Below are 52,648 nucleotides of genomic sequence, written 5' to 3' on the forward strand. Positions count from 1 at the left end.
TCAGGCTGGTGCCGGTGGGCATGAGGTAAGCCATGTCTATCTGCACGCCGGAAATATTGACGCCAACGCCGGCCGTAAAATGTTGCCGGTTGCCTTTATTGGGGTGTTCGTAAAAATACCCCGTGCGTACAAAGAACTTGTGCTGGTAATCATACTCCAGCCCTGCCGCCAGTGAAAATTCCCGCAGTTCTTCGTTAAACCCGCCGGGCGCGTCCCCGAAGGAGCTGAAGATGGCTTCCGCCACACCGCGGTTGGGGTCTTTCCCTTTCTCAATTTCAGCGGTGGGGTTGCCGTTGCCGTCCAGCTTGTAAATGGGCGGGGTAGGCACCAGCAGCTTGTTCACGTCAAGCGCTACGGTAAACTGGTGGTCTTGCGTGTGCACAAAAGAATACCCGCCGCCAATGCGCAGGTTCATGGGCAGAAAAGACTTGCGGTTATTATCGTCTGTATACTTCAGCCGGGAGCCCAGGTTGGTAAAGCTGATGCCCCAGGCGTAGCGGTTCCCGTAATCCAGGTTGTCCGCATAGTTCTGGTAATACAGCCCTACGTCTCCCGCTACGGCAGAGGCCGGTTTTTGCAGCTGCCCGTTGTAGGTGCCGCTGCCCAGCTCGCTCCGTATATACCTCAGCGTTACCGCCAGGGAATATTTGCTGCCCAGCTTGCGGGCATAAGCAGCGTCTATGGCAAACTCCCGCGGCCGGTACTGCTGCAGCTCCATGCCGTTCTCGTCACGAAACGTCACGTCACCGTAATTGAAATACTTCACGGACACGCCCACGCTTTGCTGTTCAGCAAAGGTTTTGAAACCGGATACATAGGCCATGTGCGTTTTATGGTCATTGAGGTCCCACATCCAGGGAGAGTAGGAGGCGCTTACGCCCCAGCTGCCGGCAAACGGAAGCTTGGCCGCGTTGCCGAACATGGCGTTGGCATCCGGCTCAATACCGGTTACGGCATCACCCATGGCGCTGCTGCGGGCGTCAGGGTTTACCAGCAAAAAGGCGCCGCCTATGTTCAGTGGCTGTTGTTGCGATTTCTGTGCAAACAGGGGATGTACAACCAGCACGCAACAAAGCACCAGTAGCATTTTTAATTGCTTCATAAAAAAACATTTCAGGCTTTTGCGAATGATGATTATTGTACAATGAGCTTTTCTGTATATACCTGGCCCTGTACCTTGAACACCACAGTGTAGATGCCTGCCGCCAGCCTGTCTACCGGCGTGGGTATCACAATTTTACCGGGGCCGTACATACGCACGTCCTGGTAAATGACCTGCCCGGTGGTATTCACCAGCAGGAAAACCACTGATGCGTCCGTCAGCAGGTTAAAGCTGATTTTCACCGTAGTGAGCGCGGGGTTGGGGTATAACATAAAGTCCATCACGGCTGGGGCGCCGGGGGCCAACGGGGGTAACACTTCCGGCTGATGGAAGCCCTGCGTGAGCAGTATGCCGCCCGCGCCGAAGGTTTCCACCACGCCTTCTCCAATGGTGTAATCAATAGTAATGCCGCCGGCGGCCCCACTGCCGCCGCTGCCGGCCACTACTTCCCGTACCAGCGTCAGCTGCGCCTTTGAGGGCAGCCATGCCATGGCCAGGAAAATTGCCAGTAACAGATACCGGGTAGAAAAATGTTTCATAGTACTTGAGGTTATGTAATGGAATTTGGAAATACTGCGTAATAGAGGAGAGAGTACAGGTTTACCACACTGTATCACGTGCATTGAGCTTTAGACGACTGCTGCCTGTTACTACATACTATACATACTGCTTCCGCCTCCGGGGAGTGTCTTGTTTATGGGGCTCCCGGAGCAAATGATTCGCTCTTTGTTTTTTTTCTTAGTGGGGTTTCTTCAGGCTGAGAACAACGTAAAGGTAGGTAAAAAATGATCCGTGTCAAGGCGTGAGCGCCGCCGTTTCATTTTTGGCCGGTTTAGGATGATGAGTGGTTGATTTTGGAAAGCAGATGGAGGCGTTTTCCGGGATGACAAACAGCGGCCGGTGTATATACGCCGGCCGCTGGTACGATCAAAGATATCTGAACGGGGTGTACATGATGGTGAATACCATGCTCTTGCGCTGAAGGAGGCTGCTGCCGGTTGGAGACAGGTAAGCCACGTCTATGGAAATGCCTGAAAAGTTAACGCCGGCGCCCATGGTAAAATGCTGGCGGTAACCTTTATGCGGGTGCTCATAAAAATATCCCGCGCGCACAAAGAACTTGTGCCGGTACGTATATTCAATACCGGGGGCAACGGAAAACTCGCGCAGCTCTTCATTGAACCCGCCCGGCGCATCGGCAAAGGAATTGAAGATGGCGCTCACAATACCGCGGTCAGGGTCTTTACCTTTTTCTATCTCGTCGGTGGGGTTGCCAAGGCCGTCCGTTTTATAAACGGGCGGCGTAGGTACCAGCAGTTTGTTCACGTCTGCCGCCACGGTAAACTGGTGGTCTTCCGTATGCACAAAAGAATATCCGCCGCCAATGCGCAGGTTCATGGGCAGAAAAGACTTGCGGGTGGCATCGTCTGAATACTTCAGTTTTGAGCCCAGGTTGGTGAAGCTGATGCCCCAGCAGTAGCGGTTGCCGTAGTCCAGGTTGTCTGCATAGCCCTGGTAATAAATTCCTACATCTCCCGCTACGGCGGAGGCCGGTTTTTGCACCTGCCCGTTGTAAGTGCCGTTGCCGAGCTCGCTGCGGATGTAGCGGAGCGTTACGGAGAGAGCAAACTTATCGCTCAGTTTTCTGGCATATGCCGCATCAATGGCAAATTCACGCGGGGTGTAATTGTGGAGCGCCATGCCGTTATCGTCCCGGAAAGTAAGCTCACCGTAATTGAAGTATTTAACGGACATGCCTGCGCTCTCCCGGCCGTTCCAGGTTTTGAAGGCAGATACGTATGCCGTGTTCGTTTTATGATCGTTGAGGTCCCACATGAGCGGGGAATAGGAAGCGCTTACGCCCCATTCCCCCGCAAAGGGAAGTTTGGCCGCGTTGGCAAAAATGGCATTGGCGTCCGGCTCCAGGCCGGTAACGGCGTCTCCCGTGCCGCTGCTTTTGGCGTCGGGGTTAACGAGCAGGAACGCGCCGCCTATATTGACGGGCTTTTGCTGTGTTTTCTGCCCGTACAAAGCATTTGCCGCCAGCAGGCAGCAAAGTATCGCAAACAGGTGCCTGGCTTGCATGATAGTTTGTTTTTGAAGGTTATTGCACAATGAGTTTCTCTGTGTAGACCTGTCCCTGCACTTTCACTACTACCGTGTAAATGCCTGCCGCCAGCCGGTCTACAGGGGTGGGGATGAGTATTTTGCCTGCGCCGTAATGCTGCACGCTCTGGTACATCAGCTGGCCCGTGGTGTTTACGATCAGCAGCGTCACGGTAGCATCTGTTACCAGGTTGAAGCCCACTTTTACGGTGGTGACGGCGGGGTTGGGGAAAAGCAGGAAGTCGAAAAGCGGCTCGCTTCCCGGCGGCAGCGCCGGTACAATTTCCGGCTGCTGAAAGCCCTGCGTAAGCAGCAGGCCGCCGGATGCAAGACTTTCCACCACCGGTTCCCCTACTGTGAAATCAATAATGAGGGAGCCTGCATTTCCGCTGCTGCCGGCGCTGGCCGCTACTTCGCGTACCAGCACCAGCTGGGCGTCTGCCGCATGCATGGCCGCCGTCAACAGTATCAGCAGGATGAATATTTTTTTCATGAGGCCGCTTATTTTACGTTTACCAGTACATTGATCTTTCCATTACCTGCCGCGTGCTCCTGCAATGCCTTGCCAATCACCTGGCCGGGCTGCACCTTGGCGGGGTCTGCTTTCATAGCCGTGCCGGGCTGGCTGGAAGATACCAGCAGGTCTCCGCGTTTGATGGGGCCGCCTTCATCACAAACTTTGGTGGGTATTACGCCTACTACGCCCAGGGGTATCTTGTCGGTGATTTCCTGCATGGCATCCCCGCCGGTCAGCAGCAGGCCGGGTTTGGTAGCATATACGCCCGCAACCAGGGTAGAGTAGGGGCCGCTGCTTTTTTCCATGGTACGGTCTGCGCTGGTGGAGATCACCATTACGTCACCGGGCTCATAACTGTTTTTGCTGCCGGTTACATCGAAGGCTTCTGCTACGTCCGCGCCGCTGGCCTGTATATCGCCGTTAAAGAATCCCCTGCCAGACTTGTTGATGCGGGCCACGTTGCCGCCCTGGTTCTTGAGCACCACCAGGTTACCGGTAGCGCCGGTGTGATTGATTTCAAGCGCGGTTTGGGTGCCGGCGTTGGAGATCATTACGGTGGATTTGTCATTGGCCGCATTGGTGTTATTGAACATGCCGGCCACGCCCGTGCCGCCGTTGGCGCCTACCGTGGCGAGCAGCGCCCTGGCCGCGCCGCTCTGGTCGTTTGAGGCGGAAGCCCAGATGCTGGTACCCGCCCCGGTAGCAAAACTTCTGACGCCTACCTGGGCGCCTGGTACATTCACATCTATGCCCGTACCGGTGCCGTCGCTCAACACGTTGATAGCCGGGCCGCTGCCATGGTTAATGGCATAGAGGCCGGGCGCATCTTCTGCCTGAGCGCGTATGGCCGGGCCCTGCCCGTAGCTGTAAGCCTCAAGGGCACCTTTACCTGCAGGGTTATTTTCTGCCCTGAAATAGCCGGCTGCTGATGCATTGGCATAGGCGGCGATGGCGTTACCCGTTCCTTTATGGTCTACCCGGAGCGCCTCCTGCGAATTGGCTACATTGGATATCTGGATGTGGCCGCCCCTCCCGTTCTCGCTGGAGCTGTATATGCCGGTGCTGTTTACGGAAGATGCATACAGGCCGTTGCTGGCTTCGCTCTTAGCGCGGACGCCGTTGCCCTGGATGGAGCTGCCTTCTACGCCAATACCCTGGGTAGAGTGGCCAGATACGCCCCAGCCGCTTCCTTCCGTATAGCCGCGTACCGCATGGCCGGCGGAGTTGCCGCCCAGGTTTTCACCCAGTATGGCAATGGAGGAGGCGCCGGTACCCTGGGTGGTTACCTGCCCGTGGATGGCCATGGCGCCCGTTTTTTGCGAGTTGGTGAAGGCGGCAACGGCAGGCGCTTTGGCCGCGGTGGTGGCTTGTACAACAGGGTTGGTGCTTTCCGTACTGATCACCTGGAACTTGCCGGCTGTGCCGGAGATGCTGGAGCCTGATATGGCGGTGCCTGTACCCGCATTGCCCTGTATCGCGGTGCCTTCGCTGCTGTTGCCATGCACGGCTATGCCTGTTGGCGCTGAACCCAGCACGCCTACGCCAGAACCTCCGTGAGAGCCGTGCACGCCAACGCCCTGGGTGCCGGTGCCGTTGTTGATGCCTCTTACCGCCACCGCATTGCCGGCCGGGGCATTGCCGGCTATCACGCCTTTCACGGCAACGGCATCTGCCTGTACGCCGTTGTTGACACCTTCCAGCGGGGTGCCGGCGCCGTTATTGGTAATGCTGAACACTGTTTCGGGAACATCTACCGTAGCGGTGTAGGGAATTTTGAAGGCTGTGCCTTCCGGGCCCTGAGGCCCGGCGGGGCCTGCTGGTCCTGCCGGACCGGCTGGTCCCTGAGGCCCCGTGGCTCCTTCCGGCCCCTGCGGCCCTGCCGGTCCGGTTGCACCCGTTGCGCCGGCCGGCCCTGCTGGCCCCGGAACACCTTGCGCACCCTGCGCACCGGCTGGTCCCTGCGGCCCTGCGGGGCCAACCGGGCCTTGTGCGCCCTGCGGCCCGTTAGCGGCAAACTGCGCAAACGGAACGCTCATGAACTGGCTGGTGCCCAGCAGGGTGTAACCTTGCCCGGCGTCTGCTTCCACCTGCAAAAACTGGTTGGCGCTGGCCCAGGGTATGGCGGCAAAAGTGCCGGTTACGGGTGTGCCGCGGCCTATCTGCAGGGTGAAGAGCCCCTGGCTGCTGGTAGTGGTGTTGTGCGTTTCCTGGTACTGTACGGCGCCGTTGGGGCCGCCGGTCAGTATGGAGAAGCGTACGGTCAGGGACTGGCCCGCCTGTACGGCGCCGCTGGCATTGCGGGCCACGGCCTGGTAGTTGATGCCGCTGAGGCCGTTCTGGGCGTGTAACCCTGGCAGCGCTGCGGTCAGAAAGAACAGGATGAGGTAAAAAATCTTTTTCATGATGTGCGGGGTTTGTTTGTTTCAAATACGGGCAATACAATGCCATTACGAGGTATAAGCCGTTCGTTTAAAATTGGTTATCAATTAGTTGAAAAATGAAAACGTTGGTTGCTATCCCGGGGGAACAACAGAACAGTGGATCATTAGATTTGGGATTCCATTCAAATAAAATGATTTGCGGAATAAAAGTAGAAAAACACCGTTTTACGGCTTTTACGGGTTAATTTTTGTTAAAGATGGATTAACGGAGAGGGCGTTCTGGTTAATACATCCCCGCCGCGCCGGAATTAACATTTTCACAAAGAATCGGGTTTTATTAATTAAGATAAATAGTTTACCTTTGCCCCCCAAATTGCATTACTTATAGTCATTTTACTTTTATGGCAGACTTAAGATTTCAAAGAAACTTTGGTATTGCGGCGCACATCGATGCCGGTAAAACCACTACCACAGAGCGTATCCTGTATTATACAGGGAAGACCCACAAAATCGGTGAGGTTCACGAAGGGGCAGCTACCATGGACTGGATGGCTCAGGAGCAGGAGAGAGGTATTACCATCACATCTGCTGCTACCACCTGTTTCTGGAACTTCCCTACCAACCAGGGAAAAAGTACGCCTGATACCAAACAGTATAAATTCAATATCATCGATACTCCGGGCCACGTGGACTTTACCGTAGAGGTGGAGCGCTCCCTGCGTGTGCTGGACGGTCTGGTTGCATTGTTCTGCGCCGTATCCGGTGTTGAGCCCCAATCTGAGACCGTTTGGCGCCAGGCTAACAAATACCGCGTACCCCGTATCGGTTTTGTGAATAAAATGGACCGTTCCGGGGCCGACTTCCTGAACGTGGTTAAACAGGTAAGGGAAATGCTGGGTGCCAACCCCGTTCCCCTGGTACTGCCCATCGGCGCTGAAGATAACTTCAAAGGCGTGGTAGACCTGATCACCATGAAAGGTATTATCTGGGACGAAGCCGGTAAAGGCGCCACCTTCGAAGAGATCGAGATCCCCGCAGACATGAAGGACGAAGCCGAAGAATGGAGAGGCAAGCTCGTGGAAGCAGTAGCTGACTACGATGACAAGCTGCTCGAGAAATTCTTCGACGACCCGAACTCCATCTCTGAAGCCGAGATCCATGAAGCGATCCGCAAAGCCACTATTGACATGGCTATCATCCCCATGATGTGCGGTTCTTCCTTCAAAAACAAAGGCGTTCAGAAAATGCTGGACGGTGTTTGCCGTTACCTGCCTTCTCCGATGGACATTGAAGCGGTAAAAGGTACCAACCCTGACAACGGTGAGGAAATTGAACGTAAACCCGATGCAAAAGAACCTTTTGCAGCGCTGGCGTTCAAGATCATGACAGACCCCTTCGTAGGCCGTCTGGCATTCTTCCGGGCTTACTCCGGCCACCTGGACGCAGGTTCTTATGTGCTGAACACCCGTACCGGCAAAAACGAACGTATCAGCCGTATCATGCAGATGCACGCTAACAAGCAGAACCCCATCGATTTCATCGAAGCTGGTGACATTGGTGCTGCTGTTGGTTTTAAAGATATCAAAACCGGTGACACCCTTTGCGCGGAAGATCATCCCATTGTACTGGAATCCATGACCTTCCCTGATCCCGTGATCCACATTGCCATTGAGCCTAAAACTCAGGCAGACGTAGATAAAATGGGTATGGCCATTGCCAAGCTGGTGGAAGAAGACCCCACCCTGAAGGCAAAAACCGACGAGGAAACCGGCCAGACCGTATTGAGCGGTATGGGTGAGCTGCACCTTGAGATCATTGTTGACCGTATGCGCCGCGAGTTTAAAGTGGAAGTAAACCAGGGTGCTCCCCAGGTTGCTTACAAAGAAGCTTTCACGCAGAAAGTGGAACACCGCGAAGTGTTCAAGAAACAAACCGGTGGCCGCGGTAAATTCGCAGACATCCAGGTGGAGATCGGCCCTGCTGATCCGGAATGGCTGAAAGAGAACGACGGCAAATTCTTCCAGTTCGTGAATGACATCTTCGGTGGTTCTATTCCCAAGGAGTTCATTCCCGCGGTACAGAAAGGCTTTGAGCAATCCATGAACAATGGTGTGCTGGCCAACTTCCCGATGACGAGCCTGAAAGTACGCCTGTTTGACGGTTCTTTCCACGCGGTTGACTCTGACGCTATGTCTTTCGAGCTTTGCGCCAAGTCTGCCTTCCGTGAAGCCGGCCGTAAAGCGAAACCCGTTCTGCTGGAACCCATCATGAAAGTGGAAGTAACCACGCCTGACCAGTACATGGGTGACGTTACCGGTGACCTGAACCGCCGCCGCGGCATGCTGGAAGGTATGGAATCCCGCAACGGTGCACAGGTGATCAAAGCCAAAGTGCCCCTGAGTGAAATGTTCGGTTACGTAACGCAGCTGCGTTCACTGTCTTCCGGCCGCGCTACCTCCATCATGGAGTTCTCTCACTACAACCCTGCACCCAACAACATTGCTGAAGAAGTAGTGGCCAAGGTGAAAGGTAAAGTGAGCGCCTAAGCACAAGTTGATAGATAGAAATAAAAGGGCCCTCCGTACGCGGGGGGCTTTTTTTATCCTGTAACTTTCCCGCCCGCCCGTTCGCTTTACAGGCACAAAACCCCTTTACACCATGCTCAACCTCAAAATGGCTGCCGCCGCACTGGGTATACTCCTGGTTGCCGCCTGCAGCAAATCCCGCAAAAAAGATACGCCTCAGCCTGCCTACAGCTACCGCTCCCTGAACAATGTGGAAGTGCGCAACCTCAAGCCCTATTTTCTGGACATGAATGACGATGATGAGTTTGATGTGTACTTTATTGTTGGCGTTGTGAATGACCAGGAAGGCACGCACGCCAAATTTGCCGCCGTGGGCACCCTGGCCTCCAAAGTGCTTTCCATACCCGATTCCGTGTTCAGGCTGAACGAGGGAGATGAAATACCCGTGCTGCCCGTGCACCCGCAGGAGTGGAACGCCCTCACCCCTTATTTCTGCGAGCTGCTGCTGCCCGCCGCAAACCCGGCTGATACTACCTGGCGGGGCAGCTGGGTAGCGGCCAGCAAAAAGTATATGGGCGTGCAGTTCCGGAAAGGAGATGACACCTTCCTGGGCTGGGTGTCTTTGTCTGTAGATACCGCCCGTGATTGCATGGTGCTGCATGACTATGCCTGGCGCCATATCAATGCGGGAAGCGTTAAGGCCGGGGAACGGCAATAGTTGCCGTATGGCCATGACCGGTGCCGGCGTCACCGTTGCCCGCCGGTTGAAGGTCACTCCGGCTTGCTCACCTCAATGATCTTGCCGGGACTTTCATCCGTACAGATGTACACCCGCCCGTTGGGCGATACGCAAACATCCCGCAGCCGGCCAAATTTGCCGGTGAAGTAGGTTTTGCTGCCTGTAACGGTTTTCCCGTCTGCACTGAGCTGCAGCTGGTACAGGGTAGTATTTTTCAGGCTGGTTACCAGCAGGGAGTTCTTCCATTGGGGAATGCGTTCGTGATGGTAATAGTCCAGCCCGCAGAGGGCAAAAGTGCTGCCGCCGGTAGACCAGATGGGTCCTTTTACGTTATTGGCCGTGCAAAAAGCCGTTTCTGACCCGGTATTGCAGGGGCCCTCCACTGTAGGCCAGCCGTAGTTCCGCTGTTTTTCAATGATGTTCACCTCATCTTCTATGCCTGCGCCGTGCTCTGCGGCGTAGAGGATGTTATTGGCCATCACCAGCCCCTGCGGGTTGCGGTGGCCATAGCTCCACAGCGGGTTGTTGGGGATGGGGTTGTCTGCCGGTATGGAGCCGTCCAGGTTCAGCCGCAGTACCTTGCCGCTGAGAGAGGTGGTCAGCTGCGCATTGCCGCTGGCCGCTGCATCACCGGTGGTGATAAAAAGCTTGTCCCCGCTGATCAGCAGGCGGGAACCATTGTGGATGCCGGCGGCCGGGATATTGTCAAGAATGGTGGTGGGGGAGGCCAGGGTATTGTTCTCGTAACGGTACCGCACTACTTTTTCCCGGTAAGGGCTGCCATAGTTGTACACCAGGTATACAAAGGGCTGCTGCGCAAAGGAAGGGTGCAGCACCATGCCCAGCAGGCCACCCTCGCCGTTGGCCACTACTTCAGAAATGGTCAGCAATGGCTTCAGTTCCCCGGTTTTGGGATCTACCCGGCTTACCTTGCCGCCCCGCTCCGTCATCCAGATATGATCATCAGGCCCCCAGAGAATTTCCCAGGGGCGTGAAATGCCTTGCTGCACTACTACGCGCACGCTGTCTTTCGGCCAGTCGGGGTCTTCGCCGTCAGGCGGCGGGTTAGTTGATTTTTTATGACAGGAGGCAGCCAGGAAGGAGCCGGCGCATACAAGCACCAGCAGGGCGGTAAATATGGGGGCAGGTTTCATAGTATTTTTTATTAGAACAACTATTTAAGGGAACAAATTGTCTGCCAGCTTAAAAAAAATAAAGATTTTATAAAACCTTTTCCGCATCCGGGTGTTTAAAATATGTTTATTGAATTCATAATCAATCACACTCGTCCTTTTTCGTCCCTTTGCCGTGAATGTTCAGGAAGCATGCAATTTCATCAAAACACAAATCATATGAGAAAAATTGGTTACTTAACCCTCCTCATGTCCACAGTTCTCTTCGCGGCCACCGGTTTTGCGCAGACCCAGAAAGGAAATGTAATGGTAGGCGCACAACTTGCCAATATCGGGGGCACCTTCCAGAATGGAGGCAGTGTATTTAATTTGAACCTTACTCCCAAGGCTGGCTGGTTTATACAGGATAACGTGGCCCTGGGGGTAGACGTTAACCTTGGGCTGACTACCGGTAATGACCAAACGGATTTCCTTTACGGCATTGGTGCATTTGGCAGGTACTATGTGGCAGACAAAAAAGTGGAAATTGACAGAAAAGCCCGCTGGTTCTTTGAAGCAAGCGCAGGTGTTAACGGCATTAACCACAAGGCCGGAGATGTAAGCACCAATACCAACGGTCTTGGTTTGGGCATCGGCCCCGGCCTGGCTTATTTCATTACGCCCAACATTGGTTTGGAAGGCCTGGTGAAGTATGACCTGACGGTGGGTTTCGGCAGCTCCACCACGGCCCACAGGGTGAGCTTCAACCTGGGCTTCCAGATCTATCTGCCTTCAGCCAAGGCCCGGCAGACCATCAGGGAAGTAGGGAACAAATAACGGGATACCCTCCAAGTCGATCAATACAAACCGTAAACGGGTTGTTTTCCGCTGAAAGCGCGGGGAACGGCCCGTTTTTCATTTGCCGGGCGGTGCGGATGTATATGGCGGTGCCGAGATATTTGCGCGGGGAGCCTGTTTTATTTGCCTTCAGCCGCCTGTTTACCCGGCAGCTCAAACCTGATCACCACCTGGTGCTTGGAGGCTACGGCCTTGCCGTCCAGCCGCGCCGGTATCCATTTCGGCATTTTTTCCACAATGCGCATGGCTTCTTCTTCCAGGCCGTAGCCAATCACATTGCCTACGGTAGAAGGGTTGCCTACGCGGCCATTGGCCAGTATCAGGAACTCAACGGTAACGGCCCCTTCAATGCCGGCCGCTTTTGCCTCTTTGGGGTATTGCATGGTTTTTCTGACATAATACCGGAGTGCCTGCCCGCCGCCGTTGAACTGGGGCAGGCTGTTCACAGCCGGTGTGGTTACATCCGCCGGCTTGCGCAGGGAGTTGGGGATGGTTACCCGCAGGGGCAGCGTCATCCGCAGGTCTACCGGCTTGCCGTTGAGCAGGCCCGGCTTCCAGCGGGGCATGCCGGAAAAGAGGGTCACCACTTCCTTGTCCAGCTGCCGGATGCCGGGGTATTTGATCTTCACGTCCGTTACATAGCCGGTGCGTTCTACCAGGAAATCCACATAAACCATTACAATTGAATCGTTTCTGAGCTCAACGTAAGGGATCTTGAGGTGGCTGGCTATCCAGGCATGCATGTATTCTTCTCCCTGCGGAAACTGGGGCATTACGTCTACTCTCATGGCGTCCAGCTCACGTGCCAGCTCAGCCCGCATTTCCGCTTCAGAAAGCGGGGCGGAGGCGGAATCCTGGGCGGCGGCAGGGGGCAGGATGCCCGAAAAAAGCGCCAGCAGCAGGATTTGGGTGAAATAAGCGTGGAGAAGCCGGTAAAGCATTGGGAATAAAAAGGTTAAGTATTTTTTGTAACTTGCGGGGCCTGGCCCCATTACTAATAAAACTACCGGAAAAGCGGCAAAAAGTCAATATTATCCTGAAATATACCCCTGAAATATTTGTCGCAATAAAAAAAACACTTACCTTTGCCCTCCCAAATTGAGGGGTAAATTAGAAGAAGTTCATTGCATATGTCTCAGAGAATTAGAATCAAGCTGAAGTCCTACGATCACAATCTGGTAGATAAATCTGCCGAGAAGATCGTTAAAACCGTGCGTAACACCGGTGCCGTGGTAACAGGTCCTATTCCTTTGCCAACAGAGAAAAAAATCTTTACGGTATTGCGTTCTCCGCACGTGAACAAAAAAGCGCGTGAGCAATTCCAACTGTGTACGCATAAGCGTTTGTTGGACATTTACACATCTTCTTCCAGGACCGTAGATGCGCTGAGCAAGCTCGATCTGCCGTCTGGTGTGGAAGTGGAAATTAAAGCGTAGTAAAAAAGGACCTCAGCAAAGGTGGGCACAAGGCCCGCCTGAGGTATTTTGTGACAACAGCATTTAAACCAGGTCACGCCTTCCGGGTGGCCGCCCAATAAAGCATTTAAACCGCTCATCCTGAGGATAGCTAGAGATCCCTCAGGCGCTGGGCTAAATTATATAACACATGAAAGGTATTATTGGTAAAAAGATTGGCATGACCAGCATCTTCGAGGCCAATGGCAAACAAACTGCCGTTACCATTATCGAAGCCGGTCCAAACGTGGTTACCCAGGTGAAATCCCAGCTCACTGACGGGTACGACGCCGTTCAGGTAGCTTTTGGTGAGAAAAAGGAAAAAAACACTCCCAAAGCAGAGAAAAATCACTTCGCGAAAGCTCAGACCTCCCCTAAACGTTACGTAAAAGAATTCCGCAACCCTGATGCAGCCGTGGCTAAGGCCCTCGGCGAGTCCATTACTGTAGATATTTTCACCGAAGGTGAAACTGTTGACGTTGTGGGTACCTCTAAAGGCAAGGGTTTCCAGGGCGTTGTAAAACGTCATGGATTTAGCGGTGTGGGTGAATCCAGCCACGGTCAGCACGACCGTCAGAGAGCGCCCGGTTCCGTAGGTGGTTCTTCTTATCCTTCCCGCGTTTTCAAGGGTATGCGCATGGCAGGCCAGATGGGCAATGAAAGAGTGAAAGTAAAGGGCCTGAAAGTCGTTAAGATTTTCCCTGAAAAGAATTATATCCTGGTAAGTGGTTCCGTTCCCGGCCACATTGGTTCAATCGTTTTAATCCAGAAGTAATATGCAACTCGATATTTTAAATATAGAAGGTAAGAAGACCGGCAGGACTATTGAGCTTCCTGAAGAGATCTTTGGTGTTGAGCCGAACAATCACACAATTTACCTGGCTGTAAAACAATACCTGGCTGCACAGCGCCAGGGTACGCACAAGGTGAAGACCCGTGCTGAAGTAAAAGGTGCTTCCCGCAAGCTCCACAAACAAAAAGGTACCGGCGGTTCCCGTAAAGGCAACATCCGTAACCCGCTGTATAAAGGCGGTGGTACCATTTTCGGTCCCAAACCGCACAGCTATGACATCAAGCTGAACCGCAAGGTGAAAGATGTGGCCAAGATCTCTGCACTGTCTGTAAAGGCTAAAGAGAACGCCATCATTGTGGTGGAAGACATCAACTTTGAAGCGCCCAAGACCAAACAGTTCGGAGCGATCCTCAAAGCCCTGAATATCAACGTAGCCGGTAAAAAGACCCTGGTGGTACTGCCGGAGTATAATGATAACGTATACCTGTCACTGCGCAACATCCCTACTGTGGACAGCACCGTGCTGAGCGACGTGAACACCTACGATATCATGAACAGCAACTACCTGGTAATCACGGAGAGCGCAGCCAAGATCTTCACAGAAGAGCCGGCTGACGTAGTGGAAGCATAATAAAATTCAGTAAACAAGCGCCAGGCCTGATGGAATATCGGGTACAGGCACAAAAAATAATAACAGATGAAACTGTCTGATGTTTTAATCAAACCGGTGATCTCTGAGAAAGTGAACAAGGCTACCGAAAAGTTCAACCGCTTTTACTTCATTGTTGACAAAAAAGCCAACAAACTGGAGATCAAGAAAGCAGTGGAAGAGTTCTACGGTGTAACCGTGGCCGAAGTGAACACCCAGGTAATGCCCGGCAAGAACAAGACCCGCTTTACCAAAGCCGGCTTTATTTCCGGCCGCAAGCCTTCTTACAAGAAAGCAGTGGTAACGCTGGCAGAAGGAGAATCCATAGATCTGTATGCTAACATATAATATACCAGTGCCGTTAACGGCGTAAGCCGCTAACCTGGATGTATATACAGATCAACTATAAATAGTCTATTAAATCATTGAATTAAGTAGAAATGGCACTGAAAAAGTACAAACCGATTACAGCCGGTACCCGTTGGAAAATAGGCAATGCGTTCGCAGAGCTGACTACCGACACTCCCGAGAAGAGCCTGCTGGCTCCCGCAAAACGTACCGGCGGTAGAAACGCACAGGGCAGAAGGTCTATGCGTTACATCGGTGGCGGGCACAAAAAACAATACCGTATCGTTGACTTCAAGCGCGATAAGGCGAATGTTCCTGCAACCGTTAAGTCAATTGAATACGATCCGAACCGTACCGCCTTCATCGCCCTGCTGAACTATGCAGACGGTGAAAAGCGTTACATCCTTGCTCCCCAGGGCCTGCAGGTAGGCGCTACCGTTATCAGCGGAGCAGACGTTGCCCCTGAGCTGGGTAATGCCCTGCCGCTGAAGAACATGCCCCTGGGTACCGTAGTGCACAACATTGAGCTGCAGCCCGGTAAAGGCGGCGCCATTGCACGCAGTGCAGGCACCTACGCCCAGCTGAGCAACAAGGAAGAAAAATATGCCGTGCTGAAAATGCCTTCCGGCGAGCTGCGTAAAGTGCTGAGCACCTGTGCGGCCACTGTAGGTACAGTTTCCAACTCAGACCACGCCCTGCAGTCTATCGGTAAGGCCGGTGCCAACCGCTGGAGAGGTATCAAACCGCGTAACCGTGGTGTTGCCATGAACCCTGTAGATCACCCGATGGGTGGTGGTGAAGGTAAATCTTCAGGCGGTCACCCGAGGTCCAGAACAGGTAAATATGCGAAAGGCCTGAAAACCAGGAAGCCGCATAAGAGCTCTGATAAACTGATCATCAGCCGCAAAAACGGTAAGAAATTATAATCACGCTTAACAAGTTTCAATCCCGGTAAGGGCCGGGGTTGAAATCTTAAATAAAGAATAACATGGGTCGTTCCATTAAAAAAGGTCCTTACGTAGACTTTAAATTAGAGAAGAAGGTAGTAAAGCAAAATGAAGGCACCAAGCGTACGGTTATCAAAACCTGGAGCCGCCGCTCTACCATCACTCCGGACTTTGTGGGCCATACTTTCGCCGTTCACAACGGTAACAAGTTCATCCCGGTGTACGTAACCGAGTTTATGGTAGGTCATAAACTGGGTGAATTTGCACCTACCCGCAACTTTAAAGGGCACGCTAACAAGAAAATGTAGTAACGGTTTGACAGTTTCCCGTTTTCGGTTCCGGTAAAGAGAACAACAGAAAGGCGATGGAAACAGCATAACCGGAAGCTGAAACAAGAAACTAATATAACACAGAAATCAATAACAATGGAAGCAGTAGCTAAGCTGAACAATAATCCTACATCTACCCGCAAAATGCGTTTGCTGGCAGACCTGATCCGCGGCCTGGATGTAGAGAAAGCTTTGAATATTTTGAAATTCCATCCCAAACACCCGAGCACCCCGCTGGAGAAACTGTTGCTCTCCGCCGTGGCTAACTGGAAAGTGAAGAACGAAGGCGCCAGGGTAGAAGATGCCAACCTGTTCGTGAAAACCGTTTTTGTTGACGGTGGCCGCGTACTCAAAAGGATGCGCCCCGCGCCGCAAGGCCGTGGTTACCGTATCCGCAAGAGAAGCAATCACGTAACTATTGTTGTGGACGGCCGCGCCGCCCAATAATTGGCAAACTGTAGGAAAAAATATATTTAAACTCATAGACAAATAAAACCAGAACATGGGTCAGAAAACAAATCCTATTGGTAACAGGTTAGGTATCATCAGAGGATGGGACTCTAATTGGTATGGCAGCAAAAAAGATTATGCTACCAAGCTGATCGAAGATAACAAGATCAGGACTTACCTGAATGCCCGTATCAACAAAGGCGGTATTTCCCGCGTAGTGATCGAGCGCACATTGGGTAAGCTCATCATCACCATTCATACCTCCAAACCTGGTATCATCATAGGTAAAGGCGGTAACGAAGTGGATCGCATCAAGGAAGAGCTGAAGAAGCTGACAGGGAAAGAAGATGTTCAGATCAACATTCTGGAGATCCGCCGCCCTGAAATAGATGCCACTATCGTTGCTGAAACGATCGCCAAACAGATCGAAAGCCGCATCAACTATAAACGCGCCATCAAAATGGCAATTGCTACCGCGCTGCGCATGGGTGCAGAAGGTATCAAGGTGAAAGTAGGCGGCCGTTTGGGCGGTGCTGAAATTGCCCGTTCAGAAGAAATGAAACAAGGCCGTGTGCCCCTGCATACTTACCGCATGGACATAGACTACGCTTCCCTGTTCGCGCTGACCGTTTACGGCAAGATCGGTATCAAGGTATGGATCTGTAAAGGTGAAGTGCTGGGCAAACGCGATCTCAACCCGAACGCAGTTTCCGGTAAGGAAGGCGAAGGCCGTATGGGCGGTGGCGAGCACCGCGGCGGAGACCGTGGCGGCCGTGGCGGAGACAGAAGGGATAACCGTGGTGGCGGAGAGAGAAGAGGTGGTGGAGACCGTGGTCCCCGCAAATAATTCACTCAGCCGTTAGAAATATCATTTAAACAACTTTTTAACAACATAAACGATGTTACAGCCCAAGAGAACGAAACACAGGAAGATGCACAAAGGCCGCATCAAAGGTAACGCCAAGAGAGGCGCAGCCCTTTCTTTCGGTTCATTCGGCCTCAAAGCATTGGAACCTAAGTGGATCACAGACCGCCAGATAGAAGCTGCGCGTGTCGCTCTGACCAGGCATATGAAGCGTGAAGGTAACGTGTGGATCCGTATTTTCCCCGACAAGCCGATCACCGCCAAGCCGCTGGAAGTGAGGATGGGTAAAGGTAAAGGTGCCCCTGACCATTGGGCAGCAGTTGTAAAGCCCGGTCGCATCCTGTTTGAAGCAGACGGTGTGCCCCTGCAGGTAGCAAAAGAAGCTATGGAGCTGGCCGCACAGAAACTGCCGATCAAGGTGAAATTTGTAGTGCGCCGCGACTTCGTTGCCTAACCGCAGCCGGTCCCTTTTAAACAAACCTGATAACCAGAAACAAAATTTAATACAATGCCTAAAGCAAAACTGGATCTGAAAAGCCTGAGCGACCAGGACCTGAAGGAGAAACTGTCTGAAGAGTCCCTGCGCCTGAAAAAGGTAACGTTCAGCCATGCGGTAACGCCCATCGAAAATCCCATGAGCATCCGCTTCATGAGAAGGGAAGTTGCCCGCATCCAGACGGAGATCCGCAGAAGAGAATTGGGCTTCTAGTCCCAATCAGGGCCAGGAATAGTGATAGCTATTGACCAGCAAAACAATTAACAAATTTATAGCCGCATAAAAGCGGTTTGGAGGTAAAATAACTTTCAAAATGACCGAAAGAAAATTAAGAAAAACCAGGATCGGCGTAGTATCCAGCAACAAAATGGATAAGACCGTAACCGTGAGCGTTGAGCGTAAGGTGAAACACCCGATCTATGGTAAGTTCGTAAAGAAAACCACCAAGTTCATGGCACACGATGAAAAGAACGAGTGCAGCATTGGTGATACCGTACGGATCATGGAAACCCGTCCGCTGAGCAAGAACAAATGCTGGCGCATGGTGGAAGTGATCGAAAAAGTAAAGTAATTATTCATTTGTTTCAAGCTGCCGGTTTAGCAGTAAACCCGCAGCCGCTGCTTAAACAATTAACAAACGTATTACGATGATACAACAAGAATCAAGGCTGAACGTAGCTGATAACAGTGGTGCCAAGGAAGTACTCTGCATCCGCGTGCTCGGCAACTCCGGCCAGGACTATGCAGGAGTAGGTGACAAGATTGTAGTAACGGTAAAAGACGCCATCCCCGGTGGTGGTATGAAGAAAGGCACCGTAACCAAAGCTGTTATTGTAAGAACTAAAAAGAAACTGCGCCGCCGCGACGGTTCTTACATCCGCTTCGACGACAACGCCGTTGTATTGCTGAACAACTCCGACGAGCCCCGCGGTACCCGTATTTTCGGTCCGGTTGCCCGTGAGCTTCGCGACAAAGGATATATGAAGATCATCTCCCTGGCACCTGAAGTGCTTTAAGGAGTCGGCATAAGGATTTCGGGTTTAGGATTCAAAGCAATTATTAATTAAAGGTGTATATATTCAAAATACCTTTATCTGAAGGCTGGAATCCAGGATCCGAAATCTTTGCATATCTTTGCAGCCCGTTTCAAAAACGACATAAATATTAATCAAGCGAAGCCAGTGTTTCGCTTGGCGTTTAAATAAACAAACAGAATGAAAACTAGATTTAAGCCTAAGTTCAACATTAAGAAAGGCGACCTGGTTGTGGTAGTTACCGGTGACGACAAGGACCGGACCAAGCCCCGCAAGGTGTTGGAGGTAATTACCGACAAAGCACGTGTGCTGGTAGAGGGTGTGAACATCATCACCAAACACACCAAACCTTCTGCGCAGAATACCAAAGGTGGTATTGTTAAGCAGGAAGCGCCTATCGCCATTTCCAACGTAATGTTGTGGGATGCTAAGGCTGGCAAGCCCACCCGTGTGGCTCGCCAAAGAGAAAACGGTAAAGTAGTTCGTATCGCTAAAAAATCAGGGGAGGTAATTAAATAATGGCAAACACATCATATCAACCCAGGCTGCAGGCTAAATACCGTAATGAAGTGGTAGCTGCCTTGCAAAAAAAGTTCAACTACAAGAGCGTGATGCAGGTTCCCCGCCTCACCAAGATCTGCCTGAACCAGGGCATCAACGGTGCGGTAGGTGACAAAAAGCTGGTAGATATCGCAGTAGACGAAATGACCCGTATTGCCGGTCAGAAAGCTATTGCCACTTTGTCCAAAAAAGACATCTCCAACTTTAAACTGCGTAAGCACATGCCCATTGGCGCACGTGTTACCCTGCGCGGCGTAAATATGTACGAGTTCCTGGACAGGCTGATTGCCGTATCCCTGCCCCGCGTACGTGACTTCAAAGGTGTGAACGAAAAATCTTTCGACGGCCGCGGTAACTACACCATGGGCGTTACCGAACAGATCATCTTCCCGGAGATCGACATTGACAAGGTGAACAAGATCACCGGTATGGACATCACTTTCGTGACCACTGCCCAAACCAACGAAGAAGCTTACGAGCTGCTGAAAGAGCTGGGCATGCCGTTCAAGAACATCAAAAAAGATAATCAATAATACAATATGGCAAAAGAATCCGTAAAAGCCAGACAAAGAAAGAGAGAAGCCCTGGTGGCCAAGTTTGCAGAGAAACGCGCTGCCCTCAAAGCAGAAGGCAACTATGCTGAACTGGACAAACTGCCCAAGAACGCTTCTCCCGTTCGCCTGCACAACCGGTGCCAACTGTCAGGTCGCCCCAAAGGCTACATCCGTCAGTTCGGCATCTGCCGTAACATGTTCCGCGACATGGCGCTGGCAGGCAAGATCCCTGGTGTAAGAAAAGCAAGCTGGTAATACAAGGTTGCCAGAACAGACAGACATTCAGATTCCTTTCTATATCGATTGGATATCGCATTGTGAACACATTTGTAAACTTTTATTAGAACAATGGTTACTGATCCAATAGCAGATTTTTTAACACGCATCCGTAACGCCCAGATGGCTAACCACAGGATCGTGGAAATTCCGGCTTCAAAACTGAAGAAACGCATTACCGAAATTCTGTACGACAAAGGCTACATCCTGAAGTACAAATTCGAAGAGGACAACAAACAGGGCCTCATCAAGATAGCGTTGAAATATGACCCGCAAACCAAGGTACCTGCCATCCAGGACCTGCAAAGGATCTCCCGTCCCGGTCTGCGCCAGTATTCCAAACCTGGTGACTTTACCCGTATCAAGAACGGCCTGGGCATCGCTATCATCTCCACTTCCAAAGGTGTAATGACCGACAAGGAAGCGAAAGCACAAAACGTAGGTGGCGAAGTAGTTTGCTTCGTATATTAATATATTTTGGTCCCGCCCCATGTAAATGAGGCGGGACTAACGGCATATCTGACAATTAAGCCTTCTATACGGGCTGAACACGGGATGCCGGTTCACAACAACAATAAACTGACTGATTATGTCACGTATAGGTAGAAGTCCTATTAAATTGGCCAGCGGTGTAACAGTAAATGTTTCCGCTGCTAACGAGATCACGGTAAAAGGCCCTAAAGGCGAACTGAAACAGGCCATTGACCGCGATATTAAAGTGGAAGTGAAAGACGGGGAGATCGTGATCACCCGTCCTACAGACCAGATCCGCCACCGTTCCCTGCACGGCCTGTACCGAGCGCTGATCGCCAATATGGTGACCGGTGTAACAGACGGCTTTAAAAAGCAGCTGGAACTGGTAGGTGTGGGTTACAAGGCTGCGAACGCAGGTCAGTTGCTGGACTTATCTTTGGGCTATTCTCACAACATCATCTTCGAAGTTCCCAAAGAACTGAAGGTTTCCACCCTTACTGAAAAAGGCCAGAACCCGAAGATCATGCTGGAAGGTACTGACAACCAGCTCCTGGGCCAGGTTGCCGCCAAGATCCGCAGCCTGCGCAAACCTGAGCCGTACAAAGGTAAAGGTGTACGCTACAGCGATGAGGTTGTTCGCAAGAAAGCAGGTAAATCTGCCGGCAAGTAATGACCTGATGCGCCGCGCTGCATAAGGCAGCCGGCGGGAAACTGAATTATTAAAACTTATAGCGGTAAAGGCCGCATCAAAAACGGTCTTTACCCTTACATTGGTCCCGGCAGCATCGGGGCTTCAAATACACTAAGTGATGAGTACAAAAACAAACAGGAGACAGAATATCCGCTACAGGATCCGTAAAAAGATCAGCGGTACTGCACAAAAACCAAGACTGGCTGTTTACCGCAGCAACGCTGAAATTTATGTGCAACTGATTGACGATACCAACGGTACCACCCTGGCATCCGCTTCATCCCGCGATAAAGCCATTGCTTCCCAGAGTGTTCCGAAAACCGAAAAATCCAAACTGGTAGGCGCTGCGCTGGCTGCCAAAGCTACCGCGCTGGGTATCACTACCTGCGTGTTCGACAGAAGTGGTTACCTCTACCATGGCCGTGTGAAGTCAGTTGCTGACGGAGCCCGCGAAGGAGGCCTGCAATTCTAATCTGAAGGACCAGGAGTTAAAACAATCTGATATCGTAATTCTTATTAAATAAAAATGGCAAAGAATTCATTCAATAAAGTAAAAGCTGGCGATCTGGAACTGAAAGAAAAGGTTGTAGCTATTAACAGGGTTACCAAAACTACCAAAGGCGGCCGTACTTTCAGCTTCTCCGCGCTGGTGGTGGTAGGTAACGAGAATGGCGTGGTAGGTCACGGCCTTGGTAAAGCCAAGGAAGTACAGGAAGCGATCACCAAAGGGATAGACGACGCCAAAAAGAACCTGATCAAGGTTCCGGTACATCACGGTACCATTCCTCATGACCAGCTGGCCAAGGAAGGTGCTGCGAAAGTGCTGATCAAACCGGCCGCTCATGGTACCGGTGTGATCGCTGGTGGTTCCATGCGCGCCGTGCTGGAAAGCGCAGGTATCACAGACGTACTGGCAAAATCCCTGGGTTCCGCTAACCCCCACAACGTGGTGAAAGCCACCTTCAAGGCACTGGGCCTGTTGCGCGAGCCTATCGCTATCGCAAAACAACGCAGCGTGTCCCTGAAGAAAGTATTCAACGGTTAAGCATAAGGTTCCAACACCTGGCACTCTCTCCAAAGGAGAAGCACCGGTCACTTTAATTGGAAATATTTAAATAAAATGGCAAAGATTAAGATCACCCAGGTTAAAAGTGGTATTGACCGTCCCGAACGTCAGAAACTGACGCTGAAGGCTCTCGGGCTGAAAAAGCTGAACAACACTGTAGAAGTGGAAGCTACCCCCCAGATCCTCGGCATGGTTCGCGCCGTAAACCACCTGGTAAAGGTTGAGCAAGTGAATGCATAATGTAAAATTTTCATTTTTACATTTGGCTTCTTGTTTTTTTGAACTATCATTGTAAAAGCGAGCGGTTGATTTCCGCGTAAGTAAAACAATTCAAACTATGAGCTTACAGAACTTAAGACCTGCAAAAGGAGCAGTACATAAAGAAAAACGTTTAGGCCGCGGTGAAGCTTCCGGTAAAGGTGGTACTTCTACAAAAGGTAACAAAGGCGCCCAGTCCAACACCGGCTATTCCAGCAAAAGAGGTCACGAAGGTGGCCAGATGCCCATCCAGCGCCGTCTGCCGAAACGTGGTTTTATTCCCATCACCCGTACCGAATACAAAGTATTCAACATAGGCGAACTGGAACAGATTGTTGAAAAATACGGTCTGCAGGAATTCTCTCTCGAAAACCTGTACATGAACGGCCTGATCAGCAAAACTGCCAAAGTAAAAGTACTCGGCCACGGGGAACTGAAAAGCAAAGTAACGCTGAAAGTGAACGCGATCAGCGAGAAAGCCAAGTCTGCCGTTGAAGCTGCCGGCGGATCAGTTGAGCTGGTTTAAGAAAATTACGATAGAGAAGGCGCCTACGGAGTAGTGCGTCTTTTCGAATTTTACACGCGTTATTAAACTCTTATCTTCCTGTGAAGAAATTTATCGAAACCATAAAGAACATCTGGAGCATAGAGGACCTGCGTAAACGCATCCTCACCACCCTGCTCCTGGTACTGGTATACCGTGTGGGTTCCTATATCACCCTTCCCGGTCTCGATCCGAACGAGCTGGCCAAATTCTCTGAGACTTCCCAGAAAGGTATCCTTGGGCTCTTCAATATGTTTGCCGGCGGGTCTTTCTCGCGGGCTTCCATATTTGCCCTCGGTATCATGCCCTATATCTCGGCGTCTATCGCCATCCAGCTGCTCACCATAGCAGTGCCTTATTTCCAGAAACTGCAGAAAGAAGGTGACAGCGGAAGGAAAAAGATTAACCAGTATACCCGTCTGCTCACCGTTGTGGTAACGGCGTTCCAGGCCAGCGCATATGTTGCTTACCTGAGAACACAGTCCGGCGGCGCCCTCATTCCGGAATACGGTACCTTCCTGTTCTGGCTGTCCACCACCGTGGTGCTCACCGCAGGTACGCTGTTCATCATGTGGCTCGGTGAAAAGATCACGGATAAAGGTATTGGTAACGGTACTTCCATCATCATCATGATGGGCATCCTGGCCCGCCTGCCTGAGGCGCTCCTGCAGGAGCTGTCTCTGAAAACAACCGGCTCCGGCGGTGGCCTGCTGCTGTTCCTGATAGAAATAGCCATGTTCATCCTGATCACCGTAGGCCTCATCCTGCTGGTACAGGGTACCCGCAAGATACCGGTGAACTATGCCAAACGTATTGTAGGCAACAAACAATATGGCGGGGTACGCCAGTTCATTCCCCTCAAGGTGAACGCTGCCGGCGTAATGCCCATCATCTTTGCCCAGGCTATTATGTTCATTCCGGCAACCGCCATCGGCTTTGCCACTTCAGACAACGCGTCAGCATTCATCCGCATATTCAGCGACCATACCAATCCCTGGTATAACGTGATCTATGCGGTGCTGGTGGTAGTGTTCACCTTCTTCTACACGGCGCTCATCTTCAATCCCACGCAGATGGCGGATGAAATGAAACGTAACAACGGTTTCATTCCCGGTGTAAAACCCGGTAAGGCTACCGCAGATTACATCGGCGCTGTAATGGACCGTATTACCCTGCCCGGCGCCTTCTTCCTGGCACTGGTAGGTATCCTCCCCGGCATTGCAGCCGCCGCCAACGTGAACAGCCTGTTTGCCACCTTCTTCGGCGGCACCTCCCTGCTGATCATGGTGGGCGTTATACTGGATACCCTGCAACAGATAGAAAGCCAGCTGCTCATGCGCCACTACGATGGCCTGATGAGCTCCGGCCGCATCAAGGGCAGGACCTCCCCGGCCAATGCCTGATCCATCAGAACAAATGAATTTGATATAACTGCCACCGGGAGCATTTACTCCCGGTGGCTTTTTTTATACCCTGCATATTGAACAGTAGCCCGTTCACCGCTGTTGTGAAGGGGACAAGTCGTAATAATTTTATAATTTCGCGTGTTATGATCCATTATAAGACAAAAGAAGAAATAGAACTGATCCGCCATAGCGCCCAGCTGGTAAGTGCTACGCTGGCAGAGGTGGCCGCAAGGCTGAAGCCGGGCATGACTACGCTGGAGGTAGATGCCATTGCGGAACAATTCATCCGTGATCATGGTGCTGTGCCTTCTTTCAAAAACTATAAAGGCTTCCCGAATACCTGCTGCATTTCTGTAAATGAGGCCGTTGTACACGGTATTCCCAACGGGCATGTTATAAAGGAGGGAGATGTGGTGTCTGTAGACGTAGGAGTGTACGCCAACGGTTTTCATGGAGACAGCGCTTATACCTTTGCCGTAGGCGAGGTGCCGCCCCATGTGCAGAAACTGATGGCCGCCACCAAAACAGCGCTGGCCAAAGGCGTGGAAAAGGCTGTGGCCGGCAACCGGGTAGGAGATATTGCCTACGCCATACAGGAATATGTGGAGAAGGAGAGAGGTTACGGTGTAGTGCGGGAACTGGTGGGCCACGGGCTTGGCCGCAACCTGCATGAAGACCCCCAGGTGCCCAACTACGGCCGCCGGGGCAGCGGGGCCGTGCTGAAAGAAGGCCTGGTGATTGCCATTGAGCCTATGGTGAACCTGGGTACCAGGGATGTGGAATACCTGGAAGACGGCTGGACGGTGGTGACGCGAGACCGCAAGGTGTCTGTTCACTATGAGCATACTGTGGCCGTGATGAAAGGAAAAGCAGACATGCTGTCTACTTTTGAGCACATTGAAGCCGCAGAAAAACAGAATCCGGCACTGAACGGCGCGTACATCAGCGCCTGAGGTACTGTGTAATCTGGCTGTAAATACGTATCTTTGCTTGCTTTTTGAGCGTTTGGCCGCAATCACAAGCGGTTTCCCCTCAGAGGTATTATAGCATTTAAGACTGTATAATTAATTGATATAGAGTAGCTTTATAGAAATATTGCGATATTTTTTAAAAGTTATCCACATAACGCGGCTTTTTCATCAATTATTTCCGGTAATTTTTTCGGTTTAAGAAACTTTTGTGGTATCTTTGCATTCCTAAAAATTTTTATGGCGAAACAGGCACTCATTAAACAGGATGGTATTATTCTCGAAGCCTTATCTAATGCGATGTTCCGGGTAAAACTGGAGAACGGACACGAGATTCTGGCTACCATTTCTGGCAAAATGAGAATGCACTATATCCGCATCCTGCCGGGAGATAAAGTTGGCGTTGAGATGAGCCCTTACGATTTGAGCAGGGGTCGTATAATTTTCAGGTACAAATAGTAACAACTGGTAGATTTATAACATTTGACTCATGAAAGTAAGAGCTTCCATCAAGAAAAGAAGTGCAGACTGCAAAATTGTTCGCCGCAAGGGTAAATTGCTGGTGATCAACAAGAAGAATCCCCGTTTTAAACAACGTCAGGGTTAATCAGCATCTGTATACATTAAACGAATTATAAATTAAACAATTGATATGGCACGTATAGCCGGTATTGATCTTCCTAAAAACAAAAGAGGCGAAATTGGTCTGACCTATATCTATGGTATTGGCCACTCTACCGCCCAGTATATCCTGAGCAAAGCAGGCATTGATTTTAACAAGAAAGTGAAGGATTGGAACGATGATGAGCAATCTGCCATCCGTAACATCATTCTCCAGGAGCTGAAGGTAGAAGGTCAGCTGCGTTCTGAAGTGCAGATGAACATCAAGCGTTTGCTGGATATTGCCTGCTACCGCGGGCTGCGCCACAGGAAAGGTCTGCCGGTTAGAGGTCAGCGTACCCGTACCAACAGCCGCACCAGGAAAGGTAAACGTAAAACCGTTGCTGGTAAAAAGAAGGCACCGAAAAAATAATAAGATCCCTTGGCCGGTGTCCTTTTTTCCAAGTCCGGGAGCTGGCGGCATAAAGGGTTTTTATATAAACAGGGATTTGGAATTTCATCGTTGGAATTATAACGAATTATGGCAAAAGCAACTAATACAAAAGCTGCCGCTAAAAAGAGGGTAGTAAAGGTGGATAACTTCGGGGATGTACATATCTCTGCAAGTTTCAACAACATCATTGTAAGCATTACCAACAAACAGGGTCAGGTGATCTCCTGGTCTTCTGCCGGTAAAATGGGTTTCAAGGGTTCTAAAAAGAACACTCCGTACGCTGCCCAGCTCGCTGCTTCCGATGCTGCCAAAACTGCCTTTGACGCTGGTCTGAAAAGAGCGGACGTATTTGTAAAAGGCCCCGGTGCCGGTCGTGAGAGCGCTATCCGTGCTATCTCAAACTCAGGTATCGAGGTAACCCTCATCAAGGATGTGACCCCGCTGCCCCACAACGGCTGCCGTCCTCCCAAGAAGAGAAGGGTATAGGATATTCTGTTGCGAATTACGAATGGCGAATTACGGATCTGGACCAAGATCATGAACGTAATGCGCAATTCGTAATTCGTAATTTTTATTTGTATATTTATTTATCACAGTGGGTGCAAGATCGGGTTTTAAGATTTTTAAATGAGCTTGCACCGTAACTAAAAATCTGAACAACAAAACATGGCAAGGTACACAGGACCAAAGACCAAGATCTCCAGGATTTTTGGAGAGCCCATTTTAGGTAATGGCAAGTATTTAGGCAAGAACAGCAACCCTCCCGGTCAGCATGGCGCACAGCGCAAGCGTAAACAACTGGGTGAGTATGCATTGCAGCTGAGAGAGAAACAAAAAGCAAAATACACTTACGGCGTGCTCGAAAAACAGTTTCGTAACCTGTTTGAAGAAGCCAACCGCAGAAAAGGCGTTACCGGTGAAGTATTGATCAAGCTGCTGGAAGCCCGCCTGGACAATACCGTGTTCCGCATGGGCATTGCCCCCTCCCGTCCCGCTGCACGCCAGCTTGTTTCCCACAAGCACGTAACAGTGAACGGTGTGGTAGTGAACGTACCCTCTTACCAGTTGAAACCCGGTGACGTGGTTGGCCTGAAAGACAAAGCCGCCGGCAACACCGCCCTCACCAGCGCTATTCGTGGTAAAAACCCGAAGTTCAGCTGGCTGGACTGGAATGAGAAAGACATGAAAGGTACATTCATTGCGTATCCGGAGAGAGAAAGCGTTCCCGAGAACATCAAGGAACAACTGATCGTAGAATTGTACTCCAAGTAATAAGTTATAGCCACCAGCCGGTGGCTATAGCCGTATAACATAAGTTAAAACTCATAAATCAAGCATATCAATGGCAATTCTTAATTTCCAAAAGCCTGACAAGATCGTTTTGCAGAAGTCTACCGACTTTGAAGCTCAATTCGAATTCCGTCCGTTAGAACCGGGTTATGGTGTGACAATCGGGAATGCGCTCCGCCGCGTACTGTTGTCTTCATTGGAGGGCTATGCCATTGTGGGAATCAAGATTGAAGGCGCTGATCACGAGTTTGCCACCCTGAAAGGGATCACGGAAGACGTTACTGAAATTATCCTCAACCTGAAACAGGTTCGTTTCAAAAAGATTGTTGAGAACGAAGTAAGCAGCGAAAAGATCCAGATCTCCATCAAAGGCAAAACCGAGTTCCGTGCGGACATGATCGAGAAAGCCACCAATTCTTTCCAGATCATGAACCCCGAGCTGCTGATCTGCACCCTGGACCCTTCTGCCAAGCTGGACATTGAACTGACCATCGGCAAAGGCCGCGGTTACGTGCCGGCTGAAGAGAACAGGCCCAAAGATGCGATCTTTGGTTACATCGCCATCGACTCTGTGTTCACGCCCATTAAAAACGTGAAATACAGCATCGAGAACACCCGTGTGGAACAAAAAACGGACTACGAAAAGCTGATCATGGAAGTGGTCACTGATGGTACCATCCACCCGGAAGAAGCCGTTAAACAGGCTTCCCGCATCCTGATCCAACACCTGATGATCATCACTGATGAGAACATCAGCTTCGATACCAAAGACACTGAGAAAGAAGATGTAGTGGACGAACAGACACTGCAGCTCCGCAAGATCCTGAAAACGCCGCTGGAAGACCTGGACCTGAGCGTTCGCGCGTTCAACTGTCTGAAAGCCGCTAAAATCAACTCCCTGAGCGAACTGGTACAGTACGAGCAGGAAGAGCTGATGAAGTTCCGGAACTTCGGTCAGAAGTCTCTCAGCGAAATTGAGCAGGTACTGGGCGAAAGAGGTCTGCACTTCGGTATGGACCTGTCCAAACTGAAACTGGACGAAGAATAGTATTCGTATAGCACAAATCACGGAGCCGGAAGGCATCCGTGATTTGTATTTTATAACAAGTACCTTATAATTCCTGACACGGTATAAGGGAACACAAACAAACAAAAGTCATGCGTCACGGAGTAAAATTGAACAGGCTGAGCCGTACTTCCGCTCACCGTAAAGCGCTGATGAGCAACCTCGCTTGCGAGCTGATCAGCCACAAACGTATCCAAACCACTTTAGCGAAAGCAAAAGCGCTGCGCGTTTACATTGAACCAATGCTGACCCGCGCTAAAACCGACAGCACTCACAACCGTCGTATTGTTTTCAGCTACCTGCAGGATAAAGAAGCCATCACTGAACTGTTTGGCACCATCAGCGAAAAAATTGCCAGCCGCCCCGGTGGTTACACCCGCATCATCAAACTGGGTAAAAGGATTGGTGACAATGCAGAAGTAGCCCTGATCGAACTGGTTGACTTCAATGAAATATACGGTAAATCTGCCGAGGCTGAAAAAGCACCGGCCAAGAAAACCCGTCGTGCCGGTGGTGGCAAGAAGAAAGCAGAAGAGAAAGCCGCAGAACCTGCCGCTCCCGCTGCTGAAGCACCCGCTACTGAAGAAAAAGCTGCTGAATAGTTTTTTTTCTAACGATACAGGAAAAGCTGCCCTCTCACCAGGGCAGCTTTTTTTTATACGGAAAGGCCTCCATCCGGGTTGTTATATGTAAAAAAATATTAATTTAGTGCAAATATCCCATACCTATGCACTATCTTAAATGTGGTCATTGTGGCCGGCACAGTGCCCTCAAATCCGAATACGTCACCCTCTGCGATCACTGCAGCAAAAAATTCCCGCTTACATTTCCCGTTTGGCAGGCCCGCCATCCACATGGCAGCTTTGAGCAGTTTGCCACGGAAGCAGGCATTTCAGAAGCTGCCTACCAGGCCATTATTAAAAAACAGCAGCACTGGATGTTGACCATCCGCCAGAAAGCTGCGCTCATCACGGGCATCGTAATACTGGTGGCCTGCAGCACCTTGGGCGCCTGGTACGGGCCCGGCCTGGTAAAGATGTTCAGCAAGCCCACCGTACCGGCTGCCATGCTGGAAACCGGTGGCTGGCGTACTTTCCGGGGTAACGTGTTACGGCTGCAGACACCGTTCTCCCTTTCTCCGGCAGACCGGAAAGACATGCCCAACCTGCGTTTCAAGGCTTTCACAGGCGGGGGCAGGGCGGAAGGGCTGGAAATCACCATGGAGGAAGCCATTTTTCTGGCCCAGTCACAGGTAGAGCTGGAACCGGCGGCACGGGCGGCTGCTGACGCGCTGGCGCGGCAGAAAGGAGTTTCGCAGTTCAGCTACACCGAAAAACGGGTGCAGCTCAACGGGGCGCCGGCCATGTGGCAGCAGGGGAGCTATGTGCAAGACCATTCCGCCCCCATGGAGTTCAGCAGCCTGGTGGTCGTAAAAGGCGGTATCAGCGTACAGGTAGTGGTAACTCATACGGGAAATGATTCCACAGGCAGACGGGTGGCGGAGGAAGTGTTAAAATCAGCCCAATTGAACTGAACAGCCGTAAAATAGCTGCTCAAAATTCAAAATCATGCCCTAACTTTGCAAAGTTTTAACCGTTCCGTTTCGGAACATAAAAAAAGAAAGGGTAAGCAGAATGCCGCAAACTACCAGATCCACACAGCCCGCCATGCTGTTGTTAGAAGATGGCACCGTTTTTCATGGTAAAGCGTTCGGAAAAGTTGGGACCGCATCCGGCGAACTTTGTTTTAATACGGGTATGACCGGTTACCAGGAAGTTTTCACCGATCCTTCCTACAAAGGGCAGGTATTGATTATGAACAACTGTTACGTGGGGAATTATGGTACCAAGAACGAAGATGTAGAAAGCAGCAGTGTGAAAATCAGCGGCCTGATCTGTAAAAATATAGCGCATAACTATTCCCGCAAAATGGCGGACGAGTCTCTGGCCAAGTTCCTGGAAGACAATAACCTGGTGGCCATTCATGAAGTAGATACCCGCGCCCTGGTATCTCACATCCGCAGCAAAGGCGCCATGAACTGTATTATTTCCTCTGAAATACTGGACGAAAAGAAACTCAGGGAAGAACTGAGCAAAGTACCTTCAATGGAAGGGTTGGCACTTTGCGCAGAGGTATCTACCAAGGAGCCTTATTTTGTAGGAGACCCGAATGCGGAGATCCGTATTGCCGTGCTGGACAACGGAGTGAAACGAAATATGCTCAAATGCCTGTCTGAAAAAGGGGCTTACCTGAAAGTACATCCTACCCAGACCAGCTTTGAGGAGTGCGAAACCTTCAAACCGCATGCTTATTTCATATCTAACGGTCCTGGTGACCCGGCGCCGCTTGCATATGCCGTAGAAACCATTAAAAAGGTATTGGCAGCCAACCGCCCCCTGTTTGGTATTTGCCTGGGCCACCAGTTACTGGCCATGGCCAACGGCATCCCTACCTACAAGATGCACCACGGCCACAGGGGCCTCAACCACCCGGTAAAGAACCTGCTCACCGGCAAATGCGAGATCACTACCCAGAACCACGGTTTTGCCATCGACGCAAAAGCGGTGGCAGCCTCTGAAAACGTGGAAGTTACGCATGTGAACCTGAATGACCAGTCTGTAGAGGGCATCCGTATCAAAAACAAACCTGCCTTCTCTGTGCAATATCACCCGGAGTCTACCCCCGGCCCGCATGATTCCCGCTACCTGTTTGACGACTTCTTTACGATGATCCGCGCAAACATGTAAGGGAAAGCTCCCCCGAATTTTACATACTGGAAAAAAATATAAACGGTCCTGAGGAATCAGGACCGTTGCATTTTAAAATTCCACGTTATGAAAACTAGCGAAAGGTACTGCGCGGTTAAGCACAATACCCACCTTGTCTTTTCATTACATGACAATAATATGAAAAAATCAGGAGCTTATAGCGGCAAAATAGGTTGAAATTTCCTTGAAATAGAGGAATTTAAATTGCAATCGGTTGGAAAAAGATAAATTCTGGAATTAAGGATAAAAAAATACGGCTCTGTGAACAGAGCCGTTTGCCTTTATAAATTCCACGTTATGAAAAACTGATACAAAAATATGATTAATTAGCTAAAACGTTTTAGTTTGTCGCCGACTTTTTACATAATGTTGATAATGCAAAGGTCGCGCCATTTTCCCATTTGTCAAAATTATACAAGTTAAATTTTTGCTAAGGAGCTTCCGTATTTTTGTCCACATAAATCTAACTTTTTGTTATTTGTTTAATCAACCCTTTGCGTATCGATTACACAGTAAAAGTAGACAATAAATTTAAATTTCAAAATTCATTTTCTGAAAATTTTAGGCTTTTGAGCTCAAAAAATAAATATAGAATTTATTGTAATGTAAATATTCAGTATTTATAAGCGTTCCAGCCGATATTTTAAGAAATATGATTTTTGTCATGTTTTAGAATGGTAATGTTTTTTTAACCTTAAGCGACTAAATATTACCGGCTCTCCGTGAATGGTTTTACTGGCGGCCAGGGTATACTTCCAGCGCTTTGGCCAGGCAATCCATGGCTTTTGCGATATCACCCAGGTTCAATACATATGCCAGCCGTACTTCCTGCTTGCCCAGGCCGGGAGTAGCGTAAAAGCCGGTGGCGGGAGACAGCATCACCGTTTGTTGCTCGTGGGAAAAAGACTCCAGCAGCCACTGGCAGAACTTATCCGCATCATCAATAGGCAGGCGCGCCATGGCGTAAAAAGCACCGCCCGGGTTGGGGCAGAATACGCCGGGAATGGCGTTCAGCCGCGCTACCAGCAAGTCACGCCGGCCCTGGTATTCCGCCTTGATGGCGTCAAAATAATTATCTGGCAGGTCTACCGCCGCCTCTGCTGCAATCTGGGCAAAGCTGGGCGGGCTCAGGCGGGCCTGGGCAAATTTCATCACTGCATCAAGCAGGCCGCGGTTATGTGTCACCACAGCGCCAATGCGGGCCCCGCAGGCGCTGTAACGTTTTGAAATAGTGTCAAATACCACTACGTGCTGCTCCAGGCCCGCAATATGCAGGGCGGAGATATTCTCGCCGTCATAGCTGAACTCCCGGTAAGCCTCATCGGAGAATAAAAACAGGTTGTGCTTCAGGCAAAGCGCTTTCAACACCTCCATTTCCGCGCGGCTGTACAGGTAGCCCGTGGGGTTATTGGGGTTGCAGATGAGAATGGCCTTTGTTTTAGGCGTTATCATTTTCTCAAAATCCTCAATGGGAGGGAGGGCAAAGCCTGTATCTATGGTAGAAGTAACGGGTACTATGTTCACCTCGGCCTCCACGGCAAACCCGTTGTAATTGGCGTAAAAAGGTTCGGGAACAATCACTTCGTCACCCGGGTCCAGGCAAGCCATAAAACCGAAAAGGATGGCCTCAGAGCCGCCTGTGGTCACAATGATCTCCGTATGGTCCACCGTAATGCCAAACTTGCTGTAATAGCCCGTCAGCTTCCGGCGGTAGCTTTCGTTACCTGCGCTGTGGCTGTATTCCAGTATCCGGAAATCAGATTTCCTGACGGCTTCCAGCACCGCTGCGGGCGTTTCAATATCTGGCTGGCCAATGTTCAGGTGATAGACCTTGGTACCTTTCTTTTTGGCTGCTTCCGCAAAGGGTACAAGCTTGCGGATCGGCGAGGGCGGCATAATCTGCCCCCGTTTGCTGATGTTAGGCATTTGGTGTTTGATTTTAGCGATGCAAAGTTAAGGGAAGCATATAATAAAAAAGGCCCCCGTTATGAACGGGGGCCGATATCAGTGAGCTTTTACGCTTTAGTTCTCTACTGTGCCGGTGATCACCAGTTCTTTTTCCTGATCTATTCCTTTGAGCTTCAGGTAAACGGTTTTGGTGGGCTTGCCTGTGGCGTTTGCGCTGTAGGTGGCGGTGATTTTGCCGCTTTTGCCCGGGAGGATCGGTTCTACGGTCCAGTTAGGCACCGTACAACCGCAGCTGGCCTTCGCCGTTTCGATCAGCACGGGCGCCGTGGAAATATTGGTAAATTCGAACGTAACAGTCACCGGTTTGTTCAGCTTGGTTACGCCAAAATCAACAGTTTCCTTCTTGAACTTCAGTTTCGCATCTACGGCATTGGCCGCGCCTGAACCGTTCTGGGCCTGTGCCCACGCACCGGTGGCCAGCAGCATGCTCGCAAATAGGGATAAGATAAATTTTTTCATCTTGTCAAGTTTGGTTTTAAAACGATTGGTTAAAACGATATAGTTCACACCAGTTTCCAAATCAAATTTACGGCCAAAAATTGAACCGCAGGCGGCAAGATATTAAAAATTTCTTAAAAATTTAATTATTCACAGGAACAGCCGGTGGGTATTACCCATTCACCATTTTACTTTACATTTGTGTTTTAACCAAGGTTGGCATGATCGAAAACAACGAATTAGCTATGAATATGCAGAGCCAGTTGTCGTTTGAGGAATTCCGCAGGGAAGTGTTGAATGATTTCAGGCTCGCTTGCATCAGCAGGGAAGTAAGCCTGCTGGGCCGCCGCGAGGTACTGACCGGAAAAGCGAAGTTTGGCATTTTTGGGGACGGCAAGGAAGTGGCGCAGATTGCCATGTCAAAATATTTCAAACCGGGCGATTTCCGTTCCGGTTACTACCGTGACCAGACCATTGCCTTTGCCAGTGGTATTGCCACCGTGGAGCAGTTCTTTTCTCAGTTGTATGCAGACCCGGATATAAATAACGACCCGTTCTCAGCCGGGCGCCAGATGAACTCCCATTTTGCCACGCCTAATATTGATGCGGAAGGCAACTGGCTGAACCTGGCCTCCATGAAAAACACCGCGGCAGATATGGCGCCTACCGCCGCCCAGATGCCCCGCGCACTGGGGCTGGCCTATGCCAGCAAACTGTTCCGTGAAGTACCAGAGCTGCAGCAGTACGATCATCTTTCCCGCAACGGCAACGAAGTATGTTTTGCTACTATTGGTGACGCCTCTACGAGCGAAGGCCACTTCTGGGAAACCGTAAACGCCGCCGGCGTATTGCAGGTGCCCCTGGTGATCTTTGTATGGGATGATGGTTACGGCATTTCCGTTCCCCGCAAATACCAGACTACCAAAGGTTCTATCAGCACCGTTATGGAAGGTTTCCGCAAAAACGGCAACTCCAACGGGCTGGAAATATATAACGTAAAAGGATGGGATTATGCCGGCATGTGCGAAACCTTTGAAGAAGGCATTCGCAAGGCCCGCGAAACCCACGTGCCCGTGCTCTTCCATGTGGAGGAGATCACACAGCCGCAGGGCCACTCCACTTCGGGTAGCCATGAGCGTTATAAAAGCAAGGAGCGGCTGGCATGGGAAAAGGAATTTGATTGCAACCTTAAAATGCGGCAGTGGCTGCTGGAGAATGCACTGGCAGACGAAGCGCTGCTACAGCAAATAGAGGCTGAGGCTAAAACCATTGCGCAGGATAGCCGCCGCGCTGCCTGGGAAAAATACATTGCGCCTATCAAGGCGCAGGTGCAGGAGCTGCTGGGCCTGTGTGAAGCCTTGCTGGCCGAAGGCCGCGGAGATACCGCCTACATTACGCAGGTAATGCAGGAGCTGGCCTCCAACCGTGAGCCGCAACGCAAGGATGTGTTGAAAACAGCCGCAGGCATACTTTTCAAGCATCCCCGTAACTTTTCCGCTGCGCTGGATGACCTGCAGCAGTTCTATGACCGCCAGCTGGCCATCGAAAAAGAAAATTACAACACCTACCTCTATGCCACCGGCCCCAACTCCGTGCTCAACGTACCGGAGGTGCCGGCGCAATACGCGGAAGACGCTCCGCTGATCAACGGCTATGAAATACTCAACCGGTATTTTGACCAGCTCTTCAGCCACCATCCGCTGGTATTCGCCTTCGGAGAAGATGTAGGCAAAATAGGAGACGTAAACCAGGGTTTTGCCGGCCTTCAGCAAAAACACGGCAAAACGCGCATTGCTGACACCGGCATCCGTGAGCTGACCATCATGGGCCAGGGCATTGGCATGGCGCTGCGCGGCCTGCGCCCCATTGCGGAGATCCAGTACCTGGATTACCTGCTATACGGCCTGCAGCCGCTGAGTGACGATGTAGCGTCACTGCAATACAGAACAAAAGGCACCCAGTTCTGCCCTATCATAGTACGCACCCGTGGCCACCGCCTGGAAGGCATCTGGCACTCCGGCTCCCCCATGGGCATGATCGTGAACTCGCTGCGCGGCCTGCATGTATGCGTGCCCCGCAACATGGTACAGGCAGCCGGCATGTACAATACGCTGCTGCAAGCCAATGAGCCCGCTATTATGATTGAGGCGTTGAATGGCTACCGCCTTAAGGAGCGCCTGCCGGAAAATCTGAAAGATTTCACCGTGCCGCTGGGCGTGGCCGAAGTGCTGCACCCCGGTACAGACATCACCATCGTATCTTACGGCTCTACCCTCCGGATAGTTGAAGACGCCATGCAGGTACTGGAACAGCAGGGCATTTCCTGTGAGTTGATAGACGTGCAGACCTTATTGCCGTTTGACATTCACCAGTCCATCCTGGCATCTTTGAAAAAAACAAACCGCATACTTTTTGTGGATGAAGACGTGCCCGGTGGCGGCACCGCCTATATGTTCCAGCAGGTGATGGAAGTACAGGGCGGCTACCGCTGGCTGGATGTGGCGCCCAGAACGCTGGCCGCCCAGGCGCATCGTCCCGCCTATGGGTCTGATGGGGATTACTTCTCCAAACCCAATGCGGAAGACGTGGTGAAAATAGTAATGGACATGATCAGGGAGTAGTTCCTGCAAACATAAACTGACGTAGCAGCAGCGCACCCCCTGTACAACGCAGGGGGTGCGCCTGTTTTAGGCCGTCTGCAAACAAGCTTCCGGCATAATTTGTTATATTCTTACAAGTATGGAGTACAAAGACTATTATAAAATTCTTGGTGTAGATAAAAAAGCCAGCGCGGAAGACATTAAAAAGGCTTACCGGAAACTGGCGGTGAAGTACCACCCGGACAAGAACCCAGATGACAAGCTGGCTGAAGAAAAGTTCAAAGAGCTGAATGAAGCGTATGAAGTGCTGGGAGATGCAGAAAAAAGGAAAAAGTACGATGAGTTTGGCGAGAACTGGAAATACTATGAGCAGCATGGCAACGCCGGTGGCGGAGGATTTGACTGGGGCAGGTGGCAGGCCCAGCAAGGCGGCGGCCGGCAGCAGTATGAAGATGTGGAAAGCATGTTTGGAGAAGGGGGGCAGTTTTCCGATTTCTTTGAGCACCTTTTTGGCGGCGGCTTCCGGAGCCGCGCGCAGCAGGGCCGCAGCAGAACACGCCGGGGCGGTGATGTACATGCTACCATGAAAGTTAGTGTGCAGGACGTATACACCGGCGCCACGCGGCAAATAGAAGTGAACGGCCAAAAGCTGAACCTGAAAATAAAGCAGGGTACTTATAACGGCCAGGTGCTGCGTTTGAAAGGCAAAGGCCAGCCGGGGCGGAACGGTGGCGAGCCGGGAGATTTGCTGATAGAAGTGGAACTGGCTACAGACGGGCAGTATGAATTGCAGGGTAAAGATGTGCACATGGAAGTGCCGGTAGACCTGTACACTGCTGTATTGGGCGGAAAAGTGCCGGTGGCGGTGCCCGGTACGCCATTACAATTGAGCATTCCGGCCGGCACAGACAGCGGCCGGCTTTTCCGGCTGAAGGGGAAGGGCATACCCTCGCAGGAAGGTAGCACGGAAGCAGCAGGGGATTTGTATGTGAAAGTGAAGGTCACCGTACCCAAACAACTGACGGAAGAGGAGAAAGAGCTTTTCACGCGGTTGATGCAGATGCGGGCAAGCTAAGGCCGCGGGCGGGAAAAGACCAGGCCCACCGTAATTTTGCGTGAACCGGCCATCGGCAAAAATGCGGCTTTCCCGGTTGTTTTACCTGAAAAAACTAATATCATGATACTGCAACCATTTGATTACCTGGATGAGATACTGGAAAACCAGCACCGTCATGAGCAGGAAACGGCGGTAGCGTATTATGCCAGTGAAGTGCTGGAGGCCCTGGGCTACGGCCCCGGGCAGGGCGAGGATGCGCTTCAGCGTGCCATGCGGGCTTGCGCGGCATTACACTTGCCGGTGGAGCTGAATTTCCGGAAAACATATTGCTCTCACGCAGGGCAAATGGAACCAGACTGGCAATTGAGCCCGCTGGCCAGCTATTTCCTCATTGTTAACTGTGACCCCAGCTATCCCCAGGTGGCTCAAGCCCAATTATTATTTCTTAAAAAGCATCGTTCATTATAACGTGTATTGAATTTATTTTCAATCGATTGATTGTTCATTCTGTCGTAATTATTCATTCCCCGTTCATTGTTTTCAGCCTGGTACAGGCGTAGTGGAAAGCTATAAATTAGCAGTGTTAATACAGTCATAAACATTGCTTAGACGGTTCAAATAGGCTGAAAATGGGGGCCGTTCAGTTTTGAACGGCCTTCCTCAGTTCAAGGAAACAGCAATGAATACTTTTTCCTTTGTAATTGATTTCGTAACTTAGGTAAGCAGAAAAATTCGAACTAACCATCATCCTTTGATAAATTAGACAAAAACCTGGCCTGGTTTTTACAAAATTGTTTAACCATCATCCTCTGATCGCTGACATGGATTGTCGGAAAAAACAGGCCCAGGTTTTACTTACATGACGGAAGGACCTTTCCTTATTTTTCTCCTTTTAGCATACCGGCATAGATTGTTTGTTGAGCCGCAGGCAACTCCACGTTGCGTATATGCATACATTAAAGACATCTGACAAAGCAAACTTTACAGCCAAAGTCTGTTGGATTTTTTTGTACCCAAATCAACGTAACATGGAAGCTAGATGTATCAGATGCAGCAATATTGTGCATTCCCACAAGAAAATTTCCGAAACCAAATGTAAATGCGGCGGCCAACTGCAACGCATGCGTTTTGTCAGGCTGATAGAGGGCATGCACCCGCTGGGCAAAGAGCACAACATTCAGTTGAACGGTAAATTATGTTACGGCACCTACCGTTCTGTTTACGGGAACTTTGTTATAGACAAGGTGAATAACACCTTTGCACGCGTAGACGTTTTTTAGCCTGCAATTTTTTCAGCTAATGCCGTACTTTTATTCTTATGAATATAGTTGTACTGGACGGCTACGCCCTCAACCCCGGCGATCTGAGCTGGGACGCGCTGGAAACCCTTGGAAAGGTAACTGTATATGACCGTACCCCGCCGGAGCTGGTAGCGGAGCGGGCCAAAGAAGCAGACATCATTCTTACCAACAAAGCCCTTGTGCCGGCAGACACCATCCTGCAGCTGCCGGCCCTCCGGTATATTGGGGTAATGGCCACTGGTTACAATATTGTAGACGTGAAGGCCGCCCGGGAAAGGGGCATTACCGTCAGCAACGTGCCCGCTTACAGCACTGCCTCCGTAGCGCAACTTACCTTTGCCTTGCTGCTGGAACTGGTGCAGGGCGTTGGTCTGCATGCAGACAGCGTGCGGAAAGGAGAATGGGTGCAAAACCCTGATTTCAGTTACTGGAAACAGCCGCTCTGGGAGCTGCAACATAAAACCCTGGCCATTATCGGCTTTGGGCAAATAGGGCAGGCCGTTGCAAGAATAGCCATGGCCTTTGGCATGCGCGTTATTGTGAGTCACAAACACCCGGAAAGGGATAAAATGGATGGGGTCATCTTTACAGACCAGGCCACCTGCTTCCGGGAGGCAGACCTGGTAAGCCTGCACTGCCCCCTGAACGCTGAAAATAAAGGGTTTGTAAACGCCGCCCTCCTCAGCACGATGAAACCATCTGCTTTTCTGATCAATACCAGCCGCGGGCCGCTCATTAATGAAGAAGACCTGGCAGCTGCATTGAATGCTGGCCGGCTGGCCGGCGCCGGGCTGGACGTGTTGGCCACGGAACCGCCGCCGGCGGGTCATCCGCTGTTCAGCGCTAAAAACTGCCTTGTTACCCCGCATATAGCATGGGCTACGGTAGAAGCGCGCAAGAAGTTGATGGACAAGGTGGTGAGCAATGTAAAAGCATTTCAGAACGGGCAGCCGGAGAACGTGGTGAAGGGGTAGATCACTCCTTTCGGCGGCCATAAGCACCATGAACGCGCTTACAGGTAGTGATGTTCCGGCTTCAAGGTGGACGCCGGAACAGTACTATTCCCAAAAGGCCACGAAATACGAAGGGCTGACCCGGTCAGGTCAGCCCTCCAAATATCTGCGGCGTAAACTATTTCAGGTTATGGAACACCTGCTGTACATCCTCATCCTGCTCCAGCCGGTCAATCAGCTCCAGTACTTCCTTCGCTTGCTCTTCCCCTAATTCCACGGTAGTGCTGGGTATTCTTTTCAGCTCGGCGCTGATGATGTTAATGCCTTTTTCTTCCAGCGCCTTGGCCATATTGCCAAATTCATTGAAAGCGGCGCGGATAATGATGTTGCCTTCGCTGTCTTCTCCGATCTCTTCCAGGCCGAAGTCTATCAGTTCCAGTTCCAGCTCTTCCAGGTCTTGCCCTTCATTTTTGATCTTGAACTCGCCCAGGCGGTTGAAAAGGAAACCTACAGAACCGCTGTTGCCCAGGCTGCCGCCGCCGCGGTTGAAGTGCATGCGCACGTTGGCAACCGTGCGGGTAGTATTGTCCGTAGCGGTTTCTACCATTACGGCAACGCCGTGGGGCGCATATCCTTCATATACAACTTCTTCATAATCAGTTTTGTCTTTCCCCATGGCGCGTTTGATGGCAGCTTCCACGCGGTCTTTCGGCATATTCACGCCTTTAGCGTTCTGAAAGCAGCGGCGCAGGGCGGGGTTATTGTCCGGGTCAGGGCCGCCTTGTTTTACGGCTATGGCAATTTCCTTTCCAATGCGGGTAAATTGTTTGGCCATGCGGTCCCAGCGGGCAAACATGGTATGTTTTCTTACTTCGAATATACGTCCCATAGTAAAATACGTTCCTTGAATGTGGCTGCAAAAATATTAAATTCTGACAGATTAGCGTCAAATAAAAGACCCGCTGCGGAGCGCGGCGGGCCTTTGAAATATCATCTATGGTCAATTTATGGCTTTTCTTTTCCCAGTTTGCTGTTGTGCCTGCTATAGAAGAAATAGATAGCCAGGCCCAGTGCCAGCCATATAGCCAGCCTTGCCCAGCTTTCTTTGGGCAGGGAGTACATGAGGTAACCGCATACCAGCACGCCCATAATGGGCACAAAGGGCACCAGCGGGGTTTTGAACGCACGGGGTATTTCCGGCATCTTTTTCCGCATGATGATCACGCCGATGCATACCAGGGAGAAGGCGAAGAGCGTACCGATGCTCACCATGTGCCCCAGATCGCTTACCGGCACCAGGCCTGCAAACAGGCTTACGAACACCATGAAGAAGGCATTGGTTTTCCAGGGCGTTCTGAACCTGGGATGTACATCACTGAAAAATTTCGGCAGCAGCCCGTCACGGCTCATGGAGTAGAACACGCGGCTTTGTCCGAGCAGCATCACCAGTATCACGGAGGTATAGCCCGCCAGGATGGCTATAATGAGGCCGGTCTGCAGAAAATCGTACCCTGTTTGCGCAAAAGCGGTGGCAGCGGGTTTGGCGTCTCCGGCAAAGAGTTTATAGTTCAACAGCCCTGTCATTACGTGGGCAAACAGTACATAGAGGATGGTGCAGATAATGAGTGAGCCAAGGATGCCGATGGGCATGCCTTTCTGCGGGTTTTTGGCTTCCTGCGCGGCGGTAGATACGGCGTCAAAGCCAATAAAGGCAAAGAACACCACGGCCGCCCCGGTGGCAATGCCCGTCCAGCCAAAGTTTTCATATTTGCCGGTGTTGGCGGGGATATACGGGTCATAGTTGGCGGGGTCTATATGGCTCCAGCCCAGTATGATGAAAACGATCACTACGGATACTTTCAGGATTACCAGGAAGTTGTTCATGCCGGCAGACTCGCGGGTGCCCTTGATGAGCAGCAGGGAGAGCAGCAGCACAATGATAACCGCAGGCAGGTTGAACAGGCCGCCTTCAATAAGGGTACCGTCGCTCATTTTTACTGTTTCCCAGGGTGACACCGCCAACTGGTGGGGGATATGGATGCCGAACTTATGCAGGAACTCCAGCAGGTAGCGGCTCCAGCTTACGGCCACGGTAGCGGCGCCCAGCGCATACTCCAGCACCAGGTCCCAGCCAATGATCCAGGCAACAAATTCACCCATGGTAGCATAGGAATACGTGTAGGCGCTGCCCGCAACGGGTATCATAGAGGCAAACTCTGCGTAGCACAGGCCGGCAAAGGCACAACCAACGGCGGCCAGTACAAAAGAGATGGTTACAGCGGGCCCCGCATTTTCAGCAGCGGCAATGCCGGTAAGGGAAAACAGCCCCGCGCCTATAATGGCGCCAATGCCCAGCGCTACCAGCGCCCCGGAACTGAGTGTTCTTTTTAATCCTTTTTCTGATTCTGAAGCTTCTGCTAATAGTAATGGAAGAGATTTCTTGGCAAAAAGTCTACTCATACAGTAAAGATGTGAGGTTGATTTAGAGCTTGTTTAGATTTTACAGATCGTCAAATATAGTATCTAAAATCATAAAGCGGTATTTTATTTTATGTACGTTCAGGGCCGCAATATGGCCGCATTCTGGCAACATTTGTGGGGATTTTGCGTTCAGAACCTTATTTTTGGACAATTTTTGACAAAAACCTTGAACTAAATCACCTCTATGAATAAGAAGCTGGCGGCTCTTGTTGCGTTGATCGTTTTTACGATAGTTTCCTTTGTACATACGTTCGATCATTTTGGCTGGATGGAAGTGCCGCCGGTAGTATTGATGGTGCTCCGGTGGGTAACCGTGGCCACCGTTGTATGGTTTGCCGTTACCAAAAAATCCCTTACTACCTGGATACTGGTGAGCATGGTCATAGGGGCGGAGCTGGGGCATGATTATCCTGCCATAGCCGTCAACTTCCAGGTGCTCAGCAAGGTTTTCCTCCAGTTGATCAAAACCGTAATTGCCCCGCTGCTTTTTGCCACGCTGGTGGTGGGCATTGCCGGGCACTCCGATATCAAACAGGTGGGGCGTATGGGCTGGAAGTCACTGGTGTATTTCGAAATAGTGACCACTATTGCCCTGTTCATAGGCCTGGCCGCTATCAATATCAGCCAGGCGGGGGTAGGCATCAAAATGCCCCCGGAATCGCTGCATGAAAAACTGCCTGAAACCAAGCCCCAGAACTGGCAAGACGTGATCCTCCATGTATTCCCGGAAAACATTGCCAAATCCATCTATCATGGGGAAATTCTGCCCATTGTGGTGTTCAGCGTTATATTCGGCATTTCCCTGCTGCTGGTGAAAGACAAATTCCGGGGCCCTATGCTGGCCTTCTGCGAAAGTTTGTCTGAGGTCATGTTCAAGTTCACCAATATCGTGATGTACTTTGCCCCGGTGGGGGTGGGAGCGGCCATTGCCTACACGGTGGGGCATGGCGGGCTTTCCGTGCTCAGCAACCTGCTGCAGCTGTTGCTCACCCTGTATGTAGCCCTGATCGTTTTTATACTCGTGGTGTTCGTACCCGTTGCGCTCATTATCAAACTGCCCATAGGCCGGTTTATCAGGGAGATATCCGAACCGGTGTCTATCGCCTTTGCCACTACCAGCTCCGAATCTGCACTACCCAAGGCCATGGAGGCCATGGAAAGAATGGGCGTACCCCGCAAGGTGATCGCTTTTGTAATGCCCACCGGCTATAGTTTTAACCTGGACGGGTCTACCCTTTACCTGGCGCTGGCTTCAGTGTTTGTAGCCCAGGCTGCCGGCCACCATCTGAGCTGGGGCCAGCAGATACTGATGGTATTTACGCTGATGCTTACCAGCAAGGGGGTAGCCGGCGTTCCCAGGGCCACTTTGGTGATCATTCTTGGCACCGTAGCGTCTTTCCACCTGCCGGTATGGCCCGTGTTCCTCATTCTGGGCATAGACGAGCTGATGGATATGGCCCGCACGTCCGTAAACGTAATTGGCAATTGCCTGGCTACAGCCGTCATCGGGAAATGGGAAGGAGAGGTGGATTTCAAACAGCTGCCGCCTGAAACGAAGGCCTAGCCTGCCTTTCATAAAATATTAACTTCCTCTTGACATATTATGACGTATTTTCGGGCGTCCTAACTAATTCTAATTTTAAACAACAGCATGGATCAGATTATCGAGTTTTTTAAACATTTAATTAACCCCGAGTGGATTATTCAGAATGGAGGATTTTACCTGATTCTGGCTATCATATTTGCAGAAACCGGGTTGTTTGTGGGATTTTTCCTGCCAGGAGATTCTTTACTTTTTATAGCCGGCATTTATGGTGAAATGCTGGGCCAGAGCTTTTTTAATATGCCGCTGGTGGTGATCATGACCCTGATTGCCATTACAGGTGTGCTGGGTAATATTGTGGGCTACTGGTTCGGCCGCAAGTCAGGCCCCATCCTTTTTAAAAGAAAAGACACTTTCTTTTTCAAGAAAAAACACCTCTGGCAGGCCAAGGAGGTATATGACAAGTATGGCGGCGGGGCTATTTTCGTGGCCCGTTTCCTGCCGGTGGTACGTACCTTTGCGCCCATTGTGGCCGGTATTGTGGGCATGGAGAGGAAAAAGTTCATGTTCTGGAACATTGTAGGCTCCTTTTCCTGGGTGTTTTCCATGATGCTGGCGGGGCACTATCTTGACAAGGCTTTCCCCACCCTGAAAGACCACCTGGAGTGGATCATCATTATTATTGTGGTCATTACCACCCTGCCGGTGGCCATCAAGTTTATTTTCGGGAAAACTACCATACACTCCCACTTCGATGAGTTTGGCAACCCCATAGAGGCACCGGCCAAACAGGAGGAAGAAGAAATAAAATCGTAAAATTCTTGTATATCTGGAGAGACGCAATTACTTTGCGTCTCTTTTATTTATGGGCTAACACATCAACCTTCTAAATATTCAGACAGTATGAATTCCACGCAGAAACCGGTCAAGTTATTGAACGCGGCAGTAATTGTGGCCTCTCTGGGCTACTTTGTAGACATCTACGACCTTCTCCTTTTCGGTATCATTCGTATTAAAAGCCTTACAGACCTGGGTTTGCAGGGTGAGGAAATTGACAATGTGGGCATGTGGCTGATCAATATACAGATGGTGGGCATGCTGATAGGCGGCATCATCTGGGGCGTGCTGGGAGACAAACGGGGGCGCCTTTCCGTGCTGTTCGGCTCCATATTGCTGTATTCAGTGGCCAATGTGGCCAACGGCATGGTGAGCGGCGAGAACGCCATTACCTGGTACATGATCTGGCGTTTTGTTGCCGGTCTGGGCCTGGCGGGAGAGCTGGGAGCGGGCATTACCCTGGTATCCGAAGTGCTGCCCAAGGAAAAACGCGGGCTGGGCACCATGATAGTGGCCAGCGTAGGCATTTCCGGCGCAGTGGTGGCCTATTTTGTATCAGAGTACTTCGGTGACAACTGGCGTATCTGTTATTATATCGGGGGCGGCCTGGGCCTGGCCCTGCTGATTCTCCGGGTGAGCGTGGTAGAGTCTGGCATGTTCAACAGCGTGAAAGAAAAAGGCGGTGTGAGCCGGGGCAACTACTTCAAGTTCTTTACTAACCGGGAACGTTTTCTGCGATACCTCAAATGCATACTGGTGGGCCTTCCTACCTGGTACGTAGTGGGCATATTGATGACGTTTTCGAATGCTTTTGCGGAAAAAATGGATGTACAGGGAGAGATAGACCCTGGCAAGGTGATTATGATAGGGTACGCCGCGCTCACGCTGGGAGACTTTGCCAGCGGTTATCTGAGCCAGATGATCCGGAGCCGCAAAAAGGTGCTCTACATCTTTTACGCGCTGGTGATGGCTTGCGTGGTGCTGTATTTCAACATGCACGGAGCGTCTGCTACCATGTTTTATACTGTTTGCGGATTGCTGGGTTTCAGTGTGGGGTTCTGGGCCATTTTTGTAACGGTGGCGGCAGAGCAGTTTGGCACCAACCTGCGGGCCACTGCGGCAACCACGGCTCCTAACTATGCGCGGGGCCTGCTGCCGGTTATTTCCATGCTGTTTACCGGGCTGCAGGGCAGCTTCGGCTTCACTTACCTGCAAAGCGGGCTGATCACCGGTGTTATCTGCATCGCTGCCGCTTTGGTAGCTGCTTTTACCATGCGGGAAACTTTCGGGATAGATCTGGATTACGTGGAGGAGAACTAATATGTGCTTAACAACTTATCCAGCAGCTTATTGAGCTGCACTACTTCTTTTTCAGTGAGGGATGCCTTCAGGGTATCTTCCAAGGTGCCAATTTCTTCGTCAATGGTTTTCAGTAGCTGAAGGCCTTTGGCGGAGATCTTGACATCTACCGCCCGCCTGTCCAACTCACAGCTTTTGCGCTCTACCAGCTCCGCCTTGCGCAGCCGCTCCACCAGGCGGGACACATCACTCATCTTGTCCAGCATCCTTTCTTTCAGCGTATTGATACTGGCGCTTTTGGGGTGTTGCCCCCGCAATATGCGCAGTATATTGAACTGCTGCATGGTAATGTCATATTGTTTGAAAAATGCCTGGTGTTTGGCAATGATCCAGTTCCCTACAAAAATGAGGCTCACAAGGCCTTTATGGTGTTCACTGGTAAAATTCCTGATAGAAATAAGCTTTTCAATATTAGACATATGCGGAAAAAATATAGCGCAATTTAAAGGATAAGGGAATACAAAGCGCAATTGCTAACACTTTCATCCTCTTGCTCTTATGAAATCATTGCTGTACAAATTCCAGCTTTAGCTCAATGTTCACCATTTTATCTACCACCATGCCCCCGGCTTCCGTCAGCTTGTCCCATTTGAGGTTATAATCAAACCGGTTGAGGTAGGTGTTTGCCTTGAAAACCGCCCGCTGCTTGCCGGCGGCGTCTTTTGTGGTGCCGCTGTAGGCTACTTTGAGTTTTATTGGCCTGGTAACGTCACGGATGGTCAGGTGGCCGGCCAGCAGGTACTTGCCATTGGTAACCCGGGTCAGGGAGCTGCTTTTGAAAGTCATGGACGGGTATTTTTCTGCATTAAAAAAATCATTTGATTTAAGGTGATTGTCCCTGGGGGCATCACCGGTATTAATACTGAAAACGTCTACGGTAAAAGTGATGGCCGCATCTGAAAAATCCTGGCCGGTGGTGGTCATATCCCCTTCAAAATTCCTGAATACGCCATCTACTTTGGAAATAACGAGGTGGTTAACGGAGAACTTCACGGTAGAATGCTCCCTATCAGTTTTCCATGTAACAGTTTGTGCCCATACCCATGCGGGGCTGCAAAGCAGTGCGGCTAGCAGTAGCTTGATCATGATTTTGTTGCCGGAAAAATACGTCTGAATTCGTTTTCCTTGTCTGGTGGTGTACAGTTACGCGTTTGAGCCCTCGAACAGGCTAAAGTTACGAATATCCTTGTTACAACAGCAAAAACTGTTCAGATTGACTGACAATAAAAAAGCACCTGCGCTTTTCAGCACAGATGCTTTCCTGGTATGATCTACCGGCCTTTAGGCGGGTGTTTTCATGTTGTCCAGCACGTCCATTACCTCTTTTACGTGTTTGGCGGAGGTATTGAGCAGTGCCTGCTCGTCTGCGTTCAGTTGCAGCTCAATGATCTTTTCAATACCGTTTTTGCCAAGTACCACGGGCACGCCCAGGTAAATGTCTTTCAGGCCGTACTCGCCGGTAAGCCATGCGCAAACGGGGAAGATGCGTTTTTCATCTTTCAGGATGGCCTCCACCATCTGGGCAGCTGCTGCGCCGGGAGCATACCAGGCGGAAGTGCCCAGCAGGTTCACGATCTCGCCGCCACCCACTTTGGTGCGTTGAATGATGGCCTCCAGTTTGTCTGCCGCCACCAGTTCAGTAACCGGAATACCGGATACGGTGGTGTAGCGGGGCAGGGGTACCATGGTATCTCCGTGGCCGCCCATCAGGATGGCCTGTATGTCTTTGGGAGAGCAGCCTATCTCGTCTGCCAGGAAGGCACGGTAACGGGCCGTGTCAAGAATACCGGCCATGCCGAATACCTTGCTGCTGTCTTTTTTGGCGTTCAGGTAAGCGCAGTAGGTCATTACGTCAAGCGGGTTGGACACTACGATGATGATGGCATCAGGAGAATATTTGATCACATTCTCGGTAACAGATTTAACGATGTTGGCGTTGGTAGAGATCAGGTCATCACGGCTCATACCGGGTTTGCGGGGCAGGCCGGAGGTGATCACCACCACATCGCTGTTGGCGGTTTTGGCGTAGTCATTGGTAACACCGGTCACTTTGGTGCTGTAATAGTCTATGGGAGCTTGCTGCCATGTATCCAGTGCCTTGCCTTCTGCAGTGCCTTCCTTGATGTCAAGCAAAACAACTTCCTGCAGAAAATCTCTGTGGGCCAGCACGTTAGCACAGGTTGCTCCCACATTGCCAGCTCCTACAACAGTAACTTTCATCGTATCTGAGTATTTTAAAAAGGTGAAGAATTATTTGGGAAACAAAAATAGCATATCGGAGCCGGAATTTGGGTACCCTGTGAAAGAATTTTACAAGTGCTTTAACAAAGTGTCCAGTTTAACGGTACCTTCGTAGTCCGCCACAAGTTTGTGCTTCCGGTCGTATATATAAATACCCGGGAAGTTCTTCAGGTCGTAATAATAAGCGATCTGGCGGGTGGGCTCCGCAGCCATGATAATATTCGGGTAGTTTTTGATGTTATACTGGTCATACCAGGCTTTCATCCGCTCCAGTTTAAAGGGAGTGACCATCAATATGGTGGATTTTCCGAACTTGCCGATGTTTTTGAGAATATCTTCCGTCATGTGCGCACAGTGGTCGCACTCCACGCTGAAGAGGAATACCATCACGGGCTTGTTCTTCGGCAGGTCATTTTTAGTGAATACCTGGCCGCTGTAGAGGGTAAGCGGAACGGGAGATATGATCCCGTGTTGTTTAAAGGGCGGTGTTTGTGCCGCTGAAGGCGTAACAGACTGGGCATTTAAAATAACCGGCAGGCATAAGAACAGGAATAACCATCTTCTCATAATCATATTTTTAAAAATAGTAAAGTGATAATTATCTTCGCGTGAATTTGTACCAAAACTATACCGCTTTTGTGGGAAATCCGGCAAGTTTTGTTTGTTCATATGCGAAAATTTTTACTTTTGCAATCCTAATGTAAATTTTTAACTTTAAATCAGTGACCTTTTATGGCTACCACCGCAGATATCAGAACAGGATTGATCATTAAGCTGGATAACAGCTTGTATTCTGTTGTAGAGTTTGGTCAGAACAAAACAGCCCGTGCCGCTGCAAAAGTATGGGCAAAATTGAAGGGGGTTGACAATAGCCGTTCAATTGAACACACCTGGAACTCCGGTGATACCATTTACCCGGTACGCGTGGAGAAAAAAGCTTTCCAATACCTGTACCAGGACGAGAGCGGGTACAATTTCATGGATAAAGAAACCTTTGAACAGATAGTAGTGAGCGAGCAGCTGGTAGATGCGCCGCAGTTCCTGAAAGACGGGGATGAGGTGTCTATTGCCATCAATACCGAAACAGAGCAGCCCATGGGCGTGGAGCTGCCTGACAAAATTGTGCTGAAAGTGACCTATTCAGAGCCGGGCATGAAGGGAGATACCGCCACCCGTACTTTGAAGCCTGCTACTGTTGAAGGCGGCGCAACGGTAATGGTGCCCCTGTTCGTAAATGAAGGGGAACTGATCCGCGTAAATACCAAAACAGGTGAATACATCGAGCGTGTAAAAGAATAGCCATATACTTTTTTTCAATTCTATCTTCAGAGAACCAGCATTTAACTAAAAACCAAAAACTGTCTACATGGACTTTAAACAGATTCAGGAGCTGATAAAAATGGTTAACAAATCAAATATCAGCGAACTGAGCATTGAGCAGGACAAGTTCAAGATTACAATAAAGCAGAAGGAAAGTGAAGTACAACAGATCGTAACCGTACCGGCCGTAACGGCGGTGCAGCCTGTAGCAGTGGCTCCCCAGGCAGCGGCGGCACCCGCGCCTGCCCCGGCAGCGGCTCCCGCGCCAGCGGCGGCGCCTGCGGCCAGCAGCAACCTGATCACCATCAAATCTCCCATGATCGGTACCTTCTACCGCAGTGCCGGCCCTGACAAGCCGCCGTTTGTGAACATAGGGGACGATGTGGCGCCCGGCAAGGTGGTTTGTATCATTGAAGCCATGAAACTGTTCAATGAAATTGAAAGTGAAGTGGGCGGCAAAATCGTAAAGGTGCTGGTTGATGACGCCTCCCCGGTAGAGTACGATCAGCCTTTGTTCCTGGTAGAACCATAAACGCTTTGATAACGTAAGAAGGTTGTAAGGTTGCTTGCAACCTTTTCCCTTTTTAGTTTTTATATCACCTATAAGAAAAACATGTTCAAAAAGATATTGATCGCCAACCGTGGCGAGATCGCCCTGCGGATCATCCGTACCTGTAAGGAAATGGGGATCAAAACGGTGGCGGTATATTCAACCGCGGACAAAGACAGCCTGCACGTCAGGTTTGCAGATGAGGCCGTATGTATAGGAAAACCACAGAGTAGCGATTCTTACCTTAATATTCCTCACCTGATGGCCGCTGCGGAGATCACCAATGCAGACGCCATTCATCCCGGCTACGGCTTTTTGGCGGAGAACGCCCGTTTTGCGGAGATCTGCGGGGAGCATGGCATCAAGTTCATTGGCCCCACCCCGGAAATGATCCGGAAAATGGGAGATAAAATGACGGCCAAGGAAACCATGATCAAGGCCGGCGTACCTGTTATACCCGGTTCCGAGGGTTTGCTGGAAAGCGTGGAACAGGCCAAGGCGCTTGCTAAGGAAATGGGCCTGCCCGTGATCATGAAAGCTACTGCCGGTGGCGGCGGTAAAGGCATGCGCGTGGTGTGGGACGAGAACGAGATCGAGAACGCCTATACCATGGCCAAAACCGAAGCCAGGGCCGCATTCAGCAACGACGGCATTTACATGGAAAAGTTCGTGGAAGAACCCCGCCATATTGAGATACAGATTGCAGGTGACCAGTATGGCAAGGTATGCCACCTCAGCGAGCGTGACTGTTCCATTCAGCGCCGCCACCAGAAGCTGGTGGAAGAATCTCCCTCACCCTTTATGACGCCTGAGCTGCGTGAAAAAATGGGAGATGCCGCCATCAGGGCCGCCAGTGCCATCAATTATGAGAGCGTGGGTACCATTGAGTTCCTGGTAGACAAGCACCGCAATTTCTATTTCATGGAAATGAACACCCGTATACAGGTGGAGCATGGTGTTACGGAAGAAGTGATCAATTTTGACCTGATCAAGGAACAGATCAAGATTGCCGCAGGCATTCCCATTTCAGGTAAGAACTACACGCCGCAGATGCACGCCATTGAGTGCCGCATCAACGCCGAAGATCCCTACAACGATTTCCGTCCCTCCCCGGGCCGCATTACCGTGCTGCACACGCCGGGCGGCCATGGTGTGCGGGTAGATTCCCATATTTACGCAGGGTACGTGATTCCGCCCTACTATGATTCCATGGTGTCTAAAGTGATAGCCGTAGCGCAAACCCGCGAAGAGGCCATCAATACCATGGAAAGGGCCCTGAGCGAATTTGTGATAGAAGGGGTGAAAACCACCATTCCTTTCCATCAGCAGCTTATGCAGGATGAGAATTTCCGCAAGGGTAACTTCACCACCAAGTTTACAGAATCTTTCAAGCTGCAGTAAAACAGCGGTGAAAATATGCGAAAGCTTCCCGGCCATGGCCGGGAAGCTTTTTTTATTGTAATGGTGCTTTCTTTAAAAAGCCGGTAAACAGGCCTTCAGGGCAAAATACCCGGCTGGCTGATGTCTGTGTGAGGCAATAACAATAAAAAACAGGCTGCCTGAAAAAGCAGCCCGTTTAAACCTTAAAACCTTTTAAAATGTATTGCTCAGATTTGCATGAAAAGCGTTGCTACAGGTTGTCCGTAGCGTCTTTTTTCTTCATTTTCATTTCCATTCCCGCCTTTTTATGCATGGATTTATAGTGTTCTCTTTCTTTTTTCCGCCACGCATCATATTTCTGGTATTGGTCATTGCCCAGTGCCAGCTTTATTTTCTCCAGCCTTGCGCTGTTCAGTGACTTCATCTGCTCGTGGCGCTGTTCTTTGGTGAGTGAGGTGTTTTTTCGCAGCTCACCAGCTTTTGCCATAAAATCTTTGTTGATGCTTTGCAGCTCCTGTCCCTGTGCATCTGTAAGGCCAAGGGCCTTGGCTGTTTCTTCACTGCGCTCGCCATGCCTGCGGCCGTCTTTTTTATGCCTTTTCGTTTTATAGGCATCGGCCCGGGCCATGGTCTTTTCGCGGTTGTTTTGCCATTTGTCGAATTGTTCAGCGTTGAGCACAGATTTGATCTTGTCATGCCGTGCAGTGCTGAGCGCTTCCAGCTGCTTTGTTTTCTCTTCCTTGCTTAAGGCATCGTTCTTCCTGACTTCCTGGGCGCTTTTTATGTAAGATCTGTTGATCTGCTGCAGTTCTTTGTCTTGCTTTTCGTCCAGCTTCAGATCTGCCACCTGCTTACTTTTCAGCTTCGTTTTAGCGTCCTGGGCATAACCCATGGTGGTTACGCCGGCCAGGAACATGAATAATAAGATCTTCTTCGTAT

At 50.7% G+C, this 52,648-nt stretch carries 61 protein-coding genes and 1 pseudogene (1 of these 62 only partly in view); 46 read left to right on the forward strand and 16 right to left on the reverse strand.

Features of this window, described 5'->3' with window-relative positions; all coding sequences use genetic code 11:
- From porV (ABDW36_RS19075) to ABDW36_RS19095, 5 genes are all read right to left on the reverse strand, one after another.
- Positions 1-1,102 carry the 5' portion of a type IX secretion system outer membrane channel protein PorV gene (gene porV / locus ABDW36_RS19075; protein ID WP_343703525.1) on the reverse strand. It extends 56 nt beyond the left edge of the window, so 1,102 of the gene's 1,158 nt are visible here — the first part of the coding sequence; its start codon is at positions 1,100-1,102; its stop codon lies beyond the left edge, outside the window.
- Between the two features lie 32 nt (positions 1,103-1,134).
- Positions 1,135-1,641, reverse strand: coding sequence for a T9SS type A sorting domain-containing protein (locus ABDW36_RS19080; RefSeq protein ID WP_343703526.1), 507 nt, complete (start codon positions 1,639-1,641; stop codon positions 1,135-1,137).
- A gap of 388 nt (positions 1,642-2,029) precedes the next feature.
- Positions 2,030-3,187, reverse strand: a complete 1,158-nt coding sequence (gene porV / locus ABDW36_RS19085) for a type IX secretion system outer membrane channel protein PorV (protein WP_343703527.1) — start codon at positions 3,185-3,187, stop codon at positions 2,030-2,032.
- Between the two features lie 19 nt (positions 3,188-3,206).
- Positions 3,207-3,701: a T9SS type A sorting domain-containing protein gene (locus ABDW36_RS19090; protein ID WP_343703528.1), complete on the reverse strand. Its 495-nt coding sequence runs from the start codon at positions 3,699-3,701 to the stop codon at positions 3,207-3,209.
- A gap of 8 nt (positions 3,702-3,709) precedes the next feature.
- Entirely contained in the window at positions 3,710-6,127 is a 2,418-nt protein-coding gene (locus ABDW36_RS19095; RefSeq protein WP_343703529.1) for a collagen-like protein, read from the reverse strand.
- 380 nt (positions 6,128-6,507) lie between these two features.
- Between ABDW36_RS19095 and fusA the strand changes: the two genes are divergently transcribed.
- Both fusA and ABDW36_RS19105 read left to right on the forward strand, forming a co-directional pair.
- Positions 6,508-8,652: an elongation factor G gene (fusA, locus tag ABDW36_RS19100; protein ID WP_343703530.1), complete on the forward strand. Its 2,145-nt coding sequence runs from the start codon at positions 6,508-6,510 to the stop codon at positions 8,650-8,652.
- A gap of 112 nt (positions 8,653-8,764) precedes the next feature.
- Positions 8,765-9,349: a hypothetical protein gene (locus tag ABDW36_RS19105; RefSeq protein ID WP_343703531.1), complete on the forward strand. Its 585-nt coding sequence runs from the start codon at positions 8,765-8,767 to the stop codon at positions 9,347-9,349.
- A gap of 53 nt (positions 9,350-9,402) precedes the next feature.
- Here the strand turns inward: ABDW36_RS19105 and ABDW36_RS19110 are convergent, their stop codons facing one another.
- Entirely contained in the window at positions 9,403-10,524 is a 1,122-nt protein-coding gene (locus ABDW36_RS19110; RefSeq protein WP_343703532.1) for a PQQ-dependent sugar dehydrogenase, read from the reverse strand.
- Positions 10,525-10,752: 228 nt separating this feature from the next.
- Between ABDW36_RS19110 and ABDW36_RS19115 the strand changes: the two genes are divergently transcribed.
- Complete coding sequence (locus ABDW36_RS19115) at positions 10,753-11,319, forward strand: hypothetical protein (RefSeq protein ID WP_343703533.1); 567 nt, start codon at positions 10,753-10,755, stop codon at positions 11,317-11,319.
- Between the two features lie 140 nt (positions 11,320-11,459).
- Here the strand turns inward: ABDW36_RS19115 and ABDW36_RS19120 are convergent, their stop codons facing one another.
- A complete protein-coding gene (locus ABDW36_RS19120; protein WP_343703534.1) occupies positions 11,460-12,281 on the reverse strand; it encodes an energy transducer TonB in 822 nt (273 codons plus the stop codon).
- Between the two features lie 189 nt (positions 12,282-12,470).
- On the opposite strand from ABDW36_RS19120, the gene rpsJ reads away from it, so the two are divergent.
- The 32 genes and pseudogenes from rpsJ (at position 12,471) to carA (ending at position 31,660) form a co-directional block, all read left to right on the forward strand.
- Positions 12,471-12,776: a 30S ribosomal protein S10 gene (rpsJ, locus tag ABDW36_RS19125; protein ID WP_012789286.1), complete on the forward strand. Its 306-nt coding sequence runs from the start codon at positions 12,471-12,473 to the stop codon at positions 12,774-12,776.
- 169 nt (positions 12,777-12,945) lie between these two features.
- A complete protein-coding gene (gene rplC, locus ABDW36_RS19130; RefSeq protein WP_343703535.1) occupies positions 12,946-13,569 on the forward strand; it encodes a 50S ribosomal protein L3 in 624 nt (207 codons plus the stop codon).
- A gap of 1 nt (position 13,570) precedes the next feature.
- The gene (gene rplD, locus ABDW36_RS19135; RefSeq protein ID WP_343703536.1) at positions 13,571-14,218 is read left to right on the forward strand and encodes a 50S ribosomal protein L4; all 648 of its coding nucleotides are present in this window, start codon (positions 13,571-13,573) and stop codon (positions 14,216-14,218) included.
- A 66-nt stretch (positions 14,219-14,284) separates the two neighbouring features.
- Entirely contained in the window at positions 14,285-14,584 is a 300-nt protein-coding gene (gene rplW / locus ABDW36_RS19140) for a 50S ribosomal protein L23 (RefSeq protein ID WP_343703537.1), read from the forward strand.
- 92 nt (positions 14,585-14,676) lie between these two features.
- Positions 14,677-15,510 carry a 50S ribosomal protein L2 gene (gene rplB, locus ABDW36_RS19145; RefSeq protein WP_343703538.1) on the forward strand — a complete coding sequence of 278 codons (834 nt, stop codon included), beginning with the start codon at positions 14,677-14,679 and terminating at the stop codon, positions 15,508-15,510.
- Between the two features lie 62 nt (positions 15,511-15,572).
- A complete protein-coding gene (gene rpsS / locus ABDW36_RS19150; RefSeq protein WP_119078753.1) occupies positions 15,573-15,839 on the forward strand; it encodes a 30S ribosomal protein S19 in 267 nt (88 codons plus the stop codon).
- Positions 15,840-15,956: 117 nt separating this feature from the next.
- Entirely contained in the window at positions 15,957-16,307 is a 351-nt protein-coding gene (gene rplV / locus ABDW36_RS19155) for a 50S ribosomal protein L22 (RefSeq protein ID WP_119078754.1), read from the forward strand.
- A gap of 55 nt (positions 16,308-16,362) precedes the next feature.
- Entirely contained in the window at positions 16,363-17,157 is a 795-nt protein-coding gene (gene rpsC, locus ABDW36_RS19160; protein ID WP_343703539.1) for a 30S ribosomal protein S3, read from the forward strand.
- Positions 17,158-17,209: 52 nt separating this feature from the next.
- Positions 17,210-17,629, forward strand: a complete 420-nt coding sequence (rplP, locus tag ABDW36_RS19165) for a 50S ribosomal protein L16 (protein ID WP_119078756.1) — start codon at positions 17,210-17,212, stop codon at positions 17,627-17,629.
- A gap of 54 nt (positions 17,630-17,683) precedes the next feature.
- A complete protein-coding gene (rpmC, locus tag ABDW36_RS19170) occupies positions 17,684-17,884 on the forward strand; it encodes a 50S ribosomal protein L29 (RefSeq protein ID WP_343703540.1) in 201 nt (66 codons plus the stop codon).
- Positions 17,885-17,984: 100 nt separating this feature from the next.
- A complete protein-coding gene (rpsQ, locus tag ABDW36_RS19175) occupies positions 17,985-18,242 on the forward strand; it encodes a 30S ribosomal protein S17 (RefSeq protein WP_119078758.1) in 258 nt (85 codons plus the stop codon).
- A 76-nt stretch (positions 18,243-18,318) separates the two neighbouring features.
- On the forward strand, positions 18,319-18,687 hold the full coding sequence (gene rplN / locus ABDW36_RS19180; protein WP_109698268.1) for a 50S ribosomal protein L14: 369 nt from the start codon (positions 18,319-18,321) through the stop codon (positions 18,685-18,687).
- Between the two features lie 198 nt (positions 18,688-18,885).
- Positions 18,886-19,224 (forward strand): 50S ribosomal protein L24, encoded by a 339-nt coding sequence (gene rplX, locus ABDW36_RS19185; RefSeq protein ID WP_119078759.1) that lies wholly within the window; start codon positions 18,886-18,888, stop codon positions 19,222-19,224.
- Positions 19,224-19,799, forward strand: a complete 576-nt coding sequence (gene rplE / locus ABDW36_RS19190) for a 50S ribosomal protein L5 (RefSeq protein ID WP_343703541.1) — start codon at positions 19,224-19,226, stop codon at positions 19,797-19,799. The genes rplX and rplE overlap by 1 nt, the downstream gene beginning before the upstream one ends.
- Positions 19,800-19,805: 6 nt before the next feature.
- Positions 19,806-20,075, forward strand: coding sequence for a 30S ribosomal protein S14 (gene rpsN, locus ABDW36_RS19195; RefSeq protein WP_119078761.1), 270 nt, complete (start codon positions 19,806-19,808; stop codon positions 20,073-20,075).
- A gap of 93 nt (positions 20,076-20,168) precedes the next feature.
- The gene (gene rpsH / locus ABDW36_RS19200; RefSeq protein WP_343703542.1) at positions 20,169-20,567 is read left to right on the forward strand and encodes a 30S ribosomal protein S8; all 399 of its coding nucleotides are present in this window, start codon (positions 20,169-20,171) and stop codon (positions 20,565-20,567) included.
- A gap of 118 nt (positions 20,568-20,685) precedes the next feature.
- Positions 20,686-21,240, forward strand: coding sequence for a 50S ribosomal protein L6 (gene rplF, locus ABDW36_RS19205; protein WP_343703543.1), 555 nt, complete (start codon positions 20,686-20,688; stop codon positions 21,238-21,240).
- A gap of 139 nt (positions 21,241-21,379) precedes the next feature.
- Positions 21,380-21,733: a 50S ribosomal protein L18 gene (rplR, locus tag ABDW36_RS19210; RefSeq protein WP_343703544.1), complete on the forward strand. Its 354-nt coding sequence runs from the start codon at positions 21,380-21,382 to the stop codon at positions 21,731-21,733.
- A gap of 54 nt (positions 21,734-21,787) precedes the next feature.
- The gene (gene rpsE, locus ABDW36_RS19215; RefSeq protein ID WP_343703545.1) at positions 21,788-22,306 is read left to right on the forward strand and encodes a 30S ribosomal protein S5; all 519 of its coding nucleotides are present in this window, start codon (positions 21,788-21,790) and stop codon (positions 22,304-22,306) included.
- Between the two features lie 75 nt (positions 22,307-22,381).
- Positions 22,382-22,567 carry a 50S ribosomal protein L30 gene (rpmD, locus tag ABDW36_RS19220; RefSeq protein WP_119078766.1) on the forward strand — a complete coding sequence of 62 codons (186 nt, stop codon included), beginning with the start codon at positions 22,382-22,384 and terminating at the stop codon, positions 22,565-22,567.
- Between the two features lie 97 nt (positions 22,568-22,664).
- Entirely contained in the window at positions 22,665-23,111 is a 447-nt protein-coding gene (gene rplO, locus ABDW36_RS19225) for a 50S ribosomal protein L15 (RefSeq protein ID WP_343703546.1), read from the forward strand.
- A gap of 80 nt (positions 23,112-23,191) precedes the next feature.
- Complete coding sequence (gene secY, locus ABDW36_RS19230; protein ID WP_343703547.1) at positions 23,192-24,532, forward strand: preprotein translocase subunit SecY; 1,341 nt, start codon at positions 23,192-23,194, stop codon at positions 24,530-24,532.
- Between the two features lie 146 nt (positions 24,533-24,678).
- The gene (gene map / locus ABDW36_RS19235) at positions 24,679-25,488 is read left to right on the forward strand and encodes a type I methionyl aminopeptidase (protein WP_343703548.1); all 810 of its coding nucleotides are present in this window, start codon (positions 24,679-24,681) and stop codon (positions 25,486-25,488) included.
- 255 nt (positions 25,489-25,743) lie between these two features.
- Positions 25,744-25,962, forward strand: a complete 219-nt coding sequence (gene infA / locus ABDW36_RS19240) for a translation initiation factor IF-1 (protein WP_012789309.1) — start codon at positions 25,744-25,746, stop codon at positions 25,960-25,962.
- 31 nt (positions 25,963-25,993) lie between these two features.
- Complete coding sequence (gene rpmJ / locus ABDW36_RS19245; protein WP_072360626.1) at positions 25,994-26,110, forward strand: 50S ribosomal protein L36; 117 nt, start codon at positions 25,994-25,996, stop codon at positions 26,108-26,110.
- Positions 26,111-26,155: 45 nt separating this feature from the next.
- The gene (gene rpsM, locus ABDW36_RS19250) at positions 26,156-26,536 is read left to right on the forward strand and encodes a 30S ribosomal protein S13 (RefSeq protein WP_119078770.1); all 381 of its coding nucleotides are present in this window, start codon (positions 26,156-26,158) and stop codon (positions 26,534-26,536) included.
- A gap of 108 nt (positions 26,537-26,644) precedes the next feature.
- A complete protein-coding gene (gene rpsK / locus ABDW36_RS19255; protein ID WP_119078771.1) occupies positions 26,645-27,043 on the forward strand; it encodes a 30S ribosomal protein S11 in 399 nt (132 codons plus the stop codon).
- 180 nt (positions 27,044-27,223) lie between these two features.
- The gene (gene rpsD, locus ABDW36_RS19260; RefSeq protein ID WP_343703549.1) at positions 27,224-27,829 is read left to right on the forward strand and encodes a 30S ribosomal protein S4; all 606 of its coding nucleotides are present in this window, start codon (positions 27,224-27,226) and stop codon (positions 27,827-27,829) included.
- A gap of 70 nt (positions 27,830-27,899) precedes the next feature.
- Entirely contained in the window at positions 27,900-28,895 is a 996-nt protein-coding gene (locus ABDW36_RS19265) for a DNA-directed RNA polymerase subunit alpha (protein ID WP_343703550.1), read from the forward strand.
- Positions 28,896-29,005: 110 nt separating this feature from the next.
- Positions 29,006-29,356: pseudogene (gene rplQ / locus ABDW36_RS19270) on the forward strand (50S ribosomal protein L17); the annotation flags it as partial.
- Between the two features lie 284 nt (positions 29,357-29,640).
- Complete coding sequence (locus tag ABDW36_RS19275; protein WP_343703551.1) at positions 29,641-30,447, forward strand: hypothetical protein; 807 nt, start codon at positions 29,641-29,643, stop codon at positions 30,445-30,447.
- A 133-nt stretch (positions 30,448-30,580) separates the two neighbouring features.
- Complete coding sequence (gene carA, locus ABDW36_RS19280) at positions 30,581-31,660, forward strand: glutamine-hydrolyzing carbamoyl-phosphate synthase small subunit (protein WP_343703552.1); 1,080 nt, start codon at positions 30,581-30,583, stop codon at positions 31,658-31,660.
- A 753-nt stretch (positions 31,661-32,413) separates the two neighbouring features.
- Here carA and ABDW36_RS19285 read toward each other — a convergent pair.
- Positions 32,414-33,607 (reverse strand): pyridoxal phosphate-dependent aminotransferase, encoded by a 1,194-nt coding sequence (locus tag ABDW36_RS19285; RefSeq protein ID WP_343703553.1) that lies wholly within the window; start codon positions 33,605-33,607, stop codon positions 32,414-32,416.
- Between the two features lie 96 nt (positions 33,608-33,703).
- A complete protein-coding gene (locus ABDW36_RS19290) occupies positions 33,704-34,108 on the reverse strand; it encodes a DUF1573 domain-containing protein (protein ID WP_343703554.1) in 405 nt (134 codons plus the stop codon).
- 200 nt (positions 34,109-34,308) lie between these two features.
- Between ABDW36_RS19290 and ABDW36_RS19295 the strand changes: the two genes are divergently transcribed.
- The 5 genes from ABDW36_RS19295 to ABDW36_RS19315 all read left to right on the forward strand — a co-directional run bounded on the left by ABDW36_RS19295 (position 34,309) and on the right by ABDW36_RS19315 (position 40,019).
- Positions 34,309-36,708, forward strand: coding sequence for a thiamine pyrophosphate-dependent enzyme (locus ABDW36_RS19295; protein WP_343703555.1), 2,400 nt, complete (start codon positions 34,309-34,311; stop codon positions 36,706-36,708).
- 118 nt (positions 36,709-36,826) lie between these two features.
- Positions 36,827-37,762: a J domain-containing protein gene (locus ABDW36_RS19300; protein WP_343703556.1), complete on the forward strand. Its 936-nt coding sequence runs from the start codon at positions 36,827-36,829 to the stop codon at positions 37,760-37,762.
- A 102-nt stretch (positions 37,763-37,864) separates the two neighbouring features.
- Complete coding sequence (locus ABDW36_RS19305) at positions 37,865-38,212, forward strand: hypothetical protein (protein ID WP_343703557.1); 348 nt, start codon at positions 37,865-37,867, stop codon at positions 38,210-38,212.
- 560 nt (positions 38,213-38,772) lie between these two features.
- The gene (locus ABDW36_RS19310) at positions 38,773-39,024 is read left to right on the forward strand and encodes a hypothetical protein (RefSeq protein WP_343703558.1); all 252 of its coding nucleotides are present in this window, start codon (positions 38,773-38,775) and stop codon (positions 39,022-39,024) included.
- A gap of 38 nt (positions 39,025-39,062) precedes the next feature.
- The gene (locus ABDW36_RS19315) at positions 39,063-40,019 is read left to right on the forward strand and encodes a D-2-hydroxyacid dehydrogenase (RefSeq protein WP_343703559.1); all 957 of its coding nucleotides are present in this window, start codon (positions 39,063-39,065) and stop codon (positions 40,017-40,019) included.
- Between the two features lie 157 nt (positions 40,020-40,176).
- Here ABDW36_RS19315 and ABDW36_RS19320 read toward each other — a convergent pair whose 3' ends face one another.
- The gene (locus ABDW36_RS19320) at positions 40,177-40,887 is read right to left on the reverse strand and encodes a YebC/PmpR family DNA-binding transcriptional regulator (protein ID WP_343703560.1); all 711 of its coding nucleotides are present in this window, start codon (positions 40,885-40,887) and stop codon (positions 40,177-40,179) included.
- A 116-nt stretch (positions 40,888-41,003) separates the two neighbouring features.
- Entirely contained in the window at positions 41,004-42,458 is a 1,455-nt protein-coding gene (locus tag ABDW36_RS19325; protein ID WP_343703561.1) for an amino acid permease, read from the reverse strand.
- Positions 42,459-42,663: 205 nt separating this feature from the next.
- Between ABDW36_RS19325 and ABDW36_RS19330 the strand changes: the two genes are divergently transcribed.
- The 3 genes from ABDW36_RS19330 to ABDW36_RS19340 all read left to right on the forward strand — a co-directional run bounded on the left by ABDW36_RS19330 (position 42,664) and on the right by ABDW36_RS19340 (position 46,179).
- Positions 42,664-44,043, forward strand: a complete 1,380-nt coding sequence (locus tag ABDW36_RS19330) for a cation:dicarboxylase symporter family transporter (RefSeq protein ID WP_343703562.1) — start codon at positions 42,664-42,666, stop codon at positions 44,041-44,043.
- 198 nt (positions 44,044-44,241) lie between these two features.
- On the forward strand, positions 44,242-44,838 hold the full coding sequence (locus ABDW36_RS19335) for a DedA family protein (RefSeq protein ID WP_343703563.1): 597 nt from the start codon (positions 44,242-44,244) through the stop codon (positions 44,836-44,838).
- Between the two features lie 87 nt (positions 44,839-44,925).
- Complete coding sequence (locus ABDW36_RS19340; protein WP_343703564.1) at positions 44,926-46,179, forward strand: MFS transporter; 1,254 nt, start codon at positions 44,926-44,928, stop codon at positions 46,177-46,179.
- On the opposite strand, the gene ABDW36_RS19345 is transcribed toward ABDW36_RS19340, so the two are convergent.
- The 4 genes from ABDW36_RS19345 to ABDW36_RS19360 all read right to left on the reverse strand — a co-directional run bounded on the left by ABDW36_RS19345 (position 46,176) and on the right by ABDW36_RS19360 (position 49,026).
- Complete coding sequence (locus ABDW36_RS19345; protein ID WP_343703565.1) at positions 46,176-46,637, reverse strand: MarR family transcriptional regulator; 462 nt, start codon at positions 46,635-46,637, stop codon at positions 46,176-46,178. The two genes, ABDW36_RS19340 and ABDW36_RS19345, sit on opposite strands and share 4 nt — an antisense overlap.
- 85 nt (positions 46,638-46,722) lie before the next feature.
- On the reverse strand, positions 46,723-47,304 hold the full coding sequence (locus ABDW36_RS19350) for a YceI family protein (RefSeq protein WP_343703566.1): 582 nt from the start codon (positions 47,302-47,304) through the stop codon (positions 46,723-46,725).
- Between the two features lie 195 nt (positions 47,305-47,499).
- The gene (gene mdh / locus ABDW36_RS19355) at positions 47,500-48,438 is read right to left on the reverse strand and encodes a malate dehydrogenase (RefSeq protein ID WP_343703567.1); all 939 of its coding nucleotides are present in this window, start codon (positions 48,436-48,438) and stop codon (positions 47,500-47,502) included.
- 90 nt (positions 48,439-48,528) lie between these two features.
- Complete coding sequence (locus ABDW36_RS19360; protein ID WP_343703568.1) at positions 48,529-49,026, reverse strand: redoxin domain-containing protein; 498 nt, start codon at positions 49,024-49,026, stop codon at positions 48,529-48,531.
- A gap of 165 nt (positions 49,027-49,191) precedes the next feature.
- On the opposite strand from ABDW36_RS19360, the gene efp reads away from it, so the two are divergent.
- The 3 genes from efp (at position 49,192) to accC (ending at position 51,730) form a co-directional block, all read left to right on the forward strand.
- Positions 49,192-49,758, forward strand: coding sequence for an elongation factor P (gene efp, locus ABDW36_RS19365; RefSeq protein ID WP_119078792.1), 567 nt, complete (start codon positions 49,192-49,194; stop codon positions 49,756-49,758).
- Positions 49,759-49,825: 67 nt separating this feature from the next.
- A complete protein-coding gene (gene accB, locus ABDW36_RS19370; RefSeq protein WP_343703569.1) occupies positions 49,826-50,311 on the forward strand; it encodes an acetyl-CoA carboxylase biotin carboxyl carrier protein in 486 nt (161 codons plus the stop codon).
- Between the two features lie 81 nt (positions 50,312-50,392).
- On the forward strand, positions 50,393-51,730 hold the full coding sequence (gene accC, locus ABDW36_RS19375) for an acetyl-CoA carboxylase biotin carboxylase subunit (protein ID WP_343703570.1): 1,338 nt from the start codon (positions 50,393-50,395) through the stop codon (positions 51,728-51,730).
- Positions 51,731-51,959: 229 nt separating this feature from the next.
- Here accC and ABDW36_RS19380 read toward each other — a convergent pair.
- On the reverse strand, positions 51,960-52,648 hold a 689-nt coding region (locus ABDW36_RS19380), incomplete at its 5' end, for a hypothetical protein (protein ID WP_343703571.1).

Source organism: Chitinophaga sp. (genome assembly GCF_039596455.1).
Taxonomy (GTDB): domain Bacteria; phylum Bacteroidota; class Bacteroidia; order Chitinophagales; family Chitinophagaceae; genus Chitinophaga.

Coding starts and splice junctions, on each gene's coding strand:
- ABDW36_RS19080 (WP_343703526.1), bottom strand. CDS start 1,641: ATGAAACATTTTTCTACCCGGTATCTGTTACTGGCAATTTTCCTGGCC.
- porV (WP_343703527.1), bottom strand. CDS start 3,187: ATGCAAGCCAGGCACCTGTTTGCGATACTTTGCTGCCTGCTGGCGGCA.
- ABDW36_RS19090 (WP_343703528.1), bottom strand. CDS start 3,701: ATGAAAAAAATATTCATCCTGCTGATACTGTTGACGGCGGCCATGCAT.
- ABDW36_RS19095 (WP_343703529.1), bottom strand. CDS start 6,127: ATGAAAAAGATTTTTTACCTCATCCTGTTCTTTCTGACCGCAGCGCTG.
- fusA (WP_343703530.1), top strand. CDS start 6,508: ATGGCAGACTTAAGATTTCAAAGAAACTTTGGTATTGCGGCGCACATC.
- ABDW36_RS19105 (WP_343703531.1), top strand. CDS start 8,765: ATGCTCAACCTCAAAATGGCTGCCGCCGCACTGGGTATACTCCTGGTT.
- ABDW36_RS19110 (WP_343703532.1), bottom strand. CDS start 10,524: ATGAAACCTGCCCCCATATTTACCGCCCTGCTGGTGCTTGTATGCGCC.
- ABDW36_RS19115 (WP_343703533.1), top strand. CDS start 10,753: ATGTCCACAGTTCTCTTCGCGGCCACCGGTTTTGCGCAGACCCAGAAA.
- ABDW36_RS19120 (WP_343703534.1), bottom strand. CDS start 12,281: ATGCTTTACCGGCTTCTCCACGCTTATTTCACCCAAATCCTGCTGCTG.
- rpsJ (WP_012789286.1), top strand. CDS start 12,471: ATGTCTCAGAGAATTAGAATCAAGCTGAAGTCCTACGATCACAATCTG.
- rplC (WP_343703535.1), top strand. CDS start 12,946: ATGAAAGGTATTATTGGTAAAAAGATTGGCATGACCAGCATCTTCGAG.
- rplD (WP_343703536.1), top strand. CDS start 13,571: ATGCAACTCGATATTTTAAATATAGAAGGTAAGAAGACCGGCAGGACT.
- rplW (WP_343703537.1), top strand. CDS start 14,285: ATGAAACTGTCTGATGTTTTAATCAAACCGGTGATCTCTGAGAAAGTG.
- rplB (WP_343703538.1), top strand. CDS start 14,677: ATGGCACTGAAAAAGTACAAACCGATTACAGCCGGTACCCGTTGGAAA.
- rpsS (WP_119078753.1), top strand. CDS start 15,573: ATGGGTCGTTCCATTAAAAAAGGTCCTTACGTAGACTTTAAATTAGAG.
- rplV (WP_119078754.1), top strand. CDS start 15,957: ATGGAAGCAGTAGCTAAGCTGAACAATAATCCTACATCTACCCGCAAA.
- rpsC (WP_343703539.1), top strand. CDS start 16,363: ATGGGTCAGAAAACAAATCCTATTGGTAACAGGTTAGGTATCATCAGA.
- rplP (WP_119078756.1), top strand. CDS start 17,210: ATGTTACAGCCCAAGAGAACGAAACACAGGAAGATGCACAAAGGCCGC.
- rpmC (WP_343703540.1), top strand. CDS start 17,684: ATGCCTAAAGCAAAACTGGATCTGAAAAGCCTGAGCGACCAGGACCTG.
- rpsQ (WP_119078758.1), top strand. CDS start 17,985: ATGACCGAAAGAAAATTAAGAAAAACCAGGATCGGCGTAGTATCCAGC.
- rplN (WP_109698268.1), top strand. CDS start 18,319: ATGATACAACAAGAATCAAGGCTGAACGTAGCTGATAACAGTGGTGCC.
- rplX (WP_119078759.1), top strand. CDS start 18,886: ATGAAAACTAGATTTAAGCCTAAGTTCAACATTAAGAAAGGCGACCTG.
- rplE (WP_343703541.1), top strand. CDS start 19,224: ATGGCAAACACATCATATCAACCCAGGCTGCAGGCTAAATACCGTAAT.
- rpsN (WP_119078761.1), top strand. CDS start 19,806: ATGGCAAAAGAATCCGTAAAAGCCAGACAAAGAAAGAGAGAAGCCCTG.
- rpsH (WP_343703542.1), top strand. CDS start 20,169: ATGGTTACTGATCCAATAGCAGATTTTTTAACACGCATCCGTAACGCC.
- rplF (WP_343703543.1), top strand. CDS start 20,686: ATGTCACGTATAGGTAGAAGTCCTATTAAATTGGCCAGCGGTGTAACA.
- rplR (WP_343703544.1), top strand. CDS start 21,380: ATGAGTACAAAAACAAACAGGAGACAGAATATCCGCTACAGGATCCGT.
- rpsE (WP_343703545.1), top strand. CDS start 21,788: ATGGCAAAGAATTCATTCAATAAAGTAAAAGCTGGCGATCTGGAACTG.
- rpmD (WP_119078766.1), top strand. CDS start 22,382: ATGGCAAAGATTAAGATCACCCAGGTTAAAAGTGGTATTGACCGTCCC.
- rplO (WP_343703546.1), top strand. CDS start 22,665: ATGAGCTTACAGAACTTAAGACCTGCAAAAGGAGCAGTACATAAAGAA.
- map (WP_343703548.1), top strand. CDS start 24,679: ATGATCCATTATAAGACAAAAGAAGAAATAGAACTGATCCGCCATAGC.
- infA (WP_012789309.1), top strand. CDS start 25,744: ATGGCGAAACAGGCACTCATTAAACAGGATGGTATTATTCTCGAAGCC.
- rpmJ (WP_072360626.1), top strand. CDS start 25,994: ATGAAAGTAAGAGCTTCCATCAAGAAAAGAAGTGCAGACTGCAAAATT.
- rpsM (WP_119078770.1), top strand. CDS start 26,156: ATGGCACGTATAGCCGGTATTGATCTTCCTAAAAACAAAAGAGGCGAA.
- rpsK (WP_119078771.1), top strand. CDS start 26,645: ATGGCAAAAGCAACTAATACAAAAGCTGCCGCTAAAAAGAGGGTAGTA.
- rpsD (WP_343703549.1), top strand. CDS start 27,224: ATGGCAAGGTACACAGGACCAAAGACCAAGATCTCCAGGATTTTTGGA.
- ABDW36_RS19265 (WP_343703550.1), top strand. CDS start 27,900: ATGGCAATTCTTAATTTCCAAAAGCCTGACAAGATCGTTTTGCAGAAG.
- ABDW36_RS19275 (WP_343703551.1), top strand. CDS start 29,641: ATGCACTATCTTAAATGTGGTCATTGTGGCCGGCACAGTGCCCTCAAA.
- carA (WP_343703552.1), top strand. CDS start 30,581: ATGCTGTTGTTAGAAGATGGCACCGTTTTTCATGGTAAAGCGTTCGGA.
- ABDW36_RS19285 (WP_343703553.1), bottom strand. CDS start 33,607: ATGCCTAACATCAGCAAACGGGGGCAGATTATGCCGCCCTCGCCGATC.
- ABDW36_RS19290 (WP_343703554.1), bottom strand. CDS start 34,108: ATGAAAAAATTTATCTTATCCCTATTTGCGAGCATGCTGCTGGCCACC.
- ABDW36_RS19295 (WP_343703555.1), top strand. CDS start 34,309: ATGATCGAAAACAACGAATTAGCTATGAATATGCAGAGCCAGTTGTCG.
- ABDW36_RS19300 (WP_343703556.1), top strand. CDS start 36,827: ATGGAGTACAAAGACTATTATAAAATTCTTGGTGTAGATAAAAAAGCC.
- ABDW36_RS19305 (WP_343703557.1), top strand. CDS start 37,865: ATGATACTGCAACCATTTGATTACCTGGATGAGATACTGGAAAACCAG.
- ABDW36_RS19310 (WP_343703558.1), top strand. CDS start 38,773: ATGGAAGCTAGATGTATCAGATGCAGCAATATTGTGCATTCCCACAAG.
- ABDW36_RS19315 (WP_343703559.1), top strand. CDS start 39,063: ATGAATATAGTTGTACTGGACGGCTACGCCCTCAACCCCGGCGATCTG.
- ABDW36_RS19320 (WP_343703560.1), bottom strand. CDS start 40,887: ATGGGACGTATATTCGAAGTAAGAAAACATACCATGTTTGCCCGCTGG.
- ABDW36_RS19325 (WP_343703561.1), bottom strand. CDS start 42,458: ATGAGTAGACTTTTTGCCAAGAAATCTCTTCCATTACTATTAGCAGAA.
- ABDW36_RS19330 (WP_343703562.1), top strand. CDS start 42,664: ATGAATAAGAAGCTGGCGGCTCTTGTTGCGTTGATCGTTTTTACGATA.
- ABDW36_RS19340 (WP_343703564.1), top strand. CDS start 44,926: ATGAATTCCACGCAGAAACCGGTCAAGTTATTGAACGCGGCAGTAATT.
- ABDW36_RS19345 (WP_343703565.1), bottom strand. CDS start 46,637: ATGTCTAATATTGAAAAGCTTATTTCTATCAGGAATTTTACCAGTGAA.
- ABDW36_RS19350 (WP_343703566.1), bottom strand. CDS start 47,304: ATGATCAAGCTACTGCTAGCCGCACTGCTTTGCAGCCCCGCATGGGTA.
- mdh (WP_343703567.1), bottom strand. CDS start 48,438: ATGAAAGTTACTGTTGTAGGAGCTGGCAATGTGGGAGCAACCTGTGCT.
- ABDW36_RS19360 (WP_343703568.1), bottom strand. CDS start 49,026: ATGAGAAGATGGTTATTCCTGTTCTTATGCCTGCCGGTTATTTTAAAT.
- efp (WP_119078792.1), top strand. CDS start 49,192: ATGGCTACCACCGCAGATATCAGAACAGGATTGATCATTAAGCTGGAT.
- accB (WP_343703569.1), top strand. CDS start 49,826: ATGGACTTTAAACAGATTCAGGAGCTGATAAAAATGGTTAACAAATCA.
- accC (WP_343703570.1), top strand. CDS start 50,393: ATGTTCAAAAAGATATTGATCGCCAACCGTGGCGAGATCGCCCTGCGG.